The organism is Rhodococcus sp. 06-418-5 (assembly GCF_002258285.1).
Lineage (GTDB): Bacteria > Actinomycetota > Actinomycetes > Mycobacteriales > Mycobacteriaceae > Rhodococcoides.
Genome location: NZ_NOYE01000025.1, coordinates 228,200 through 285,424 on the forward strand (window position 1 = coordinate 228,200; position 57,225 = coordinate 285,424).

Genomic DNA, 57,225 nt, shown 5'->3' on the forward strand with positions numbered 1-57,225 from the left:
GGCGCATCGAACGTGAAGTGATCCATGCGGTGCATTCGGAGGTCGGTGTTCGGCCGCGAACCGTCGCGGTGTTGGGGCCGGGCAGCATCCCGAAGACGTCGAGCGGCAAACTGCGGCGGGCGAATTCGGCGTCGCTGCTGAACTGAACCTGCAGGAGACCTCACGCCGTTCTTGCGGGGTGCGCGCGTGCGTCAGGAAGCGAGAACAGGCGCGCACCTCAGAACATGGGTGTGAGGATCAGCGCGGGTGCACCGTGTTCTGTGCGGCCTCGAGTCCGGCCGAGAGCAGGAGCTCGGCGGCGTCGGCTGCTTCCTCGACCACGACGCCGAGGTCCTTGCGCTCGGCAGCGGAGAACGGCTTGAGCACGAACGACGCCGGATCCATCCGTCCCGGTGGTCGCCCGACGCCGACGCGCACCCGCAGATAGTCCTTGGTGCTCAGGTGCTGCGAGATCGAGCGGAGGCCGTTGTGGCCGCCTTCGCCGCCGCCGAGTTTGAGTCGTAGAGCACCGAAGTCGATGTCCAACTCGTCGTGCACCACGACGATGTTCGCAGGCTCGATCGAGAAGAAGCGCGCCAACGCAGCCACTGGTTGGCCCGAGAGATTCATGAAGGTGCGCGGCTTGGCGATGACCACCGAGCGACTGCCGAGACGAGCCTGCACGATGTCGGAGTTGGACTTCTTGTGCGAGGAGAACGCGGAACCGATGCGTCCGGCCAGGGCGTCGGCCACCATGAATCCCACGTTGTGACGGGTCTTTTCGTACTGCGGGCCGGGATTGCCGAGGCCGACGATCAGGGCCGGCGCTGCGGGATCAACACTCACGGTCGTCATTGTCTCATCAGGCCTTCGAAACGAACGACGCGCTGCTCCCGAGGGAAGCAGCGCGCCGTCGAGCGTGCAGGTGGAGAATCAGCTCTCGTCGGAGCTGTCCTCGTCCGAGGACTCGGCTTCTTCCTGAGTCTCGGCTTCGCCCTCTTCGGAGATGGGCTCGGTGCCTTCGCCGTCGGCCTCGAGGTCTTCCTCGGACGGAGCCTCGACGACGTTCACGAGCAGCATCTCGCCGTCGGACACCAGCGTGACGCCGGACGGAAGGTCGAGGTCGGCTGCGGTGATCTGAGTGCCGATCTGAGCCTCTTCGACGGAGACGACGAAGTTCTCCGGGATCTCCAGTGCGTCGGCCTCGATCTCGACCGCGGTCGAGTCGGTGGTGACCAGGGTGCCCGGTGCGGCGTCGCCCTCGACGATGATGTTGACCTCGACGGTGACGCGCTCGCCCTTCTTCAGGACGAGGAGGTCGGCGTGCTCGATGCTGCGACGGATCGGGTGCACGACGATCGACTTGGTCAGCGCCAGCTGCGACTTGCCGTCGATGTCGAGGGTCAGCACGGCGTTGGTGCCGTCGTTACGCAGCACGGCTGCGAACGCGCGAGCGTCCAGCGCGAGGTGCTGGGGGTCGGTGGCGTGTCCGTACAGAACGGCGGGAACGAGGCCGTCGCGACGGGTGCGGCGGGCGGCTCCCTTGCCGAATTCGGTGCGGACCTGTGCGGTGAGGTTGTTTACCTTCGATGCCATGGTGCTGGATGCTCCTGATAACTGTGGTTCGTGCGGCGTACTTCGTCGGGCGGTCAAGCTCGTCGGGGCGGACACGAACGAGCGCGGCCAACGGGGCCGAGCCGCGTCGATAACGGTGGATCCTGAAATCGTGGATCTACCCTCGCCGAGACAACCTGGGAAACAATACACGATGCCGCGCAGTGGCTTGGTTATGTGCCCCCTGGGGCACCTGTCCGCGCCACTGCCAGCGCAGCGAGCAGATCGAACGCGATGCCCCGCGCGACCACGATCGCGTCATCGCGAGCCCCCGCTGTGCCCATCACCACCGCGCCCTCGTGCAGTACCGACAGTCGGGTTCCGAGCTGCTCGGCATCGGGGTAACCGGCTTCGGTGGCCAATCGCGCGAACAACGATCTCGTCCATTCCTTCTCGGACTCGATGATCGCGAGCACCGGGCTGCCGGTTCCGCCGAACTCCGCGAAGGCGTTGACGAATCCGCAGCCGCGATGGTTGTCGCGCATCCACAGATCGAGGGCGTCGTACACCCCGAGGATGCGCGCGTCGCCGGATTCGAGGGATTCGACGTACCGGGTCACGTGATCGCACCACAGGCCGTATCGGCGGGTGAGGTACCGCTGCACCAGGCCGTCCTTGGAGCCGAATCGGTCGTACAGCGTTTTCTTCGTTGTGCCGGCCTCCTCCGCGATGAGGTCGACTCCGACGGCGCGAATCCCGCGGGCGTAGAACAGGTCGCTGGCGACGGTCAGGATGCGTTCTCCGGCGGGGGTGAGCGGCTTGTCGAGCATGGTTGCCTTTCGAAAGCGCTGGTGAGCGGCAGGTGCACTGCGAGTATACAGACCTGTATGTTTACATCGCTCCATGAGATCGAGAGTCGACGTCATTGCAGGCACAGCACTGGTGGTGCTGTGGAGTTCGGGGTTCATCGGAGCAGAGCTCGGAACCGCCGAAGCCCCGGCTCACACGCTGTTGGCCTGGCGGTATCTCGCCGCGGCGGCGTTGCTGATCGCGTGGTGCCGGTTCCGGAAACTGACCCCCACCTGGCATGCCATCCGAATCCATGCCGTCCTGGGCCTGTTCTGTCAGTTCCTCTACCTCGGTGCGACCATCACCGGTATCGGGATGGGCGTGCCACCCGGCGTCGCCGCCTTGATCGCCGCGTTGCAGCCACTGGTGGTCGCGATGGCATCGAGCAGGATCTTCGGCGAACGCGTGGGAGGACGGCAGGTTCTGGGACTCGTCGTCGGGATCGCGGGTGTCTCATTGGTGGTGGTCGGAGACCTGTCCGGTGCGGATCTCTTCTGGCCGGTCTACCTGCTACCGGCTGCCGGAATGCTGGCACTGTCGGTGGGCACGATCGGCCAACGCGTGCTGGCACCGAAGGAGCCGATCGCGCTGGCGATGGCGATTCAATGTTCCATCAGCGCAGTCGGATTCATGACGTGGAGTGCTCTGGCCGGGGACGTCGCGCCGCCGATGACGAGGGGCTTTCTCGCCGCCGTGGTCTGGACGGTGGTGCTCTCCACCTTCGGGGCATACGGCGCGTACCTGTTCGTGGTGCGTCGCAACGGTCCGACGCGCGCCAGCGTGCTGCTCTACCTGACACCGCCGACGACCATGCTGTGGGCCTTGCTGATGTTCGGCGACGAGATCACCTGGCTCGGGCTCGGCGGGCTCGTGGTCTCCGCAATCGGCGTGGCTGCCTACCTCCGCGGAACCCATGTGAGCGACGGTTCGACGGGTCGTTCCGCCGGCTCCACTCCTGCCGACCCTGCTACGAAGTGTCACTCACCTGCGAGCGCAGCGAGCATCGCGTCCAGTTCGGCGAACGCGACGAAATAGTGCGGAGATGCACGCACGACGGCGTCGAGTCCCCGGCCCGTCATGTCCAGACGCGTGGAACCGCGATGGCTGACGGTGACCGTCACGTTTCGTTCGGCCAGTCGGTCACGCACTGCCACGGGATCCTCGCCGTCGACGGTGAAGGATACGATGCCGCTCTTGCGGTCGCCGAGGTCGCGCACGGTCACCCCGGGAACCTTCCGAAGCCCCGAGCGGAGGTAGTCGGCACGTTCGACGACGGCGTCTTCGACTCGGTCGATACCGAGTTCGAGCAGGTAGTCGACGGCCGCACCGAGCGCGAGCCTGGCCGCGACGTCGCATTCCCAGAATTCGAAACGCGTGGCGTCGTCTGCCATCCGGTACGTCCGTCCATCGGTCCACTCTGCGCTGTGCAGGTCCAGGGCCGGCGGATGCAGCGTCGACGCCAATCCTGGACGCAGGTAGAGGAAGCCCGTTCCGCGTGGGCCGCGCAACCATTTGCGGCCGGTGGCCGAGAGGGCGTCGACTCCCAACTCCTCGACGTCGACGCGCAGCTGCCCGATGGACTGGCAGGCGTCGAGCAGGACCAGTGCACCGTGCTGGTGGGCGAGATCGGCCACGGCACGGGCGGGATTGATCAGGCCGCCGTTCGTGGGGGCGTGCACCACCGAGATCAGTTTCACGCGGTCGTCGAGCATCGATTCCAGCGCATCCAGATCGATGCGTCCCGATGCGTCGCTCGGCATGACCTCGACGGTCGCTCCGGTGACTTCGGCGCGGTGGAGGGCGGAGATGGCATTGCTGGCGTACTCGGCCTCGCACAGCAGGATTCGGTCGCCGGCCGAGAGTGGCACCGAGTAGAAGAAGTCCGTCCAGGCCCGCGTCGCGGAATCGCTCAGTGCAATGCTCGACGCCTGCGCGCCGATCAATGTTGCAATCGAGGTCTTGACCGCGGCGAGGTCGTCGAGTCGTTCGTTCGCGGCCCGGTAGCCGCCGATCTCCGCTTCGCGGCGTAGATGCGCGATCGCGGTGTCGAGGACGACGGTCGGGGGCAACGAGGATCCGGCGCTGTCGAGAAACACGCGGCCCGACGCACCTGGGGTGTCGCGTCGAATGCGGTCGTGATCGAGCATCGGTCGTCCTTTCGGTTGCGAACTCTCGGGCACCAGAGTTCCACAATCGGTAGCCTCGACCGGACGAGGGATCGCGGCGTTTTCGATCCTCGCAGCTGGGTACGTTCTCCGAGCGGAGAACGTGTTGAGTGCGGAAAGAAGGAATGAGTGTCGTCCAACGAGAAGTCTCTCGGGCTGAGCTCGCGCCCGGCAGCAGAGGCATACGTGTCGAAGGTGTGTTTCAAGCTGGGGCCACCGGCACTCGTCGGTGCCGAACTCGAGTGGCTCACCGCCCTCGACGACGGAACCCGTCCGACCCTCTCGGCTCTGGCCGATGCGCTCGGTGTTCACTCCCCGCGCAGTATCGATCCCGAATCACCCGCCCTGTCGTTGCCGGGCGGAAGCATCGTTACCGTCGAACCCGGCGGTCAGGTCGAATTGTCCAGTTCGCCTTATGTATCCGTTTCTCGACTCGCACCGATGCTCGACGCCGATGCCCAGCGGCTGCGGAACATCCTCGGTGATGCCGGCATCGACATGGCGTCCGTTCCGGCCGATACCGCTCGGGCACCGGAACGTCTCCTCGTCCTCCCGCGGTACTGCGCGATGGAGAATCGGTTCACCACCATCGGCCCCTTCGGGAAGTTGATGATGTGCAACACCGCTGCGGCTCAGGTGAGCGTCGACGCCGGACGTGATCGCGCCGAGGTCTCCGCGCGCTGGCACATGCTCCACGTCATCGGTCCTGCCTTCGTGTCCGCGTTCGCCCGCTCTCCTGAACTCGCCGGAGCACCTGCCGGGGACTGGGCATCGCAGCGGATGCGAACCTGGCTCGAACTCGACTCCAGCAGAACCGATTCCAGCAGAACTGCGGTTCCGAACACCGGTGACCCGATTGCCGACTACGCACGCTGGGCACTCGACGTTCCGTTGCTCTGCATCCAGGGCGTCACGCAGAACTGGGAAGCACCTGCCGGCACCACGTTCGCTCAGTGGATGGACGATCCCGGCATCGTCGGACGCGCGCCGACCTACAGTGACCTCGATTATCACCTGACCACCCTGTTCCCGAAGGTGCGCGCCTGTGGGCACTTCGAGATTCGCTATCTCGACGCGCAGCCGGACGGTCAGTGGGTGGTTCCGGCCGCGGCGTTCGAGGCGCTGCTGTCCACGCCCGAACTGGTGGCCCGCGCCACCGAGATCGGCGGCGGAACGGCGGGACGGTGGCTCGACGCGGCCCGCTTCGGGTTGGCCGACGACGACCTCCGCACGGCGGCAACCGAATTGCTCCAACTCGCCGCGGAGGTCGGCGGCGAGTACTCCGAGTTGCTGTCGGCGGCATCTCGCCGATGCGGTGCGGGCGAGCCCCCCAGTGAATTCGACACGGCGACACGGGAATTTCGGACTCGAAAGGAATCGGTGTGAGCGCCGAACAACTCAGGAACAGAATCGAAACGGTCCTCACTCGCAGTCGTGCCCGCAGCGGCGCACTCACCGACTGTGTGGACGAGACCGAACTGATGGCGCAGCATTCGCCGTTGATGAGCCCGCTGGTGTGGGATCTCGCGCACATCGGTAGTCAAGAGGAGCTCTGGCTCGTACGCGACGTCGGTGGCCGCGATCCCGTCCGTCCGGACATCGACGAGCTGTACGACGCGTTCAAGCACTCGCGGTCTTCGCGTACGTCGCTTCCCTTGCTCACCCCGGACGAGGCGCGCGTCTACGTCCGGACCGTGCGCGACAAGGCCTGGGATGTGCTCGATCACAGCACTTTCGAGGGTCGACCGGTCGAGAAGCACGGTTTCGCGTTCGGCATGATCGCCCAGCACGAACAGCAGCACGACGAGACCATGCTCGCGACCCATCAATTGCGTTCGGGGCCCGCGGTTCTCACGGCTCCTGCGCCACCGGCCTCGGTGGTGCCGGTGTCGGGTGAGGCCGTCATCGCGGGTGGCCCGTTCTCGATGGGGACCTCGCTCGACCCGTGGGCACTGGACAACGAGCGACCGGCTCATTCGGTGCACGTACCCACCTTCGCCATCGACCGGGCACCGATCACCAACGCGCAGTTCATGGACTTCATCGCCGACGGAGGTTACCGACGCCGCGAATTGTGGACCGAGAAGGGTTGGCAGCATCGCGTCGACGCGAACCTGACCGCGCCACAGTTCTGGGAGTCCGACTCCGACGGAACGTGGTGGCGTCGCAGTTTCGGGGTGTCCAAGAAGGTTCGCCCGCAGCAGCCCGTGGTGCACGTGTGCTGGTTCGAGGCCGACGCCTACGCCCGCTGGGCAGGCAAGCGACTGCCGACGGAGGCCGAGTGGGAGAAGGCCGCGCGTTTCGACGCCGACACTCGCACCAGTAACGCGTACCCGTGGGGCGATGCCGAACCCACTGCAGCACATGCCAATCTGAATCAGCGGCATCTGGAACCGGCGGACGTCGGCGCGTATCCCGACGGTGCCTCCTCGGCAGGTGTGCATCACCTCATCGGTGACGTATGGGAGTGGACTTCCTCGGATTTCGAGCCGTACCCCGGATTCGAGGCGTTTCCGTACGCCGAGTACTCCGAGGTGTTTCTTCGTGGCGACTACAAGGTGTTGCGCGGCGGCTCGTTCGGCACCGACGAGGTGGCATGTCGGGGCACGTTCCGCAACTGGGATCACCCGATCCGACGCCAGATCTTCAGCGGATTCCGGTTGGCCCGCGACGTCGAGCCCAGCTGAATGTGCCGACATCTCGGGTATCTCGGCCCTCTCACGTCGGTCGGGGGAGTGCTCACCGGCGGCGATCACAGTTTGCGGGTGCAGTCGTATGCCCCCGACGACATGCGCGGCGGGGGCACCATCAATGCCGACGGCTTCGGGGTCGCATGGTGGCAGGCCGGTTCGGTTCGCAGCTACCGCAACGCCATGCCGATCTGGACCGACCCCGCGGTCGACGATGTTCTGCCGCAGCTCGATTCGACGTCGGTGATCGCCGCCGTGCGATCGGCAACGGTGGGAATGCCGGTGGAGCGATCGGCCTGCGCACCGTTCACCGACGGCCGGTGGGCATTCAGTCACAACGGAGTGGTCCGCGGCTGGCCCCACTCACTGACCGACCTGTGGTCCGAGGTGCCGCCCGAAGATGCACTCACGTTGCCGGCTCCGACCGACGCGGCCGCAGTCTGGATCGTTCTGCGGCAGTTGCTCGCAACCCTCGAACCGCCGGCAGCGCTTGCCGCATTGGTTCGGCGTATCGAGGCGCGCGCACCGGGGTCCAGGCTCAACTTTCTCCTCGGCGACGGGGAGAATTTGTACGCCACCGCAGTGCATCACGCACTGTCCGTCCGCAGTTCCGGTGACGCCGTCACGATCGCGTCCGAACCCACCGACGACAATTCCGACTGGACGCCCGTCGACGACCGCAGTCTCGTCGTTGCCACGGCGTCCGAGTTGACCGTTTCCCGTCTCGACGAAGAGGAGCACACATGAGCACTGTCGAGGTACACCTCGCCGACACGGCACTGGTGGACGAATTGCGTAAGGACGTGCGAGACGGGTTGACGTCCACGCCGAAGTGGCTCTCGCCCAAATACTTCTACGACGCCGTGGGCAGCGAGCTGTTCGAGCGGATCACCGAGCTGCCCGAGTACTTTCCGACCCGCACCGAACGTGCCCTGCTCGAAGAGCATGCCCTCGACATCGCCGAGGCGACCGAATCCACCATGTTGATCGAGCTCGGGTCGGGCTCGTCGGAGAAGACGAAGATCCTGCTCGCTGCAGGGGCCAAGCACGGTTCGTTGAACACCTATGTGCCGCAGGATGTGTCGGTCACGGCGCTCGAGGGAGCCATCGAGCAGATCGCCCAGGAGTTTCCCGCTCTCGAGGTGCACGGCATCGTCAGCGACTTCACCGATACTCTGCACAATCTGCCCGGTGGGGGCGCGCGCACCATCGCGTTTCTCGGTGGCACCCTGGGCAACCTCATCCCCGAGGAGCGCGAGGACTTTCTGAAGGCCATCGCAGGCGCGCTCGATCCAGGGGAGCACTTGCTCCTCGGCGTCGGACTGGTCATCGACCCGGACGTGCTGGTTCCGGCGTACGACGACGCGGCGGGGGTGACGGCGCAGTTCAATCGAAACGTGCTGTCGGTGATCAACTCTCGCCTGGGTGGCACTTTCGATCCCGATGCGTTCGAGCACGTCGCGCTGTGGAACGCCGAGCAGGAGTGGATCGAGATGCGACTGCGGGCCACATCGACGCAGGAGGTGTATGTCGCCGATCTCGATCTGCACGTGCATTTCGAGGCGGGCGAGGAACTGCGCACCGAGATCTCGGCGAAGTTCCGACCGGACGGCATCACCGCAGAACTGGCTGCAGCGGGATTCGGCGTCGAGCATCTGTGGTCCGACTCCGAATCCCGGTTCGCGCTCATTCTGGCGGGTCGAGTGTGAACGAGCCCTCGACTACTCGGAGGCAGTGACGCCCAGGTGCTGAGTACCGATGACCCCGAGCAGATTCAATTTCTCGCGGGCGTCGGTTCCCGGCTGCGGCGAATAGACCAGGAGATGCTGGCCCTCTCGCTGGGTCACGAGGGTCTCGCAATGAACGGCGATCACGCCGAGTTCGGGATGCACGAAGCGTTTGGACGCCGACGTCTTGTATGCGACTCGGTGCTCGCTCCAAATCGTCTCGAACTCGGAGCTGGCGGCGCGTAGACGCTCGACCAGTACAGCGACCTCGGGATCGCCCGCTCGCCTGGCCGACACTGCTCGGAGATCGGCTACGTGTTTGTGGCCCATCCGATCCCAGTCCTCGCGGACGAAGTTGCGGCGCGTGCCGGGATCGGTGAACCACCGCCACACCACGTACCTGTCGAGCCCGGTGTACGTGCGCGGGTCCTCGGCCAGCGCGAGGTACATCGCGTTGTGCGCCAGGATCTCGCCGAGGTCTGTCACGACGCAGGCCGGCGTGTCGTCGAGCTTGGTCAGCAGGTGCATCAGGCCGGGCCCGACGTGCTTGTCCGCGCCGACACGGGTGGGCGGTGCCTGGCCGGCGAGGATGTAGAGATGGTCGCGCTCGTCGTCGTCCAATCTCAGCGCGCGGGCGAGCGAACCGAGAATCTGCGTGGACGGATGCGGCCCACGACGCTGTTCGAGGCGGGTGTAGTAATCGGTGGACATCCCGGCCAGCAGTGCCACTTCGTCGCGGCGCAGCCCCGGCGTGCGGCGGCGCGGTCCGGGTGACACACCGACGTCCTCGGGCGTCAGCAGCGCCCGTCGTCGTCGGAGAAAGTCGGCCAGTTCGTCACGTTCCACTCGCTCAGTGTCCACCGAATCGTCGAGCCGAACCAGGGACGGGCAGTCCCCTGACAACCGCTCTCTGGCGCGACAATCGCCACAGAGCACACAGTGGACGGCATGAACAGAACACGATTGGGAAATACCGGACCCACGGTGTCGCGCATCGGTCTCGGTGCCATGGGTATGTCCGGCGCATACGGCGATTCCAGCGACGGCGAATCGATCCGCACCATCCACGCTGCGCTCGACGCCGGCGTCGACCTGGTCGACACAGGCGACTTCTACGGTGCCGGCCACAACGAGATGCTCATCGGTCGGGCACTGAGCGAGCGCAACCGCGACGAGGTCGTGCTGTCGGTGAAGTTCGGGGCACTACGTGGACCCGACGGAAGCTGGCTCGGATTCGACGGCAGGCCGAACGCCGTCAAGAGCGCGCTGGGCTACACACTCGCACGGCTCGGCGTCGATCACATCGACATCTACCGACCCGCCCGACTGGATCCGCAGGTGCCGATCGAAGACACCGTCGGTGCCATAGCCGAGATGGTGGACGCGGGATACGTGCGACACATCGGCTTGTCCGAGATCGGGAGTGCGACGCTGCGTCGTGCCGCGGCGGTACACCCGATCAGCGACCTGCAGATCGAATACTCCATCGTCTCGCGTGGAATCGAGGACGACATTCTCGACACGGCCCGCGAGCTCGGTGTCGGTACCACCGCGTACGGCGTGCTTTCACGTGGGTTGCTGAGCGACACGTTCCGCACGTCCACTGTGTTGGCCGACAACGACTTCCGTGCACACAGCCCCCGATTCCAAGGGGAGAACCTGACGAGGAATCGCGAACTCGTGGAGTTGCTGGCCGAGCTCGCGGACGAGCGCAACGTCTCGGTCGCGCAACTGGCCATTGCCTGGGTCCTCTCCCGGGGTGACGACATCGTGCCCGTCGTCGGCGCACGAACCGTCGAGCGTTTGGCGGAAACCATTGCTGCATCGGAGATCTCGTTGACCTCCGAGGAGGTGTCGCGGATCCAGAGTACCGTGCCGAAAGATGCGGTAGCGGGCGAGCGCTACGCCGAGGCGCAGATGGCGCAACTCGACAGCGAAGCCTGAGCAGAGGCGTCGGCCGGCACGATGGTCTGTACCGCCGGGCCCTGGCAATCGCCGAGCGGTACAGACCTCGAGGTCAGACGTCCGCCAATGCAAGCACCGGTGAGATCTGATTGGCACGTCGCGCCGGAGTCAGTGACGCACCGAGGGCGAGGAGTCCACCGCACAGCACGGTTCCGGCGATGACGACCCACGGCAGCGTGGGGGCGGTGAGTCCGCGCGAATCCAGCGAGCCCAGCAGCGATTGTGCTGCGGCCCAGCCGTAACCGATGCCGAGAATCAGACCGAAACCCATCGACGCGACCACCATCTGACTGCTCTCCGAGACGATCATCGTCCGAATCTGCTTGCGGGTGAATCCGAGTGCCCGCAGCAGACCGATCTCTCGGGTGCGCTGCAGAATGCTCAGCAGCAGATTGTTCACCATCCCGACTGCCGCGATCACAGCCGAGAACCCGATCAGTCCGGTCATGATTCCCACCGTCACGGTGAGTACCTGGTCGACGGAGGCCTCGTCGTATTCGTCGACGAGCATCGACCGGTAGCTGTACATCGCGACGGCGAACGTGGTCACCAGCGTCACGCCGATCAGCAGTCCCACAGCGGTACGGGTACTGCGATCCGGGTAGCGAATTGCGTTGGCCGCAGCCAATCTTGCCGCGGGCCCCCGGCCGAACAGTCTTCCGACCAGCCTCAGCGTCGCGGGCAGTATTCGATAGGCACCGACCATGATTCCGGTGAACGACGCAACACCGCCGAGGAACGCCACCAGAACACCGGCCGGGTTCACCATCCCGACCAGGATCCCCAGCCCCAGCAGCGCCACTCCGCCTGCGATCAGCACGATCGACAGTGCCGTCCTGATACGGCGCGACCGCGGAGCCTCCACTCCCGTGTCGACGGCACCGCCGGTCGCCTGAACGGGTGTCACATCCAGCACCTTTCGTGACCCGACATACGACGCGAGGGTCGTCGTCAGTACCACGATGACCACCGGCAGGATCACCAGCGGTTGAACGGACGTGTACTCCACATCGGGCAGCTGACCGGCCGAGACGGCGACCGCACGGGCCAGATGGCTGGCACCGACTCCGAGAACCGAACCGACCGCACCACCGAACAATCCGACGAGGAAGCCTTCTCTGGCCACCGATCGACGTAGGTCACGGGCCCGGGCACCCAGGAGTCGCAGAAGAGCAATGGTGCGCGTGCGTCCCGCGACGATCGTTGCGAACGTGTTCGAGGTGACCACTGCCGCGACATACAGCGCGAGACCGATGAACACCAGCGCCACGCTGTAGAGCGCGGTGACGGCGGCACCTTCCATGTCCCCGAAGATGTCGACCAGGAACGCCGTCGCCTGAATCAACACCACACCGAAGAACGACGCCAGCGACGTCACCAGAAGACTGGCGCCGTGCTCCTTCGACGCCCGAGCAGAAGTCACACCGTTCATGATGCGTGCTCCATTCCCAGCATGTAGCTCGAGATCTGCTCCGGCGTCGACCGTGGCAGTTCGTCGGCGATGCGGCCGTCGGCGAGGAAGACGATGCGATCGGCGTAGCTGGCCGCGATGGGGTCGTGGGTGACCATGACGATCGACTGACCGTACTCGCGCACCGCTGCGGCGAGTAGGCCGAGAACCTCACGGCCGGTTCGGGAATCGAGGTTGCCGGTGGGTTCGTCGGCGAAGATGAGGTGCGGCCGCGTACCGAGTGCGCGGGCGATCGCGACGCGCTGCTGCTGTCCACCCGAGAGCTGATGCGGGCGGTGGTTCACTCGCCCTCGCAATCCCAGAGTGTCGATGAGCTGCTCTGTCCATGCCGCCTCCTCGGCGGTGGGGGCGCGGCCGTCGAGCTCGAACGGCAGCAGGATGTTGCCCCGAACATCGAGGGTGGGAACGAGATTGAACGACTGGAAGATGAACCCGACCTGCGTGCGGCGCAACGTCGTCAGTGCGTCGTCGTTCGCGTCGGTGATGTCGGCACCGGCCAACATCAGATGCCCGGTGCTGGCGTTGTCCAAGCCCGCCATCACATGCATCAGAGTCGACTTGCCGGAACCGGACGGTCCCATGATGGCGGTGAACTGGCCGCCGTGAATGTCGAGAGAGACGTTGTCGAGGGCGCTGACCGGGTTGGACGAGTCACCGAAATACTTGCTGACCTGGAATGCCCGGGCGACCGGGGGGAGCGTTGTTGTCATGCCCACAACGCTATGAAGTGGGCGGACAGGAGTAATCAGGCGCGAGTCTTTGCCTCGTACATCGGGAGGATGACTTCGGTGTCAGTCTCCGGTGAGTCCGTGCTCGAATGCGTAGACCACCAACTGCACTCGGTCACGCAACGCGAGTTTGGCGAAGATTCGACTGATGTGCGTCTTCACCGTCGCCTCGCTCAAGAATTCCATCGCGGCGATCTCGGAATTGCTCAGCCCACGGGCGGTGAGTCGAAACAGTTCCTTCTCCCGTGCGGTGAGGGTGGCGAACTCGGCAGGAACCTTCGGTACCTCCGGCGTAGGTGTGAAGTGCGCCAGCAGCCCCGTCGTGGCCGACGCGGCGATCACAGAGTTACCCGCATGGACCGTCCGGATCGCGGCGAGCAGAAATTCCGGGTCCGCGTCCTTGAGCACGAAACCGCTTGCTCCGGAGCGGATCGCTCGTGCGGCGCTCTCGTCGAGATCGAAAGTGGTGAGCACCAGAATCCGCGGTGGAGTATCGGACGCGGCCACGATCTGCTCGGTGGCGGCGATACCGTCGAGCACCGGCATCCGGACGTCCATGAGCATCACATCGGGCTTCGCCGACGCGGCGAGCTCCACGGCCTCTCGCCCGTTGCCCGCTTCCCCGACGAACTCCAGGTCCGGCTGCGAGGAGATGAGCATACGAATACCTGCTCGGAACAGCTGCTGGTCGTCGACCAGAGCCACCTCGATTCGATCTGCCATCAGTCGATTCCCTTCGTGGACGAGCCGGCAGCAGGAAGCCAGGCAGTCACGGTCCACGACGAGCCGTCGCCGGACGCGGTGCACATGCCGCCGGCGAGGCTGGCGCGCTCCTTCATACCGGCGATTCCGTGCCCGCCCGATTCCGATGCCGAACGCACCGAACGCACGGTGTTGCGCACCGTCAATTCGATGCCCGCCGAGTCGGATTCGATCGTGACGCTGACGGGCTTGTCGGGATCACCGTGACGTAGGGCATTGGTCAGCGATTCCTGCGCGATGCGATAGAGCGCGAGGTGTGCACCGGCACCCAACGACACCGACGTGGTGTCGATCGAGGAGTCGATGGTCAGTCCGGTCGCGCGCACCTGGTCGAAGAGACGCTCGAGATCGTCGGGTGTCGGGTTCGGTAGATCGCCCTGACTGTGCCGAAGCTGTCCGAGCAACACCCGAACGTCGGTCAGTGCATCGCGCGCAGTGTCGGAGATGGTCGTCAGCGCGGTGTCGACGGCTGCGGGATCGATGGCGCGTACGTAGCGTGCACCGTCGGCCTGCGCGATCACCACGGCGAGCGAATGCGCCACGATGTCGTGCATGTCGCGAGCAATTCTGTTGCGCTCCTGCTCGATTGCCACTTCGTGTTCGGCGCGGGCCTGATGTACCTCGGCGAGCTCGCGTGCGTGTGCGGATTCGATGGCGGTGCGCCGGGCGTAGGCGAGACGGCCCAGTGCCCAGGACAATCCGAGCATGGCCCACAGGCCGGCGAGGAGCAGGGCGAACTGCGCGATTCGGGGTTCTTGGTAGCCCTCCTCCGTGGGCGGGCCGAAGGGATTGCCGTCCACGTACGCCAGGTACAGCGCGGCGATCACTCCGCCGCCGACGGCCGACGCGAGCCCGAAGCGTCGAACGACGCTGTCGCCGTACGCGGCCGAGCAGTACAGAATCGCGAAGATTGCGGTGTCCGCGGAAAGGGGGAGCACCCCGCCGACCATCTGCACGACGGCCAGCACCCAGGCCAGTGCCAACGACAGTCGCGGTGAGCGGCGCCTGATGGCCAGCGCTACGCCGAAACCGACGAGCACACCCGCGCCGGAAGAACCGTACGGTCCGCTCAGCGTCGACGGCAGCAGGAGCAGAACGAAGACGACGGCGTAGGTGGCATCGAGCACCTGCCGTGAGATCGAACGCTTGCGCAGCACTCGATCAGACTACGTGGATCAGTTGGTGCGGCGACGAGCCTTCTCGAGCGCGGCCAGCGTCGACAGGACTGTGGTGCGTTGCCGTTCGAGATCCTTCATCCGTGCACGTGCCGGCAGGCCCTGCACGCCGTCGAGTGCGCTGATCTGCTCGTCGACGGAGGTGAGCTGGCCGAGCAGCTTCTGCACACGTGACTGCAGTTCGATCGCGTCGATTCCGGTGACACCGGCCTGCGACTTCTTCGTCGGTGCCTTTGCAGGCGCTCCGGACGTCGTCGAGGCCGGTGTGTTTCCCGCAGCAGCGGCCCTGGGACGCAACGCTTTGCGGACGGCAGCCGGATCGGGCAGCTTCTCGAGCCGAATACGGTTGAGCACCTCACGGGCATCCCGAGCCGTGACGCGGTACTCGCGCTCCTCCTCGTCCTCGGACGCCAGCGTGCCGCCCAGGGGCCGCAGACCGTACATCCCGATGAAGTGCTTGGCCTCGTCGATGACCGCTTCTTTCTCGCGGCACAGCCCGCAGCGCGGCTCGTTTCGGAAGTCCTCGACGCTGTCGGTACTACCGCACCAGACGCACCCGCCCGGCGTCCATCGGGCAATTCTGACCGTAGTAGTTCCAGCCGGGCCGTGGGGAGAGTCTGCGTCGATCACGACGAGTAATCTTAGGTGACAACGAAACCCGCCCCGCACACCCCCGCCTCGCGAGCTGCATGTTCCGGTCACGGACGTGACGTAGTTCATGCGACGCGGACGGAGAGTGGGCGGGGCGGGGTGAAACAGACTGACTGTTATGCGCTGCCGTTGAAAAGGCTGGTGACGGAACCGTTTTCGAAGACCTCGCGAATGGTGCGGGCCAGCAGCGGCGCGATCGAGAGCTCGGTCAGCGTTGCGAAGCGCTTCTCGTCGCTGATCGGCAGCGTGTTGGTGACGACCACTTCCTTGGCACCGCAGTTCGCGAGGCGCTCGGCGGCGGGGTTGGACAGAACGCCGTGGGTGGCGGCGATGACGACGTCACCGGCTCCGGCCTCTTTGAGCACCTTCACGGCGCCGGCGATGGTGCCGCCGGTGTCGATCATGTCGTCGATGAGGATGCAGGTGCGGCCTTCGACGTCACCGACGACGCGATTGGACTTGACCTGGTTGGGCACCAACGGGTCACGCGTCTTGTGGATGAACGCCAGCGGCGCGCCGTCGAACGAGTCGGCCCACTTCTCGGCGACGCGCACACGGCCGGAGTCGGGGGAGACCACGGTGATGTGCTCGAGGCTGTAGGTCGCCCGAATGTGGTCGGCGAGCTGGCTGTGTGCGTGCATGTGATCGACGGGGCCGTCGAAGAAGCCCTGGATCTGATCGGTGTGCAGGTCGACGGTGATGATGCGGTCGGCACCGGCGGTCTTGAGCAGATCCGCGACCAGACGAGCGGAGATGGGCTCGCGACCCCGGTGCTTCTTGTCCTGGCGGGCGTACGGGTAGAACGGCAGGATCGCGGTGATGCGCTTGGCCGATCCGCGCTTGAGCGCGTCGATCATGATGAGCTGTTCCATCAGCCACGTGTTGAGCGGGAACGGATGCGACTGCAGCACGAAGGCGTCCGACCCGCGGACCGACTCCTCGAAGCGCACGAAGATCTCGCCGTTGGCGAAGTCACGCGCGGTCTGCGGGGTGACGTCGATTCCGAGTTCCTTGGCGACCTGCTCGGCCAACTCCGGATGTGCTCGACCAGAAAACAACATCAGGTTCTTCTGGTTGTCGATCCAATTAGGGGTGGTCACTGCTCTTCGCCGTCCTTTTGTTCTTGCCGATCACGATCTGCGAGCGCCGCTGCTTTCGCAGCTTCGGTTCCGGGCCTGTTGTCCATGACCCAGCCTTCGATATTGCGTTGCTTGCCACCGGAGACGGCCAGTGCGCCGGGAGGAACATCGTCCCGAACCACTGTTCCTGCACCGGTGTAAGCGCCGTCGCCCACATGTACGGGAGCGACGAACGTCGAGTCGGAACCGGTCCGTACGTGGGATCCGATTTCCGTGCGGCTCTTGTTGACGCCGTCGTAGTTGGCGAAGACGTTGGAGCAACCGATGTTGCTGTGGTCACCGATCGTGGCATCGCCGACGTAGGTGAGGTGCGGGACCTTGGTGTTGCGGCCGATCGTCGCGTTCTTGGTCTCGACGTAGGCACCGAGTTTGCCGCCTGCGCCCAGCACCGTGCCCGGACGCAGATAGGTGAACGGTCCGACGGTGGCATCCGGTCCGATCACGGCCTGCTCGGCGTGGGTCCGCACGACCGATGCGCGCTCGCCGATCTCGACGTCACGCAGCGTCGAGTCGGGCCCGACGATGGCGTCGTCGGCGATGTGGGTCTTGCCGTGGAGTTGGACGCCGGGTTCGATGCGGACGTCCGCGCCGAGGGTGACGTCGATGTCGATCCAGGTGGTCGACGGGTCGACGACGGTGACGCCGGCCCGCATGTGCCGTTCGATGATGTGGCGGTTGAGCACGGACGTGACGTGCGCCAGCTGGACGCGGTCGTTGACGCCCACCACCAGATCGGGATCGGCGAGCTGAGTGCCGTACACGGCTTTGCCGTCCGCCTTGCTGATCTTGACGACGTCGGTCAGGTACAGCTCGTGCTGAGCGTTCGCGGTGCTGAGCTTGCCCAGGGCGGTACGAAGCGCAACGGCGTCGAACGCGTAGACGCCGGAGTTGACCTCACCGATGAGGACCTGAGCGGGCGTGGCGTCGGCATGCTCGACGATCTCGGCCACCTCGCCGTCGTCGGTGCGGACGATGCGGCCGTATCCGTTGGCGTCGTCGGGCAGGAATGTCAGAACCGTGGCCGCGGCGGGCCGGGGGGCGCTCAGATGCTCGTCGAGCAGAGCTTTGAGAGTGTGGCCGTCGAGCAGCGGGACGTCGGCTGCGGTGACGAGGATCGTGCCCTCGAAGTCGTCCGGGAGTGCAGCGAGGCCGCACTGGACGGCGTGCCCGGTGCCGAGCTGGCGATCCTGGACGGCAGTGTGAATCGTGCGACCGAAGGTGGCTGCGAGGTCCTGGACGGCGTCCGTGACTCGTTCGCGATCGTGTCCGACGACCGTCACCAGATGGTCGGGGCCCAGGTCGGCGGCTGCGTGGAGGGCGTGCGCAAGCATGGTGCGACCGGCCAGGGGGTGCAGAACTTTCGGAGTCTTCGATCGCATTCGGGTACCTGCACCCGCAGCGAGAACGACCACGGCGGTCTGCACAGGCATTGAGCTCCTCAGGCGGTAACGCGAATGACGGCATGCGTGAATGATGTTGCTCGCTCCGCCGCCAGGACTCGAACCTGAACTATCTGAACCAAAATCAGAGGTGCTGCCATTACACCACGGCGGATAAACGGCCAGCGGTTTCATCAGTGGCCGACGAATCGAACGACGCCTTCGTCTGCCGCTGCGCTCCCACTGAGCGCAACGATCCTCGCACGCGAGGTAGTGGTGAGTCGAACCGCGGCGCACATGAGACCGTTCGAGTTGTTCTTGTCCCTGCACTCGCGACGTTCGAAACCGGATGGTTCGGACATGGTTAGGGTGAGGGAGACGTCGAGGGTGGCGTCTGACAATGCACACGGTCGGTGACGGAAGCGGTTTTCCATGACAGGCGCAGCCTCCGAGCAGGAACGCTCACCTCGGGTCCGGATGACGGGGACGCAACGGCGCGAGCAGTTGATCGAGGTGGGTCGGACGCTGTTCGCCGAACGCGGGTACGAGGCCGCGTCCGTCGAGGAGATCGCGGGACGCGCGAACGTGTCCAAGCCGGTCGTCTACGAGCACTTCGGCGGTAAGGAAGGTCTCTACGCCGTCATCGTCGACCGCGAGATGTCGACTCTGCTGGGAATGATCACCAGTTCCCTCGATCTCAACAGGTCGCGGATCCGTGTCGAGCGGGTTGCGCTGGCGCTGCTCACCTATATCGAGGACCGCACCGACGGCTTCCGCATCCTCGTTCGTGACTCTCCGGTCTCCGCCGAGGACGGCAAGTACTCGTCGCTGCTCAACGAGGCCGTCGGTCGCGTCGGGCACATGCTGGCCGGAGATTTCTCGCGCCGAGGTCTCGATCCCGAGTTCGCGCCGATGTACGCCCAGGCCCTCGTCGGAATGGTGTCGATGACCGCGCAATGGTGGCTCGATGTGCGTACCCCGTCGAAGGAAGTGGTGGCGGCGCACGTGGTCAACCTGTGCTGGAACGGGCTGACGAATCTGGAAGCGGACCCTCGATTGACCGAGGAATGAGTACACGGTTCGGTCTCTCCGCGGCGTATGAGGGGGTATCGTCCCCTTTGTCGGCCATGAGAGCTGTGTCACCTACGGCACAGTGCTTCAATCGGACCGATGCATGTTGGCACGAGACGTAAAGCCACTCAGTGGTACCGTTCGGGCGTAATTTGCGCAGTGGCAGTTCTTATTGCGAAGGCGGATCCCATGGTCAGGCAGGCCCGCGCTGAAATCACTCGCGACACCGTGCTGGCTGGCGCAGCGAACGTATTTCTGCGCCTCGGGTACGCGAACGCGAGCCTCAGCGAGATCATTTCTCAGTCCCAGGTCACCAAGGGCGCTCTGTACTTCCATTTCGGCTCCAAGGAAGAACTGGCACGTGCGGTCATCGACGAGGGCAACGCTCGTCTGACGACGGCCTGCTCGCAGTTCAACGACGGTCGAATCCCCGCACTCGAAGCGGCGATCGGTATTTCCTACATCGTCGTCGACCTCTCGGTCAGCGACCCCATGGTCTCGGCCATGCTTCGGCTGAGCCATCAGATCGGCGATTACCGCGGCACCGAGGGCAACGTCATGGCCGGGTGGAGCGAGTCGTTCGACAGGCTCGCCGCCAAGGCCATCGCGCAGGGGGACATCGACCCCAACTCGGATTCGCGCACCATCGGATCTCTGGTCCTGGAAATCCTCACCGGCGTACACATGGTGGCAGTTGCCACCTCCACCACCGAGGAATTGCCGTCGCGCATGGAGCGCCTCTGGTACTACCTTCTCCCGGCGTTGGTTCCCGCCAACAAGCTCGACTACTTCCGCGAATTCGCAGCGCGTCGCGTCATCCGCTTCGGCCCGTAACTAGCGATGCCGGCCCACGAAGTCGGCGATGTCATCGCGCAATCGTTCCGGATACTCGCCGTTGACGGCATGTGAGGCGCCCGGATAGAGCCGGACGGTCCCGTCGGGCAGTGTCCGCTCTGCCCTCGCGACTGCCTCCTGGGCGTCGTGCATCACCGACCTGCCCGCGATGATCGCCAGAACGGGCACGTCGAGCGTCGCGAGTTGCTCGTCGGTAAAACGTGTGGGCTGTGGCGGCTTCAGCGAATAGCCCTGCATCCCGGCTTCGATCATGTCGGCGACGGGGACGTCCTGCACCTCTGCGCCTCCCGCGGTATAGGAATCGAAGCTGTCCCGCCAGGATTTCGGAAGCCACGGCACGGCGGCGGGGAGGGCCCGAATCGCGGTGCCCCAGGGAATATCGGCGAAAGTCTGGGCCGGGTCTATCAGAGTGAGAGTGGCGAGGTGCGTGCTGTCGTGCAGCGCCAGGTTCGCTGCGGTCCACCCACCGATCGACAGTCCGACGAGATGGACCTTGTCGGTCGGCAGAGCGGCGAGTGTCTGATCGAGCCACGTGGCCTGGTCCTCGTCGCTGGTGATCGGCCGTTCCTGAATGCTGCGACCCGGCTCGCCGAGCAGGTCGACGGTGTAGACGTCGCCGATCGTCAGCAGTCCGGGCAGGTTGGCCGCCCACACCGGTGTGGCCGAGGAACGGCCGGGGAGCAGAAGCAGAGGGTGGGTCGAGGTTCCGGTGCCCGCGAATCGATGGACACGCACGACGCCGTAGTCGGTTCTGATGTCGAGCGTCTCCGCCGGATCGGGCAGATCCTCGAACGCACGGTCGTAGGCGGCGAGAAAACGGTCCTCGCTCGCCGCGCTGTTCCAGTGGCCCACCGGTGACGGAGACCGGAGCGCGAACGCGAGGGCGAGCACGCCGACGGTCGACGTCCCAGCGGCGATCTTCAGGTATCGACGCCGCGTGTTCGGTGCCCGGTCGTCCATCGCGAATCTCCTAACCGATCGGTAAGTAATTCAACCGTACGGTAGGCTGGCGATCGTGGCAACGAGAGAACCGAGCTTCGTCGAGCGCGCGCGACGCGCTCAGCTGATCGACGTCACGATCGACTCGGTCGCCCAACACGGGTATGCGAAGGTCTCGCTCGCCCGCATAGCGGACAGTGCCGGGATCACCAAAGCTGCTGTGCTGTATCACTTCCGAACCAAGGACGCAGTCATCGACGCCGCGTATCGATTCGTTCTCGCGGCACTGGTGGAGGACGTGGCGGCCGCGGTCGAGGCCGTCGACGCCCGGGAGGGTCCACAGGCGTACGTGCGTGCGATGGTCGGCCATCTTCGCGACCACCCGACGCACACCCGCATGTTGGTCGAGGCGCTCGGCAACTCGGCTCTGGGCCACAGCCCGGAGGATCGATGGCGTCCGTTGGCGGACATCATCGACGCATCCGTTCGGGCTCGCGGGACGACGGGCGTCGATTCACGCACCCTGGCCGTCATCACCGGGGGTGGGATCGACGCGATCGTCACCGAGCGCCTGCACGACCCGGAGTACGACTCGGTTGCTGCTGCCGAGTCTCTCTCGACGATGCTCGACGCTGCTCTGACGTAGCCCGTCGTCTCCCGCTCGCCGGGCTGTCGGTGTGCTCCCATAGACTCGGTGGTGACTGTGTGTGAGCAGCCATCGCCTCGACTCGCTTGTAGGAGCATTGCTGTTGTCTTCCGATTCTCTGCCTGCCATTTCTTCATCCGGGCCGGCCCCGATCGTTCCCGACGCGGCGCTGCAACTCTCGGGTCTGGCCAGCGTCGCGCTGACCGATTCGGCCATGGTGGCCGTCGCCGACGCGATCGGAACCGCCGAACACACACTCATCGGACCGCACTCGGTTCGCCCGTTCGTCGCCGCCGCGATCGCGCAGCACACGCAACTGTTGATCGTCACCGCCACCGGGCGTGAAGCGGACGATCTCACCGACGAACTCCGCCAGATCCTCGGCGGCGGTGTGGTCATGTTCCCGTCGTGGGAGACACTTCCGCACGAGCGACTCTCGCCGAGCGCCGATACCGTCGGCAAGCGGCTCGATGTGCTCCGACGGCTCGCTCGCCCCGGCGACACCGATTACGGCGATCCTCTGCGCGTCATCGTCACCACCGTCCGCTCACTGGTGCAACCGATGGCACCCGGTCTCGGCGAAATCGAACCCGTGACCCTCAAGGTCGGCCTCGACATCGACTTCGACGGCCTGATCCACCGACTCGTCGAGTTCGGCTACCTGCGCGTGGACATGGTCGGCAAGCGCGGCGAGTTCGCCGTCCGCGGCGGCATCCTCGACCTCTTCTCGCCGACGGCAGATCACCCGGTCCGCGTGGAATTCTGGGGCGACGAGATCACCGAGCTCCGCGCGTTCGCGGTCTCCGATCAGCGTTCGTTGCCCGATCACGAGGTCGATCTCGTCATCGCTCCGCCGTGCCGCGAACTGCTGCTCACCCAGGAGGTCCGCGACCGCGCCGCGGTCCTCGCAGCCGACAACGCCGGCGACACCGCGTTGGTCGAGATGCTCGACAAGCTGTCCGCAGGCGTCCCGGTGGAGGGCATGGAGGCGCTGCTGCCGCTGCTGCAACCGGGTGAGTTGCAGTTGCTCGCGGACACCCTCCCCGCGGGAACACACGTATTGCTCTGCGATCCCGAGCGAATCCGAACGCGCGCAACAGATCTGGTCCGCACCGGGCAGGAGTTCCTCGAAGCATCCTGGACGGCGGCGTCGATCGGAGGAGCTGCGCCGCTCGATACCTCCACTCTCGATACGTCCAGCCTCGAAGGTGCGTCTCTCGACCTCGGTGCGTCGGCCTACCGTTCACTTCGACAGGTTCGCGAATCGGCGCAGGTGCACGGTCGTCCGTGGTGGACCATCAGTCCGTTGGCATCCGGCAACGGTGAGGAAGTCGAACTCGCCGTCGATTCGGTCCCGGAGGTGCGGGGATCCGAGGAGGCGCTGACGGCCCTGTTCGCAACGTTGCGGGCGCACATCGCCACCGGTGGTCGTGCGGTCATCTCCGTCGCGGGTGCAGGTACCGCCACCCGCATCATCGAACGCCTCGCCGAGGCCGAAGTGCCTGCGGCACATCTCGATTCCGGTGCGGTCCCCGTCGCCGACGTCGTGAACGTCCTGTGCGGATCGCTGCACGACGGCCTGGTCTTTCCCGACGCGAAACTCGTGGTCGTCACCGAGAGCGATCTGACCGGCAACCGCGTGGCCGCAGCGGGCGAGGGGCGCAAGCTCCCGGCGAAGCGTCGTAACCAGGTCGATCCGCTCGCCCTCGTCGCCGGCGACAGCGTCGTGCACGATCAGCACGGCATCGGTCGATTCGTCGAGATGGTCGAACGCACCATCGGCGGCGCCCGACGCGAATACCTCGTGGTCGAATACGCACCGAGCAAGCGGGGCCATCCAGGCGACCGACTCTTCGTCCCGATGGACTCGCTCGATCAGCTCTCGCGTTACGTCGGCGGCGAGCTGCCGGCTCTGAGCAAGCTCGGCGGGTCCGATTGGGCCAACACCAAACGCAAGGCGCGCAAGGCAGTTCGCGAGATCGCCGGCGAACTCGTGCAGCTGTACGCCGCTCGTCAGGCAGCGCCCGGGCACGCTTTCGGGCCCGACACCCCGTGGCAGCTCGAAATGGAAGATGCGTTCGGGTTCACCGAGACCGTCGACCAGATGACGGCCATCACCGACGTCAAGGCCGACATGGAGAAGGCGGTGCCGATGGACCGCGTCATCCTCGGTGACGTCGGCTACGGCAAGACCGAGATCGCGGTTCGCGCCGCGTTCAAGGCGGTGCAGGACGGCAAGCAAGTGGCCGTGCTGGTTCCGACAACGCTTCTGGCACAACAACATCTGCAGACCTTCACCGCTCGGATGGCGTCGTTCCCGGTGACGGTGAAGGGGCTCTCCCGCTTCACTCACGGCTCCGAATCCAGAGAGGTCATGGCCGGGTTGGCCGACGGAACGGTCGACATCGTCGTCGGTACGCACCGCTTGCTGCAGACCGGTGTGGCCTGGAAGGACCTCGGTCTGGTCATCGTCGACGAGGAGCAGCGCTTCGGCGTCGAGCACAAGGAGCACATCAAGTCGCTCCGAACCCACGTCGACGTGCTGACGATGTCTGCGACGCCGATTCCGCGAACACTCGAGATGAGCCTGGCCGGAATCCGGGAGATGTCGACCATCCTCACACCGCCGGAGGAGCGGCACCCGGTGCTCACGTACGTGGGTGCGTACAACGACAAGCAGGTGGCCGCGGCCATCAGGCGTGAGCTGCTGCGCGACGGCCAGGTGTTCTTCGTGCACAACCGAGTGAGCTCGATCGACAAGGCCGCCAAGAAGATTCGTGATCTGGTCCCCGAGGCGCGGGTGGCGACGGCGCACGGTCAGATGAACGAGGAAACACTCGAACGCACCGTGCAGGGCTTCTGGCAGCGCGAGACCGACGTGCTGGTGTGTACCACCATCATCGAGACCGGTCTCGACATCTCCAATGCCAACACGCTGATCGTCGAGCGATCCGATTCGCTGGGCCTCTCTCAGTTGCACCAGCTGCGAGGCCGAGTGGGCCGTAGTCGCGAGCGCGGTTACGCATATTTCCTGTATCCGCCGGAGAAGCCGCTCACCGAGACCGCATACGACCGGCTGGCGACCATCTCGCAGAACTCCGATCTCGGTGCCGGTATGGCCGTGGCGATGAAGGACCTCGAAATCCGTGGTGCCGGAAACGTTCTGGGCGCGGAGCAATCCGGTCACGTCGCAGGCGTCGGCTTCGACCTGTACGTGCGGCTCGTCGGTGAAGCGGTCGAGGCGTACCGCGCGGCCGCCGACGGCAAGCCCATCACCACCGACGAGGCACCCAAGGAAGTGCGCATCGACCTGCCCGTCGACGCCAACATCCCACCCGACTACGTCACCAGCGATCGATTGCGGCTCGAGGGCTATCGAAAGCTCGCTGCGGCAGCAGATTCCGAGGGCATCGACGCCGTCATCGACGAACTCGTCGACCGGTACGGTCCGCTGCCCGAGGAGGTCGGCCGCCTGGTCTCCATCGCCAAGCTGCGCCTGATCGCCAAGGAATACGGTCTGACCGACGTCAACGTCGCCGGAACGCAGGTGAAGCTGGCCCCCATGGATCTGCCCGATTCCAAGCAGATCCGCCTCAAGCGGCTGTACCCGAGTGCTGCGTACCGGGCCACCACCGGTGTGGTGCAGTTGCCGCTGCCGCGCGTCGAGGGCGGCGGCGTGGGGGCGGCGCGCGTACGCGACGTCGAATTGGTCCAGTTCATCGCCGATCTCATCCTATCCTTGGACGGGAAACCATCTCGGTCGGTGTTGCTGGAGCAAACAGTGGGGGTGTAGCGGTGACGGTAGTTCTGCTCGACCCGGTCCGTCCCACGCAGGTCCCGGTGGACGCCGTCGAATTTCTGGGCGAGCCCGTGCAATTCACCGAGGAAGTGCCGGTTCGAGTGCGGTGGCTGTTCTCCGGAACCGCTGCGCCCGACGCCGTCGACGCTGTTCTGGTGAGCACCGACCCGGCCAACCCCGACGTTCAGGAACGGATCGGGCTCGGCGAACGGATCATCGCCGCCGAGAAGCTCCCCGGTGACGACCTCATCGCGGCGGTCCGGTTGATGGATCGCCTGCGCACACTCGGCGGCTGGGAAGCGCAGCAGACCCACGAGTCGTTGCGCGGGTACCTGCTGGAAGAAACGTACGAGCTGCTCGACGCCATCGCAGCGGGCAACTTGGTGGACCTGCGCGAAGAACTCGGAGACCTATTGCTGCAGGTGCTCTTTCATTCCAGAATTGCTCAGGATGCTGCCGAGAACGCATTCGACGTCGACGACGTCGCTGCGGGACTCGTCGCCAAGCTCACCCACCGCAGCCCGCACCTCGGTCGAACGGGCAACGGCCCCATCGACATCGCCGAGCAGGAGCGAGCCTGGGAAGAGCAGAAGGCTTCGGAGAAGGCGCGCGGATCCTGCGTCGACGGAATCGCACTGTCTCAGCCGTCATTGGCACTGGCACAAAAGGTGATCGGCCGCGCCACCAAGGCAGGCCTGCCCGACGAACTGATTCCCGACGGCCTTCGCGTCGTACACATCGGAGTCGATCACTCGCACGGCGGAGACAGTGCCGAGGACCTGCTTCGGCGTCGGGTATTGGATTTTGCATCCCTGATCCGCAACGCCGAAGCCTCGGCCCGCAACGCCGGCATCGCGCCCGGGGAGATGTCTGCACTCGACTGGATCGAGCACTGGGGTCTGCGGGGCTGAGGGTTCCCATCCACCCCTCGTACCTCGATCCGGACCTGCTACCTGCGCCAGAACAAATGATGCGTGACGCCGCTGCTGCTGGGGATCACCTCGTGTTCGAATCTGTCGTTCAATTCGTCGGGTGAATCCCACAGCTTCAGGCCCGAGCCGAATTCGATGGGCGAGACGGCGATGTGCATGGTGTCGACGAGGTCGGCGTCGAGGAATTCTCGGATGCTGGTGACGCCACCGCCGAGCCGCACGTCCTTACCGCCCGCGGCCTCCTTTGCCTGCTTCAGAACCTCGGCGGGCTCGCCGTCGACGAAGTGGAACGTGGTGTCGGACAGTGTGATCGATGGTCGCGCGTGGTGGGTGAGGACGAAGACGGGGGTGTGGAACGGCGGTTCGTCACCCCACCAGCCCTGCCATTCGTGGTCGGCCCACGGTCCGCGTTGGGGTCCGAACTTGTTCCGGCCCATGATCTCGGCACCGATGTTGTTGCCGAAGTCGCGGGCGAAGTAGTCGTCGAGTCCGCGACTGCCACCCGAACCGGCGTTTCCAGGAAAGCTGGCGGTGGCGAAGTACCACCTCATCAGTGCCAGATGGTCGAGACCGAACGGGTTCTCGAAGCTTTGGTCCGGCCCCGCAGCAATTCCGTCGCTCGAGATGGTGAAGTTCTGTACCCGAACCAGCTGTCCCATGTGTGCTCCCGAAGTCGATGACGATGATGTACGACGTATGGACCGAGCCGACCGTACTAATTCACCGCCCGCCTGTGTCAATGGACCCTTGCAGCGGTCAGACGTGTGCAATGCGCCATCGACGCAGGCCGGGGTCGTGCGTGAATGGACCATTGCAGCGGCCAGACGCATGCAAGGGTCCATTGACGCCGACGCGGGGACCGGTCTACTCGAACAGCGTCGAACCCCAGTAGTCCGATTCTCCGACGCCGGGTGGGCAGGCGAATACCGCCGATCCCACGTGTTGGATGTATTCGTTCAGTGCGTCCTTGCGGGAGAGGGCCAGTTGCATCGGGACGAATTGGGTCAGTGGGTCGCGGCAGTAGGCGATGAAGAACAGTCCGGCGTCGAGGTGGCCGAAGCCGTCGGAACCGTCGGTGAAGTTGTATCCCCGACGCAGGAGCTGGACGCCGCCGAGGTTTTCCTTGGACGCCAGGCGCACGTGGGCGGTCTTGTCGATGAAGGTGCCCTCGGGCCCCTGGGACTCGAAGTCGAGTGCGTCGAATTCGTCCTTCTGACCCAGCGGTGCGCCGGTTCCCTTGCTGCGCCCGATCACTCGCTCTTGTTCCTTGAGCGTGGTGCGGTCCCAGGATTCGATGAGCATGCGGATTCGACGCGCCACGAGGTAGGAGCCGCCTGCCATCCATTCCTGATCGTCCTCGGGGGCAACCCACACGTTCTCGTCGAGCAGCGTCGGGTCCTCGGCCTTGAGGTTGGCGGTTCCGTCCTTGAAGCCGAACAGGTTTCGCGGGGTGGCCTGGGTGGTCGAGGTGGACGAGGTGCGACCGAAGCCGAGTTGCGACCACTTCACCGACACCGTGCCGAAGCCGACGCGTGCGAGGTTGCGGATGGCGTGTACGGCAACCTGCGGGTCGTCGGCGCAGGCCTGGATGCACAGGTCACCGCCGGAGCGGCGGGGGTCGAGATTATCGGCCGGAAAGTGTTGCAGATCGGCAAGTGACGCAGGTCTTTTCGAGGCCAGGTCGAATCGGTCGAACAGAGAAGGCCCGAATCCGATCGTCAACGTCAGCGATGACGCGCTCAGGCCGAGCGCCTCGCCGGTGTCCGACGGCGGGTTGTACTGGCCACCGTCGACAGCACCGCCGTCGAACGTCTCCTCACCCTTGGTGAGGCGTTCGGCCATCAGTGTCCACTTCTTCAGCAGCGCAACGAAGTCGTCGCGGGAGTCGGTGGTGATGTCGAACGCGACGAAGTGCATGCGATCCTGCGCCGGGGTGACGATGCCGGCCTGGTGGTCTCCACGAAACTCGACGACATCCGACGCGGGCACCTCGGCACCGGAGGCCGTCGCATGTCCGGCGATTGCGCCGACTCCGACGAGCGCAGCACCGGTCCCGACGGCACCGAAGAGGCGCCGTCGGGAGAACTGTCCGGTCTTATTGTCCGGCAACGACACCCTGCACCTGGCTCACTTCGGCGGACAATGCGTCGATCTTGTTGGACAGTTCCTGACGCTGCGGTTCGGTCACGGTGTCGTAGAAGACGAAACCGTCGCCGCTGCGGTACTTGGCGAGTTCGGCATCGAGTTCGGCGAAGCGCGCGTCGATGGCAGTGCCCAGTTCGGCGTTGCGCTCGTCGAGGATCGGACGAACGGCGGCGATGGCGGCCTGCGAGCCGTCGACGTTGGCCTGGAAGTCCCACAGGTCGGTGTGCGAGAAGAAGTCCTCTTCACCGCTGATCTTGGTCTTGGCGACCTCGTCGAGCAATCCCTGCGCGCCGCCTGCCACCTGGATGGGGTCGATGGTGAAGTCGTCGGCCTTGATCTTGTCGGCGAGCTCGGTGATGTCGGCCTCGAGCTGATCGGCCATCGCGTTCGTGTCGGGCTGCAGGCCCTGCGTCCACAGATCCTTTTCGATGCGGTGGAAGCCGGTCCATTCGGCTCCGGGCTCCACGTCGGGCTCACGCAGGTCGATTCGTGGGTCGAGATCGTCGGGGAAGCTCTCGGCGACGGGCTCGATGCGCTCGTAATAGCTACGCGCAATGGGGAACTGCGCCTTGGCCGCGGCCACATCTCCGCTCTTGACGGCGGTGACGAACGAGGTGGTGGTGTCCTGCAGTGCGTCGATCTGGCTGACGACGTAGCGCTTGTAGCCCGCGGCGGCCTCGGCGAGCAGCCCGTCCTCGCCCGCCGAGCGGACCGACTCGCCGGTCACCACGAAGTCCGCGCGCACGCCGTCGCCCACCATGCCTGCCTTGCATGCGGTTTGGTACGTGCCGGGGTCGGGCAGGGCGACGATGAGCTGACGCGTCAGGCCGGGTCCGATGTTCTCCACCTCACCCATGACGCGGTCACCCTCGCCGTAGACGTAGAACTCGGTGACCTTGCTGCCGTTGTTGGTGATCTGGAAGGTCGAGTTGCCGGTGGTGCCCTCGGATGCGCTCACATCGCAGGAGGAGTCCGTCGCGGTGACGGCGATATCGCCCGATGCGGCCTCGGTGGAGGACTTTTCGGTGCATCCGGCCAATGCCATCGGCAGAACCGCGACTGCGGCCAGGGCGAAGGTGGAACGACGCATGGTGGTGGTGCCTTTCAGGAGTTCTGAAGTACAGGCTCGGGAGCCGCGGGAACGCGGACCGGGCGGAGGAAGAGGAACAACACGATCACGATGTAGAGCACCCACGCGATCGCCTGGAAAACAGTGGGCTCGGGACGGAAGTTGAAGATGCCGCCGAGCACGGTGCCGTACCAGCTCGAGGCGTCGAAGTGAGCGCTGATGTCGAAGGCGACTGCGCTGCCGCCGGGCAGAATGCCGCCGATCTGCAGTGCGCGGATGCCGTAGGCGAGGATTCCGGCGGCGACCACGATCAGGAAGATGCCGGTGTACTTGAAGAACACGGCGAAGTTGATGCGGACGGCACCGAAGTACAGGAACACCGTCAGCACGGCGGCGACAACGATGCCGAGCAGGAGTCCGAGCAGTGGCCACAGGCTGCCGTTGGTGTTCTCGGCATAGCCGACCATGAGCAATGCGGTTTCGACGCCTTCGCGCCCGACGGCGAAGAAGGACAGCGTGAGTACTGCGGCGGGGCCGACGGTGAGTGCCTTCTCCATGTTCGCCCGCAGTTCGCCGGAGATGTTCTTGGCGGCGGTGCGCATCCACAGCACCATCGCGGTCACGATGACGACGGCCACGAGCGAGGCGGCTCCGGCGATTATTTCGGCGGTCAGTCCGGTGACGGTGGAGGTGCCGTAGTGGATCACGAAGAAGATGGCGGCGACCATGGCGACGGCCAGGCCGACTCCGAGCCAGACCCACTTGAGCGCGTCGCGTCGTTCGGCTTTGACGAGGAACGCGACGAGGATCATCACGACGATGCCGGTCTCGAGCCCTTCGCGCAGGCCGATCAAGCCACTACCGAACATCTGGGTGGCGATCGACGGCGCTGAACCGGCGGCGAGAACGACTGTGGACACGGGTGATGCTCCTGTGATGCGTCGAACATTGGTACGCCTTCCCTCGCAAAGGGTAGGCGACCCTCATGAATGAAGGCTGCCCAGAACATACACCCTGCAACCCAACCCGAACACGCGTTGACCAGGGGTTATCTCGGCCTTTAGCTTTCTATTACCTTGCGTGTGCAGGATGGAGTGGTGATCTCCCGTATCTGCGTGCTCGCCACAGCGTCGCTCCTTCTTGCATTGACGGCGTGCGGCACCGGCGAACCGAAACGCGAGATTCCCGAGGGCATCCCGCCCGGACCCGGCACGGAAGTACCGGCCATCGACTTCAACGCGCCCGGACGCACGGCCGACTTGTTGCTCGCGTGGGCCGAACCCCAGACCGACGCGTTGGGCATCTCGGTGACCGCCCTGGCGTCGTACGGGCACGCTGCGGCGATCATGACCGAGACGGACGCCGACTGCGGAATCGCGTGGACGACACTCGCCGGCATCGGCTACATCGAGAGTCGCCACGGCACGTACCAGGGCTCGTCGGTGGCACCCGACGGTCTCGTCGCACCGCCGATTCGCGGAATCCCGCTCGACGGCGGACCGGGCGTCGCCGAGATTCCGGACACCGACGGTGGCGTCATGGACGGCGACACCGAGTTCGATCGGGCCATGGGCCCCATGCAGTTCATTCCCGAGACCTGGAAGAAGTGGGGCGTCGATGCCAACGGTGACGGCGTCGCCGATCCGGACAACATCGACGACGCCGCGCTGACGGCGGCGCGTTACCTCTGCGCCCGCGGCGGTGATCTGCGGACGGCGCAGGGCTGGGAGAGCGCGCTGATGGCGTACAACCTGTCGGGTCAGTATCTGCGGGACGTGCGCGATCGAGCGGCCGCGTACTCGGTGGGCACCAGGCCGTAGATCTCCGTGCATCGCGGGAGGCACCGGGAAGCGGCTAGTCTTGCACCCGGCACAGTCCGCCGGTCCCCGTTACTAGGAGAAGCATTCGTGGCCATCATTGAGCAGGTCGGAGCTCGCGAGATCCTCGATTCCCGTGGCAACCCCACGGTTGAGGTCGAGGTCGCATTGGACGACGGGACGTTGACCCGTGCAGCCGTTCCCTCCGGCGCATCCACCGGTGAGCACGAGGCCGTCGAGCTTCGTGACGGCGGAGACCGCTACGGCGGCAAGGGCGTCGAGAAGGCAGTCAACGCGGTCCTCGACGAGATCGCACCGGCGGTCATCGGCCTCGACGCCATCGAGCAGCGCACCGTCGACCAGGCTCTGCTCGATCTGGACGGCACGCCCGACAAGTCTCGCCTCGGCGCGAACTCCCTGCTGGGTGTCTCGCTCGCCGTCGCCAAGGCCGCGGCCGAGTCCACCGGGCTCGAGCTCTTCCGCTACCTCGGCGGCCCCAACGCCCATATCCTGCCGGTCCCGATGATGAACATCATCAACGGTGGCGCACACGCAGACAGTGGCGTCGACGTGCAGGAATTCATGATTGCGCCGATCGGTGCACCCACGTTCAAGGAATCGCTGCGCTGGGGTGCCGAGGTCTACCACGCGCTCAAGTCCGTACTCAAGGCCAAGGGGCTGTCCACCGGCCTCGGTGACGAGGGTGGCTTCGCTCCCGACCTCGCCGGCACCAAGGCTGCCCTCGACCTGATCCTCGAGGCGATCGGCAAGACCGGCCTCAAGCCCGGACAGGACGTCGCCCTCGCGCTCGACGTTGCGGCCACCGAGTTCTACACCGCGGGCACCGGCTACGCCTTCGAGCGCGAGACCAAGTCCGCCGAGCAGATGTCGGCCTTCTACGGCGAGCTCGTCGACGCCTACCCGCTGGTCTCCATCGAGGATCCGCTCGACGAGAACGACTGGGACGGCTGGGTTGCCCTCACCGAGTCGATCGGCGACAAGGTTCAGCTCGTCGGCGACGATCTGTTCGTCACCAACCCCGAGCGTCTCGAAGACGGCATCGTCAAGGGTGCGGCCAACGCGCTGCTGGTCAAGGTCAACCAGATCGGCACGCTCACCGAGACCCTCGACGCCGTCGATCTCGCGCACCGCAACGGCTACAAGACGATGATGAGCCACCGGTCCGGTGAGACCGAGGACACCACCATCGCTGACCTGGCAGTTGCCGTCGGCAGCGGCCAGATCAAGACCGGTGCTCCGGCTCGAAGCGAGCGCGTGGCCAAGTACAACCAGTTGCTGCGTATCGAAGAAGCTCTGGGCGACGCGGCGCGTTACGCCGGCGAGTTGTCTTTCCCCCGGTTCAATTACGAGGGATAGCGAACAGGCACGTATGGCACGAAGTGGAGAGTGAATGATGGCACGGCGCGGCAGGTCCGGGACCAGTCCAGGTGGACGTGATCCCCGACCCCGCGGCCGGTCCTCCACATCGAGTCGGTCCAAGGCCGGGGGCGTCTCTCGCGAGGAGAACGCCTCCGGCCGGCAGGCCACCCCACCGGAACCCTCGGATCAGGCGCGCGACGCCGTGGTCGGCGGCAAGGCCGCGCCCCGGCGCGTCGGTGTTCGTCGACCCAAGATGCCCGAGCGGACGTTCTTCGGACTGTCCACCGGCCGAGCCGTCATCCTCGGTGTCGTGGTGTGCGCGCTGGCGTTGACGCTGGCCGTGCCGCTGCGTACGTATTTCTCGCAACGCAGTGAGCTCGAGTCCGTGTTGGCCGAGCGTCAGACCCTGCAGGACGAGGTGGACGCGCTCCAGACGCAGAAGTCGCAGCTCGACGAGCCGTCGCGCATTGCGGCCGACGCTCGCGAACGGCTGCGTTTCGTCATGCCGGGGGAGACGCCGTATCAGGTGCAGTTGCCCGGCGATTACTCGCCGAGCTCCGCGGACCTCGCCGTGGACAACACGCCGACGGGACCGTGGTTCACCGAACTGTGGAACACCGCCGTCCAGCCGCAGGGATCGAACGAACCCCCGGAGCCGACGTCCGCACCCATGCCACTCGTACAGCCAGAACCTGCACCGGCCGCGCCGGCGGTGCCAGAACCAGAAGGAGGACCGGTCGGGTGAATTCCTCGGCAGTCTCGCAGGAAGATCTCGATGCGGTCGCAGCGCAGCTCGGACGTGAACCGCGTGGCGTACTCGAGATCGCGTACCGATCTCCGGACGGCAGGCCGGGTGTGGTGAAAACCGCCCCGAAGCTGCCCGACGGGACGCCTTTTCCCACTCTGTTCTATCTGACGGATCCGCGGCTGACGGCCGAGGCCAGTCGACAGGAATCGGCCGGGGTGATGCGGGAGATGACCGAGCGTCTCGGTACCGATCCCGAACTGGCCGCGGCATACTTGCGCGCACATCAGTCGTATCTGGCCGAGCGTGACGAGATCGAATCTCTCGGAACGGATTTCACCGGCGGCGGTATGCCCGATCGCGTCAAGTGCCTGCACGTGCTCATCGCGCATTCGTTGGCCAAGGGTCCGGGCGTCAACCCGCTGGGTGACGAGTCGGTTGCGTTGGCAGCGGAGAACTCGTTGCGCGGCAAGGCAATTCCGGCCGATTGGCCGACCATCGAAGAACTACGTGCGGAGAAGCAATGACCAGGGTTGCAGCAATCGATTGCGGCACCAACTCGATCCGCCTGCTCGTCGCAGACAACAACGGTAAGTCCCTCGCCGACGTCGCTCGCGAGATGCGAGTGGTACGGCTCGGGCAAGGCGTCGACGCCACCGGAGCATTCGTGCCCGAGGCCATCGAGCGCACCCGCGTGGCATTGGTCGAGTACGCGGAGATCATTCGCAAGACCGGGGCCACAGCAGTGCGGATGGTCGCCACCTCGGCCACTCGGGATGCGTCCAATCGAGAGGACTTCTTCTCGATGGTGCGCGAGGTGCTCGGCAAGGTGATCCCCGGTGCCGAGGCCGAAGTGATCACCGGCGACGAGGAAGCACGACTGTCCTTCGCCGGTGCAGTCGGTGAACTCGACGCTGCGGCAGGGCCTTTCCTGGTGGTCGATCTGGGTGGTGGTTCCACCGAGCTCGTGCTGGGCGACGCCAAGGGCGTCAAGTCCGCGTTCTCGGCCAACATCGGCTGCGTACGCCTCACCGAACGGTTCCTGCACAGTGACCCGCCCACCGTCGACGAGATCAACGGTGCGCGTGAGTACGCCCGCGAGAAGTTGGCGGAGGCGTTCGAGGAAGTGTCGATCGGTGACGCGTCGAGCTGGGTGGGGGTGGCCGGCACGATGACCACCATCGCGGCCATCGCCAAGGAACTACCCGAGTACGACGCCGACGCGGTACACCTCTCGCGAGTGCCGTTCGATCAGCTCTTCGAGGTGTGCGAGCGACTGATCGGGATGACCCACACGCAGCGAAGCGCGTTGGGGCCCATGCATCCCGGTCGGGTCGATGTGATCGGCGGCGGTGCAATTGTCTGCAGCGTATTGGCCGAGGAGTTCGAGCGACGCGGTGCCGTGAGCTCGTTGACGGTCAGTGAGCACGACATTCTCGACGGCATCGCGATGTCCATCAAGATCTGATCTGCATTTCTGCAGAGGCGGTCTGCGGCGATGTCGGTTGCATCGCTGCGTCATTCGGTGAAGCCTTACAGGTGCTGTGGCCCACGTCACGGCTCCCTTCGAGGTGAGGACCACCGATGACGTCACCCGCCGAACAGGCTGCGGCCGACCAGGCACCGGCCGAGAAAGGGCTGGCCCGCGTAGCGCAAGCGCTCGCCAAGGGGACCGAGAAGTGGTTTCCCGACGCGTACATCTTCGCTCTGGTCGGTGTGGTGGTCGTGGCTGTGGCTGCGTTCGCGAACGGGTCGTCTCCGCAGAATGTGGTCGACGCGTTCGGTAACGGCTTCTGGGACCTGACTGCCTTCACGCTGCAGATGGCGATGGTCGTTCTCACCGGCTACGTCGTGGCCACATCTCCACCGGTCGCCAGATTGATCACCCGATTGGCGCAGGTGCCCAAGAGTTCCAGTAGCGCAGTCAGTTTCGTGGCGCTGCTGTCCTGCTCGGTGTCCTTCCTGAACTGGGGCCTGAGCCTGGTGTTCGCCGGTCTGCTGGCCCGAGCCATCGCGCGGCGGGACGATCTGAGGACGGACTACCGAGCACTGGGGGCTGCGGCGTTCATGGGACTCGGGGCCGTGTGGGCGCTGGGAATGTCTTCCTCGGCCGCGCAGTTGCAGGCGACGGCGAGTTCGCTTCCGGCGACGCTGCTTTCGGTCACGGGTGTACTCGATTTCGGAACCACCATCTTCACGTGGCAGTCGTTGCTGATGTGCGTGATCATCATCGTTCTGACGGTCGTCATCGCGCATGTGTCCGCTCCCAAGGGGGCCGCGATCAAGACTGCCGCTGACATGGAGGTCGACCTCGACGACACCGTCGCCGAGCCTGCTCCGCGCAGCAGGCCGGGTGAGTGGCTCGAGTACAGTCGCATTCTTCCGCTCTTCGTCGGCGCAATGACCCTGGGATGGCTTGTCTCCCAACTGTTGACGCTGCCAGTGCTGTCGGTGGTGAGCAGCCTTAACGGGTACTTGTTGGTCTTCCTGATGCTCGGGTTGGTGCTGCACGGCACCCCGCGCCGCTTCCTCGATTCGGTGAGCAAGGCTGTCCCTGCGACCGCAGGCATCCTGGTGCAGTTCCCGCTGTACGCCGCGATGGCCGCCATGTTGACCAAGGCGGAGGGCCGGGGAGGCGTCACGATCTCCGAGCATCTGGCTACCTTCTTCACCGAGATCGGGTCCGGTGGAGGTTTCGCGGTGGTCATCGCGATCTACACCGTCGTCCTCGGACTCTTCGTTCCCTCGGGCGGTGGCAAGTGGCTGGTCGAAGCGCCGTACGTGATGCAGTCGGCGACCGACGTGCAGATGAACCTCGGCTGGACCGTCCAGATCTACAACGTGGCCGAGGCGTTGCCGAATCTGATCAACCCGTTCTTCATGCTGCCGCTGTTGGCCGTCCTGGGCCTGCGAGCGCGAGATCTGATCGGATTCACGTTCCTGCAGTTCATCTTCCACTTCCCGGTGGTCCTGCTGCTCGTGTGGCTTCTCGGTATGACCTTCGACTTCGTGCCGCCGGTCATTCCGGCCCAGTAGCAGCCCGATATGATCGTCACCGCTGGAGCGAGAGTTCAGCGGTGGCCCCTATAGCCCAATTGGCAGAGGCAGCGGACTTAAAATCCGCACAGTGTCGGTTCGAGTCCGACTGGGGGCACCGGAGTCCATATGGATCCAGATTTGTGGACCAGGACAGTGCTTTTCGGGTGGTAGCGTGGACTTCGGCGGTCTATCACGGATTTGAGTGGACAACTGAGGCAGCGGATTTTAAATCCGCGCGGGATTTACGTGCTCCGTGGTCGTCAGCCGCATTCATGCAGCTCAGGGCCGGTTTCGTGCTGCGTGGTCGCCTTCGTGGGGTGGCTCGGTGTCACGAGACTGTCACAACTTGATTTGACTGACCTCGTCGATACCCGCGACATCTCGGGTCCGGTCGTAGAAACGGTTGTGCTGAAACAGATTTCGCATGCATGTCGGTCATAAGCGCCCGAGGGCTACGCCCCGGTGAAACATTGTCCGAATTCGCCTATGGATATTGCATAGTCCGCACCATCTGCGGACGATTTGCCAGTTCGGCACACTTTCGCTCCGAAGAACGGTCTGCAGAGAACAACATCATGGCTTTGGGGTATGCAGCGCTTGTCGAAAATGAACGATCCCCAGGCCCTGACTGACGTCGCCGAATTTCTGCGCTGGGAAGGCTTGTGACTGCCCGCGCAATCCGGCGGTCTAACCGGTGTTCTGCCCGTCGGCACGCGATGCTGCGATCAACTGCTCTCGGGCGCGTGCCACCCGGGAGCGGACCGTTCCGATCGGGCACCCACACACCTGCGCGGCTTCGTCGTAGGACAAGCCGAGGACTTGCGTGAGGATCAGTGCTTCGCGCCGTTCGGCGGGAAGCCCTGCGAGCAGCATCCGTACCTCGACGAGATCTTCGGAGGAGTTCGCGGCCGGGGCCGATGCAGCGTGGGCGGAGTCGGCGACAGCGATCCAATCGTCGCTTCCGACCAGCCGGGGACGGGACATTGCCGAACGAACTTGGTCGACGACCACGCGTCGGGCGATCGAGAGGAGCCAGGTGCGTGCCGAGGACTGGGCGGCGAAACGTGGCAGCGACTTCATCGCCCGTAGATAGGTTTCCTGGGTGAGATCGTCGGCTGCCGACACCGAGCTCAAGTGCGCAACGAAACGCCACACGTCGCTCTGAGTGTCCCGGATGAACGATTCGAGGGCGCGGTGATCGCCCCGACCGGCAGCGAGCGCCAACTCGGTGGTGTGCGCGTCGTGCTCGGCCCGTGAACTCACGCCCGCAACAGTAGGGGACCGGTGCCGGGAACTTATCGCCAGCCCTGCGCGACACTGTAGGTGTGGACTGCTCACTAGCGCGAGAAGCTCTGTCGGCGCGCATCGACGGAGAACGAGAGCCCGTGCCCACCCATCGCACGGACGAGCATCTCGCTACCTGCACCGACTGCCAAGCGTGGTACGCCTCGGCGACCGCACTGACCCGTAGCTTGCGCGTCAACTCGGTGGGTCGGACTCCGGATCTGACGTCGAGCATTCTCGCCGCAGTCGGTGTGCCCGTTCCGAGGAGTAGGCCGCGGCGATTGCTTCGGTGGGTGATCCGTGATCACCCCTGGCGAGCCGCACTCGTCGTGGTCGCACTGGCCCAGTTGGCCCTTGGGCTCACTCAAATCTTCGGCATCGGACATGATCACGGCGGGATGGTCATGGGCACCGAGGCAATGACCGGGCACCTGTTCAACGAGAGCACCGCCTGGAACCTTGCAGTCGGCGTCGGTTTTCTGATCGCCGCGTGGCGCCCGGCCGCCACCAACGGATTGCTGCCGGTGTTGGCCACGTTCACGGTGCTGCTGACGTGTTTTGTGATCACTGATTCGATAGCCGGGCAGGTCACCGTCGAACGGGTGGCCTCGCACGCCATCATCGCCATCGGAGTGTTGGTGACGATGATGGTCCGGAGACGAGAGCTCCACACCGGGTCTCCGGCCTCGCATCGTCTACCCGCCGATGCCGGCGAGGACGTCGAGTTGCCCGACGGAGCCCGCTACGGGCGGCGCCGCGGCCACCTACGCGGTGCGAACGACCCGGCCGCCTGACCCGCGCCCGCACGAACAACCTGCACTACCGACGAGAGAACTGATCCGATGTCTGTGAGCACCACGCCCGCCTCCACTGCCGCGCCCGGTGAAAACCCGGCCCCCACCGGAACCGACACGGTACGGATCGCGCTGTCGGTCAGCGGGATGACGTGCGGTGCATGCGCCAACCGGGTCGAGCGTAAGTTGAACAAAATCGACGGGGTCCGGGCATCGGTGAACTATGCCACCGCCGTCGCCACTATCGACGCACCCACCACCTCGACACCGACACAGCTGTGTGAGGTCGTTGCATCCGCCGGTTACAGCGCGGAGCCGTTCGTCGACCACGCCAGCGTCGACACCTCGGCCGAGGACGCACACACCCGGGACATCTTCCGCCGTCTGGTCGTCGCGTTGGTGCTGTTCATGCCACTCGCCGATTTGTCGATCATGTTCGCAGTGGTCCCCAGCACCCGCATCACCGGTTGGCAGTTCGTTCTGCTGGCGTTGGCGATCCCCGTGGTGGGGTGGGCTGCCCTACCGTTCCACCGCGCTGCCCTCGCGGGACTCCGGCACCGCACGAGCACGATGGACACACTGGTCTCCTCCGGCATCATCGCGGCCACCGGCTGGTCGCTGTATTCGATGTTCTTTCGTGCCTCGACTGCAGACGAAAGCCGCGGCATTTGGGCCGCGATCGTCTCGAGCGATTCGATCTACCTCGAAGTCGCAGCCGGTGTCACCGTCTTCGTTCTCGCCGGCCGCTACTTCGAGGCCAAAGCCAAACGCCGTGCGGGCGGGGCGCTGCGGGCCTTGGCCGAACTCGGTGCCCGCGATGTTTCGGTGCTGCTGCGCGACGGCAACGAGCTACGCATCCCGGTCACAGAGCTGAAGGAAGGTCAGCGGTTCGTGGTGCGGCCCGGTGAAGTGATCGCAGCTGACGGCCTCGTGGTCGAAGGCACCTGCACCGTCGACACCAGCGCGATGACAGGTGAATCGCTGCCCGTCGACATACGGACCGGGTCGGCGGTGATCGGTGGAACCGTTGTCCTCGACGGCCGTTTGGTGGTCGAAGCAGCGGCGGTCGGATCGGACACCGCGCTCGCGGGCATGATCCGCCTCGTAGACGCCGCGCAGTCGGGCAAAGCGGATCTGCAGCGTCTTGCCGACCGTATTTCCGGGGTGTTCGTGCCCATCGTGTTCGTGCTCTCGGCGCTCACATTCATCGGGTGGCTGATCGGGACCGGTCAGGTGGACACCGCGGTCAGCGCTGCGCTCGCAGTGCTGATCATCGCCTGCCCCTGCGCGCTCGGGTTGGCGACACCGACCGCGCTGATGGTGGCCTCCGGCCGAGGAGCGCAGCTCGGAGTGTTCATCAAAGGCCATCACGCCCTCGAAGCCACCAGAACCGTCGACACGGTCGTATTCGACAAGACAGGCACCATCACCACCGGGGCGTTGACGTTCGAGTCGATCGTCGTCGCCCATGGTGCCGATGAGAACGAGATGCTGGTCCTGGCCGGCGCTGTCGAACACGCCTCCGAACATGCCATCGCCGCCGCGATCGTCGACGCAGCCCGCTCCCGCTGCGACGAGCTCGAGCCGGTCGAGGACTTCGTAGCGCTACCCGGAATGGGAGCCCACGGCCGGGTCCACGGTCGGCTCGTCGAGATCGGCCGTCGACGACTGTTCGAGGACCGAGGATTGGTGATCCCACGAACGTTGACGATGGCGCAGAACCGCAGTGACACGATCGGAGCCACCTCGGTGTTCGTGGCGGTGGATGGAATCGTTCGGGCAGTGGTGACCGTCTCCGACACCGTCAAACCCTCCGCCGCAGCCGCGATCGCACAACTGCACGCTCTCGGGCTGAGGACATTGTTGGTCACCGGTGACAACGCTTTCGCGGCTCAGGTTGCGGCGGATGCGGTCGGAATAGAGGAGGTCATCGCCGAAGTGCTGCCCGAGGGCAAGGTCGACATCATCGCCTCGCTGAAGGAGTCCGGCCGGACGGTGGCGATGGTGGGGGATGGGATCAACGACGGGCCGGCGTTGGCGACGGCGGATCTCGGTTTGGCGATCGGCGCGGGCACCGATGTCGCCATCGGTGCCGCGGACATCATCGTCGTCCGCGACGACCTCGGCGCGGTGGTCGATTCGTTGGGCCTGGCCAAGGCCACGCTGGCGACCATCAAGGGAAACATGCTGTGGGCGTTCGGATACAACATCGCCGCCATCCCCATCGCGGCCGCAGGTCTGCTCAACCCACTCCTCGCGGGCGCTGCCATGGCGTTCTCGTCATTCTTCGTCGTATCGAACAGCCTCCGGCTGCGTCGGTACCGCGCTGGAGACTGACCGCTCGACCGGATACCTCGGCGCGCGGTAAAGGGAGTCGCCGCTTCGGTAGACGTGCTGTGCGTGGCCGCGCCGCACGACCGGCCCGGCCACGCACTCCTGCGTACCTCGCCCGGTCAGCCACCAGGCGGATTCGTACCGAAGTCATCGCCGCGGTACCTACAGTCAGTCGCATTCGTGGGCTCCGAAGTTCCCGCGTCGAGCGGGGAACTTTCTCGCCCGCAGTGCGACTGGTGTTCGAGCGGTCATCGAGATGCGCCGACGCAGGATGCGGTCGACGGATGCGGCCGGTACCGCACTTGACGGAAGGGTTCGAAGTGCACGACGATCTTCGACACTATCGGCCCATGTTCGAGGCCATCGAACGACGAGTATTGGCAACGGTGGAGATGGCTGCACACGAGCGACTGCGTGTGGCTGTGGCTATCGCCATAGCAGGGCTGGGTCTGTGCCTGTGCCAGGCGGGTGCGGCAACGGGCTGGGCAACATTGCTCAACAATGCAGCAGCGCAGGCGGAATCGACCAGCATCATCGCTGTGATCGCCGCTCATGCCGGTGTGATCTTCTGTCTGATCTGCTCGGCAGCCGCACTTCATACCCGCATGTTCCATCTGATCGTTCTCGCCGCCGCAGGATGCGCCATTACCTCGGTCCTGGCGGTGTTGGCCATCTGGACACGCCAGTCCGCTCCCGACAGTTCAACTCTCGCCGGTCCCGGCCCCGGCGCGGTGATCGGGCTGCTCACCGCCGTAGTTCTCACCGGGCTGTGGACGCGACTGGCCCTTCGCCCGGAGCGCCGCGTTCTCACGTACTGATCGAGCCCCTCTCGAGCCGAACCGACGGAAGGATCCCCACCCGTGCCCAACACTGCCCGGACTCCGCGCAACACTCTCGCCGCGGCCGAACACCGACGATCGATCTGGGTACGTGTCGGCGTCACCACAGCACTGGTCGCGTTCGCACTGACAGTGGGCATCATCGTGATCGCCACCCGCGATTCGTCGGCGCAGACCGCGGCGGCACCGTCATCGGTCACGGAGACCGGTGCCCTACGCGCCGCAACCCCGAACGTCGAACTCGCCGAGGGCGCAGCATCACCCAAGCGTGTCCTGACGGTCTACGAGGACTTTCAATGCCCGGTGTGCAAGAGCTTCGAGGCAACGTTCGGCGACACCCTCGACAACCTTCGCACCGACGGAATCGCGGCGATCGACTACCACCCCATCGCCATCCTCGACCGCATGTCCTCCACCGACTACTCCACCCGGGCGGCGAACGCGTCACTGTGCGTCGCCGATTCGTCGATCGACACCTGGCTCGGCTTCCACTCCGCCGTCTACGAGCAGCAGCCCGCCGAAGGCGGTTCAGGCCTGAGCGACGAGCAACTGACCGATATTGCCCTCGCAGCGGTAGCACCCGACACCGCAGGCGACTGCATCACCGGCGGCCACTACACCGACTGGGTTACCGATTCCACACAGTCGGTGCTCGAGACCAACATCAACGCCACCCCTACCGTCCTGCTCAACGGCGAACCCCTCGACCTGAGCACACCCGACGCCCTCGACGCAGCGGTACGCGCCATCCCGTGAACGGCATGACCGAAACCGTTCCTACACAACGGCATAGACCAGTATCCCCCGGGGCGGGATGGGGAATGCTCGTTGCAGGAAGCATAGGACTGCTCGCATCGTTGATCCTGGTGATCGAACGCTACGAGTTGCTCCTGGACCCCAGCTACGTTCCCTCGTGCAGCCTGAACCCGGTGCTGTCCTGCGGGTCGGTGATGACCGCGCCCCAGGCAGCGCTACTGGGGTTCCCCAACCCCATCCTCGGAATCCCCGCATTCACCGTCGTGGTAGTCACCGGGATCCTCACCCTCGGAGCAGTCCCGATCCCGCGCTGGTATTGGACAGGACTCGCCGCAGGTCTGTCAGCGGGTGTGGTGTTCGTGCACTGGCTGATCTTCCAGAGTCTCTACCGCATCGGGGCCTTGTGCCCGTACTGCATGGCCGTGTGGGCCGTGACGATCCCCCTCTGGTTGACCGCGATGGGACGCGCCGGTGCCTCGCCGGCGCTGCGTGCATGGACCTGGCCGGCGGCCGCGGTCTGGTACACCGCGGTCGTCCTGGTGTGCATCGAACGGTTCTGGGACTACTGGCGCACCTTGCTCTGATCCGGCCTCTCATTGTCTGCAGCCGCGGTCCTCGTCGCGCAGGTCAGGACGATGCCAGTTGTCCTGCGACCGCGGCGAACACGACAGCGAAGGCAATGATGGCCAGAACACCGACCCACCGGGCGTCGCGCCGGTGCTCGGCGCGGGAGGCGAGCCACGCTGCGCCGCCGGCCGAGATGAACAACACGATATAGAAGACAGTCCCGGACATGATGTGTTGTCTTCTCGTCACTTTCGAGTGCGCGAGAGCTGCGCCAACATCGCGTTGTAGGCGTCGAGCTCGTCATCGGTACCAGAATCGGCGAGCCGGTCCTCACGAACTTCGGTGCGCCTGTCCTGACGCGCCCACTGGCTGACCAGGGCGATGACCACGAGCACCAGAGGGACCTCGCTCGACGCCCATGCCAGGCCACCGCCGAAACGCTGATCGCCGGCGAGATCCTGGACCCACGGAAGATCGAGGTAGCGGTAGAAGGTTCCGCCGATGATGCGGTCCATGGTCATCACCGCGATACCGAAGAACGCGTGAAAAGGCATGACCGCGAACAGCAATGCCAACCGGCCCAGGTGGGGGAGGCGTTTGGGGCCGGGGTCGATACCGATGATGACCCAGTAGTAGAGGTACCCGGTGACGATGAAGTGGATGTTCATCAGCTCGTGTCCCCAGTGGTAGCGGACCAGCTCGTCGAACAGCGGGCTGAAATACACCGCATAGAGCGAAAGGACGAACAACCCGACCGCGACGGCGGGGTTCGACAGCAGTCGCATCAGCGGCGAATGCACCACCCACACAATCCACTCCCGCGGTCCCGGGACGCTGTCATCCCGCGCCGGGGGCAGCGCCCGCAACGCCAGTGTGACCGGCCCGCCGAGCACAAGCAGGACCGGAACGAACATGTTGAGCGTCATGTGCACGCCCATGTGGACGCTGAACATCGCCGAACCGTACGCCCCCACACCCGAACTCGTCGCCACCAACAACGCCAGACATCCAGTCATCCAGGCGATGATGCGCCCGAGCGGCCACCGATCGCCGCGCCTGCGCAACCGCAGAACCGCCCACCCGTACATCGATGCCAGCACCACTGCCGCTCCGCCGGTGACGAAGTCGAACCTCCAGAAGCTCGCGAACTGCCCCAGCGAGGGAGCTCCGGACGGTTCGAATCCGAGAAGCACGTCGTACACCGTGGCAGGAGAGGTCAAGAACACCGGAGCCGGCTGGATGGCCATCAGAGTGACCGCCGCCCAGAGAACGATCAATGCGACCAGCTGTATCGCAACATGATTCGGGCGCGGGCCCACGCCGCCGCGCCGACCCCGCAACACAGCCGTGCCGACGCACATCGCGGCAAGAAGTATCAGCCCGGCACCGGCAACCGCGAGCCGGCCGTAGGAGGTGGTGAGCACAGAGCCAGCGGGAAGAAGGATGATCATCAGCACGGCCGACAGGCCGATCGTGAGTATCGCGGAGCACGCAGCGACGATGCTCTGCCGCGAAACCGCCACTGCGAGATCGGGGTCGGAGTCGGAGTCGTCAGGGTCGCAGTGGTTTCGGTTGGGCACTCGTCGATGCTGGGACCACAGGCTCATCGTCGACCCGGTCCACACCGACAGGGCCAGTGCAGCGACGATGGCGGCGCTGGTGGCGATGTCGTGATTCGGTCCTTGACCGGCATTGCCGACGACCCACGCGGGCAACACCCCGATGGCTGCGACGACCGACGAGACGGCCATCACCACCCAATTCAGCGTCCACCTGACGGTGATGGTGACCACGGCAGCAGCGATCGCGCTGACCATCCACGCTTTCGGTGCCTCGTTCGGTGGGATGAGATCGACGATCACCCCACGTGCCACCGCGTCACCGATTCCGATTCCGGTGGCGTCGGCTGCCGACACCGGAATCAAGACCAGCGCAGCAGCCAACCAGACCAGGCTCGAGCGGCCCGCGGTGAGCAGAGCCGCGTATCCCTCGGGGCCTACACGACCAGCGCGGCCGAAACGGGTACACATCAGCCCGTACGCAAGCGAACCCACCGTGATCGCGCCGGCGAGGGTGGCAGTGAAACGGAGCAGGACGTAGGACAAGGAGGTGACCGTGCCCGGGAACGAATCACCGCTCGCGGCATACCGGGTGTCACCGGAGACGACCGTGACGACAACGACCAACGCGGCCGCGCAGACAAGCGCGACCGCGAGGGCGTAGTGCACACACACCGACTGGCGGGTGTGTGAAATATGGTGCGGTGAGTCGGTTGTCACAGAACCTCGTTCGATATAGCTGTACTGCAGTGGTGTCGGGCGATCATCGCTGTTACATGACGCCCATCATGATCGCCATCCCGGCTGCCATCGCCACCTCGCACGCCGCCGCGACAGTCTGCATCCGCGACGCCGGTAGTACAGCGACAGCAGTACTACCTACCTGCGATGCAGGCGAAGGACGTAAGGGCCCGAGAGCAGCCGTCTGTTCGGCGACGAACAGACGGTAGAGCCACACGATCGCTGCGACAGCGAAGACGACTGTGAGCGTGAGTGATACCGCGGAGATCCATCCCGGTCCGCTCATCGCAGCCGCATGATCAGGACTGCTCATGTCCATACCTCGAGTGTGTGCGTGCGCGCCCATCCCGGCCATGCCACCGTCGGCGGCGTCGGCGGTGTGATCGTGCGCAGCGGCACCGGGAAGCCATCCGGCCATCACCGCGACCATCCACACCATCGCAGCCATCATGAATGCGTGATAGCCGCCCATCGCAGGCCCGTGAGGGTGCTCGTCGACATCGGTCGTGCTCGGCGCCGTGCGTGCCGCGGAGATCGCGAACCACACCGTCGCCGCGGCGAAGAACGCTCCCTGCGGTAACAGCGGGACGCCGAGTCCCCACGGCCACACCATCGCAATCATCGCTGCGCACATCACGAGATGGAAACCGTGGTCGATCCGAACGTTCCAGTTCGCGGCTCGGATGATGCGGTACACGCAGTATCCGGCGGCGAACACGAACAGTGCTGTGGTGATCCACCGCAGCGAGGTATCGCCGATCATGACTTGTCCTGCCGATCGTGTGTATCGAGGCCCAGTGTTGGATCCGCGTCGGTTCGTTCTTCCCGCGTCGGCAGCGACGCCGATTCGAGTGCGGTTCCGCGTGATCGGTGGTGGTAGCGCAGTCCCAGAGCGACGTCGACGGCAACGAACACCGCGAGCGTGATTCCGAACAACGGCAGATACCACCCCAGGATCACTGCGATCAGCACCGCAGTGACCGCGGCCCACGGCGGCATCCGGCGCAGCGCGCCGCGTTTGGCCGGTGGCCCGAACCTGACTCCCCGTGCCCTTGTCGGTCGCCGCAGCCACCACATCCGGTAGCCGCGAAGGATGACAGCGATCAGTCCGATAGCAGTGAGCGCCAACATGATCTGGTTGACGAGTCCGAACAGGATGCCCATGTGGGCGTCGATGGTCCAGTTGGTCATCTTCGCCATGAACGGCCAGTTCGCGAACTCGACCTTGTCGATCACCTTCCCCGATGCGGGATCGACGGCCACCGAATCGTAGCGTGTGGGCCAATCACGTTTGGCCTCTTGAACTTTCCATGCCTGTCCCTCTGCAGCGGGAGGAACGAGCTCCATCGGTACCTGCAGTCCCGCGCCCTCGGCGGCGGCCTCGACACCGTCGATTCCGACGCCTTCACCGATCACAGTGTCGGTGACCGGCGCACCGTCACCCCCGTGGTGATCACCGCCTGCATTCTCGCCCGTTCCGGCAGGATCGGTCTCGACCGACGGCGTCGTCCACGACAGCGCCGTACGTACGTCCCCGATGGTCTCTCCGGCATACCGTGACCACGTCAAACCGGTGACCGAGAGCAGCAGGAGAGCGGCGATGATCCACACCCCGACCGTTCCGTGCCACGACAATGTGCGGGCGCGGCCCTTCTTCTTCGGTTCCGGCACCAGTGCAGCCCTGGCGGCTTCGGAAACACTGGACGAGCGTTGGCGGACACGGGCGATCCACAACACGAGCCCACCGAGTGCAACCACCCACAGCCAACTCGCGGCCAGCTCACTGTAGTTACGGCCCAGATCGCCGAGGTGGAGGTTGCGGTGCAGTTCATCGATCCACGCGCGCACCGGGAGCCACTCACCGAACGTGGTCAGTTCCCCGCGGACCTGCGCGGTGTAGGGGTCGACGAACACGGTCCGCCCGTACCCCTCGGGAACATCGTCGACCGCCAGCACGACGCGCGTGGTGCTCTCGGCGTCGATGGGGGGCCGGACCTCGGTGATCGAGCCTTCGGGGTGGGCGGCCCGGGCCGCGGCGACCTGCTCACTGAGCGGCAGCTGCTGATCACCGACCTGATCGACGGTCAGTTCGTGGCGATGAACGTAGTCCGACAACTGCGGGCTGATGGTGTACAGCAGGCCGGTCACGGCCGCGATCAGCAGAAACGGTCCGACCAGGATGCCGGCATAGAAGTGCAACCGCAGCACGAACGGCCTGAGCTGTGGCCACAATTGCGTCTTCGTCGCCGGAGGCGGGGTGTCACCGGGCGCAGGCGGTCGATCGATTTCACTGGTGGACATCTGCGGGTTCTGTTCCTTCTCCTCGGGCTGCACTGGGCAGTCAGCCGGTCCTACTCGAGCAGTAGTCGGGCAAGTGGTGACGAAAGTTCCCGATGAGTCCGTTGCGCGTATTCGGGAACTATCAGGGTGTCGCGCCCGACTAGGTCGTCGTATGGCTACTTCCGGCCCCGTTACGGGATGCCGGGTGCACGTGTCGAAGCGAAGGAGTTGCCGTGTCGAGATTGTCTCGACGATCGATGGCCGGATGCGCGGCGATCGCCGCCGTCCTCGTAGTGACCTCGGGGTGCTCGGATCCCGGTGAGACGACCTCGTCCGATTCACCTTCGGCTGCGGCCTCGGAGACATATCCGGTTTCGCTGGAGAACTGCGGACGCACCATCACGGTCGAAGCGGAGCCGACACGCGTCGTCAGTCTCTGGCAATCGACCACCGAAGCTCTGCTGGCCCTGGGTCTCCGCGATCGGATCGTCGCGGTTCAGAAGAACTATGCGCCCTACCCCGCCTCGGTCGAGGAAGCAGCACAAGGCCTCACCGACATCGGCAGCGCGATGGGGTTCCCGTCCAAAGAGGTACTGCTCAGTGAACAACCTGATCTCGTGACCGGCCAGGTCCTCGACGGCTACGCCTTCGACCCGTCCCAGGGCTACGCAACCGTCGAGCAGATCGAGCAGACCGGTGCGGTTGTGTACGGAGCGAATCTCTGTACCTCCACGGACGCTCAGAGCAGCGAGAAGTGGAACATCGATACTGCTGCGAAGACCCTGCGCGACCTCGGTCGCATCTTCGACGTCGAGGCGAAAGCGGACGCCGTTGTCGCACAACTGGACGCGCAGAAGCAGGACGTGATCAGTGCGGTAGCGGGGAAGCCGACGGTCCGCACCGCGTACTTCAATGGTGGTGAGGGGCCGGTGATCGTGCTCGCCGGCGGAGTCTACGACAGCTTGATCACTACGGCGGGCGGTACCAACGCATTCCCATCGGATGCTGTCTACGTCAGCAAGGAAGAATTCGCCGCCTCCGACGCCGACGTGATCCTGGTCGGTACCTTCGACGGGCAGGACTTCGAGACGCAGAAGGCGTTCCTGGAGAACACATTTCCGAATGTGCCGGCCGTCCGGGACGGACGGATCAGCGAGGTGCCCACGCAGCAGACCGATTCATCGATCTCGGTCATGGTCGGACTCACGAAAATTGCCAACGCACTTCACCCGGGCCTGGACCTGCCCGTACCCTCGGCGTGAGCAGAGCGTCTGCCGTCGATCGCGTAGCGGCACCGCCGAATTTTCGGCGAAAAGTAGTACTGCTCGTCCTGGTGGTCGGCGTCACCCTCGCCGTCGTCGCATCAGTGGCAATCGGGAGCGTGGCCATCTCCCCGGTGCACGTCGTCGACGTCATCGTCGCGCATCTCCTCCCGTGGAGCACCGGAACCGCAGGACTCGACGACCAGATCATCTGGGAATTTCGACTTCCGCGGGCGCTGCTCGGATTCGTTGTCGGCGCCGCCCTCGCTGTCGCCGGAGCGGTACTGCAGGCCGTCGTACGCAACCCTCTCGCTGACCCGTTCGTGTTCGGGGTCTCCTCGGGGGCATCGTTAGCGGCCGTCGCCGCCCTGACGCTGACCTCGGGCGTCCTCGCTGCGGTATCGACTCCGGTGGCTGCCTTCGTCGGGGCGCTCGCTACGACAATCGCCGTGTTCGTCCTCGCCCAACGAGGGGGTCGGGTGAACCCAAGTCGTCTTGTGCTGGCCGGTGTCGCAGTGTCGTACCTCTTGAGCTCGTTGACCAGTTATCTGGTCCTCCGTGCGAGCGGCCCCGGTAGTGGAGTCGGACAGGTTCTCTCGTGGCTCGCGGGCAGCCTCGCAGCCGCCACCTGGAGTGACCTCGGTGTGCCGACCGTGGTGCTGGTGACTGCGACCGTCGTACTCGTGCTGTTCGCCGGCGTGCTCAATGCATTTCTCATCGGCGACGAGACAGCCGCCAGTCTCGGGGTCGACGTGGCACGGATGCGACTGCTTCTGTTCGTCATCACCTCTCTGCTGGTCGGGGTAGCGGTCGCGGTGAGCGGTGCTATCGGTTTCGTCGGACTCGTTGTCCCCCATGCGGTCCGCATGCTCGTCGGCTCCGATCACCGTTGGGTTCTGCCCGCCTCGGCACTCGCCGGTGGTTTGTTGCTCGTCGTGGTGGACATCGGGGCCCGGCTGGTGCTCGCTCCGAGTGAGATCCCCGTCGGTCTGCTGACCGCAGTGGTGGGTGCGCCGTTCTTCCTGTGGCTGCTACGCCGGTCCGGGCGCGAGGACCGATGAATAGCGAGGACGGCGCGCCGCTACGCGTCGAGGGCGTCAGTGTCGATATCGCGGGTCGGCGGATCATCGACGGCATCTCGTTGTCGGCGCAGTCCAACATCGTGGGAGTCGTCGGCCCGAACGGGAGCGGCAAGTCCACTCTGCTCCGGGCGATCTATCGGATGCTGCGCCCTGCCGAAGGCCACGTCTTTGCCGATGGGCGTGACGTGTGGACCTCGAGCGCGCGAGAAGTCGCCCGGGTGACAGCCGCGGTCGTGCAGGACAACCCCGCCGATCTGGAGCTGACGGTAGCCGATTGTGTTGCTACCGGACGGCTTCCACACGGACGTCTGTTCGCAGCGGGCCGGTCCGGTGACGCCGGCATCGTCGAGTCGGCGATGCGGGCGACCTCTGTTGCAGATCTCGCGAACCGTCAGATCAGCACATTGTCCGGAGGTGAACGACAGCGTGTTCAGCTCGCCCGAGCGCTGGCTCAGGAGCCTCGAATTCTCGTGCTCGACGAGCCGACCAATCACCTCGACATCCGACACCAACTGCAGCTGCTGACCCTCGTACGAGAACTCACGGTTACGACGTTGGTCACCCTGCACGATCTGAATCTTGCCGCCGCGTATTGCGACGAAGTGGTGATGCTCGAGCGCGGCCGTGTCGTTGCATCCGGGACCCCCTGTGAGGTGTTCACCCCCGAGCACCTCCGGCGGGTATTCGGCGTCCACGCAGCGTCGCTGATCAATCCCTTGACCGGTCGACTCCAACTCGCCTTCGCCGACGAAGACGACCGACAACCAACAGACAGGATCACGCGATGACCGATCACTCCGACAACCCCACGGGCAGCACAGTGTTCGAGGCCACCGACGGCGACACTGCCAAGCGTGCGGCGATCGAACGGAGCATCGCGGCGCACGACGAGGTCGCCCGCCTCGCGCCCGACGGTTTCCTCACCGGTCGACAGATCCTGATCGTCGTGCACCCCGGCTTCGAGATGCTCGACGCGGTCGGCCCGATGCATTTCCTCGCGGCCACGGGGGCGACAGTCCACCTCGCTTCCACGGGGCGGGCGGGAGATCCTGTGCTCAGTGGGAACGGGGTGTCAGTGCTCACGACCGTTGCGTTGGCCGAGGCGGAGGACGCACCCGCGGTCATCCTCGTCCCCGGTGGCGACACCGGGATCCTGCTGCGTGACGTCGCCGCGATGGAACACATCGAACGGCTCGGACACAGTGCCCAGTACGTGACCAGCGTGTGCACGGGATCGATCGCCCTCGCCGCCGCCGGTCTCCTCGATGGTCGACGCGCCACGTCGCACTGGGCGTTTCGGCATCTGCTGACAGGCTACGGGGCGATCGAGGCCGACGAGCGCGTCGTCGAGGACGGGAATCGTATGACTGCGGCGGGGGTGACCGCGGGAATGGACCTGGGGATCGCACTCGTGGCCAAGCTCTGCGGCGACGACTACGCCCGATTCTCCATGCTCGGTGCCGAATACGCGCCGCAACCTCCGTTCGACGCCGGGACTCCGAGCACAGCGGGCGAGGAACTCACCACGATAGCGCGGGACTTCTTCGCGCCGATGGAGGAAGAACTACGGGCGCGGCAGAACCCGTGAGCGATGAGCGGCGAATAATGTTGCAGCACAATGTAGTAGCGTCGAACGATTTATCCCAGGTTCTCGCTCAGGATGCGATGTGTGCACGGAGTTCGAGGTGTTCGGGCGCGAGGGCGTCGATGACGGCTCGGTCGTGGCTGACCACAGCGAGTCCGGCTCCGTCTGCGGCCAGTGCAATGAGTAGTCGCATCACGTCGCGGGTGGCGATCGGATCGAGCATGGACGTCGGCTCGTCGCACAGGATGTACAGCGGCCGTTGCACGAGGATGCGCGCGAGGCATGCGCGTTGGAGTTGCCCATCGCTCACCTGGGCCGGGAATCGCCGCAGCAAAGCAGTATCGAGGCCGACGCGGTCGCACACGGCCTCGACATCGATCACCTCCCGGCGAATCGCTGCAGGCTCGGCCACGATCGCACCGAGGGTCCACCGCGGATTGCACACCAGTCTCGGATGCTGAGCAAGGAGAGCGATCGACCCGCGCAAGGGCCGTGCCTGCGCATCCCATGTCACGGTGCCCGAATGCGGCTGCACCAACCCGGCCATTACCCCGAGCAGTGTCGTCTTTCCGACACCGGACGGGCCGGTGATACCGATCGTCGCGCCGGGAGCGACAGTCACCGAGACCTGTTGCAGAACAACAGTATCGTCGTACGTCACGGTCACGTTCCGAGCTTCCATCATATCGTCACGCCTACGAACAGAGCGCGGACGTAGTCGTCGTCATGCGACAGGACTGTCGCCGGTGTGGCCTGGAGGACCGTCGTCCCCGCCCTCATCACGGCGATGGATCCACAGGTACCGGAGCGCATCATCGAGGTCAGATCGTGAGTGACGATGAGCACGGCTCGACCGTCAGCCGCCATGTCGCTCAACAGTGCCCAGACCTGTTCTGCCAGAGCTGGATCGAGTGCCGATGTCGGCTCGTCCGCAATGACCAGATCCGGTGACCCGGCGAGTGCCGCGGCGATCGCGGCGCGCTGCGCCATCCCGCCGGACAATTCGTGCGGGTACAGCCGCGCGTTCGATGGTGGGAGTGCTACCCGATCCAACAACTCCGACAGGGTGTTTCGGCTTCCAAGGGTTCGCACGACCTCGGCGAGCTGGGAGCCGACGGTGCGCACGGGTGTGAACGAGGTAGCGGGTGACTGCGGAATCAGCCCGATGCGGTGCCCGCGGAGTAGTCGCCAGTCGGCCTCGGTCGGCACCGCGCGTCCGGCTATGTCGAGAGTTCCGGTCGTGTGTGACCCCGGTGGCAGCAGCCCGCACAGTGCGGCCGCAACGAGGGATTTGCCGCATCCCGATTCGCCGACGAGGGCGGTGACTCGGCCGGAATCGACGTCGAGATCGACGGAGTCCAGTGTGCGAACGAGAGTGCCTCCGCGGCTGCGTGAGTCGATGTCCACGGTGTATTTGCGAAGTCTGGCTGCGGTCACCACACCGAACCCCCGGGTGGAGTGAGTCGTCGTCGCAGCATCGACAGTCCCAGGGTGAACGCGAGTGCCGTCACCACGAGCGCCGTGGCCGGAACGGCGAGTGTCCACCATGCGCCGAGCATCACATCGCCGCGGGCCTGCCCGAGTAGCGTGCCCAGGCTCGCGCGATCGGGTGACAGACCGACTCCGAGAAACGACAGTGTCGATTCGTGCCAGATGGCGTGCGGGATCAGCATCGCCAGCGCGACCAGAATTTGCCCACCTACCGACGGCGCCAGGTGCCTGCGTGCGACGAACCATCGGGACGCGCCGGCCAGGCGGGAGGTGCGAACCCACCCGGAATCTGCCGTCGCCAAGATCTCGGCCCGCACTATCCGGGCGACAGACGGCCAGTGCGTCAACGAGATCGACGCCACCACGGCAAGTGGCTCACCTCGCCACAGCGCCGCGATGACGATGCCCAGCACCAGGTGGGGGAGGGCGTTGACCGTATCGACCACGCGCATGACGACGGCATCGAACCACCCGCCGGCAGCCGCCGAGGCAACCCCGATGACTACTCCGAGAGCGCACGCGATCACCGCGCAGAGTACTGCGATCAACAGCGAGATCCGCAGCCCCTCTGCTGTTCTGGTGAGCATGTCGTATCCGGAGTGATCGGTGCCCAGCAGGTTCGAGGCGCTCGGCGGCTGCAGTGCGGAAGCGAAATCCGCGGTCTGCCGTCCGGCGATCATCGGGATCAGCAGTGCGACGAGTGTGATCGCGAGAACCACGAACCACGGCGAATCCGGGATGAATCGACGCCGAGTGTCGAGCTCATCGTCTCGGGCGGTCATGCAGCGATCCGCACTCGTGGGTCGATCGCGGCGGTCGCTGCGTCGGACAATGCCGATCCCAGCAGAACGGCGAGGGCCGCGGCGGTCGTGGTCGCCGCCATCAACGAGAAGTCCAGTGCCGCAGCTGATTGGACCAGCGCCTCGGCCATCCCTGGCCACCCGAACACGGTCTCGACAATCGCAGCACCCGCGATCAGCTCGGGTAGCCGGGTGCCGAGGAGCGCCAGAGTCGGAGCCGCCGAACTCGGCAGCACGTGCCCACGCAACAGAGCCCACCCGTAGATCCCGCGTGCCCGCGCCGCGCGCACCGCATCGGAGTCGGCCGAGTCGACGACCGCAGCCCGCATGGACAGAAGAAGCCACGGGATCTGCGAGACGGTGAGCGCGATGAGCGGGAGCACGGCATGCGCGGCGATCCCCGCGGCCGAGTACGTGGTGCCCGGTGCCCGTGCACCCGAGGTGGGAAACCACCTCAAGGTCACCGCAAACACCGAGACCAGAACCAGCGATACGACGAACGGCGGCACGGCCGCGAAGATCGTGGACAGGACCGAGCACGCCCGATCGAGCATTCCGCCGCGGCGCATCCCGGCCGAGGAACCCAGCACGACGGCGATCGCGGTGGCCAGAAGCAGGGCGAGGGTGGACAGTCCTAGAGTGAAGGGCAGGCGTTCTGCAAGGACTGTCGAGACCGGGAGGGACTGGGTCGAGGACCATCCGAGGTCGCCGTGCAGTAGGTCGGTCAGCCAGGTCCACCATGCGGTGTACCAGGGTCTGTCCGTTCCGTAGGCGTCTCGAAGTTGCTGCCGCTGCGACAGAGTCGCACTCTGGTAGCTGTCACCGAGGTACGCGGCGAGCGGGTCGAGTGGAGATAACGACGCGAGTGCGAACATGGCCGCCGAGACCGCGACGACAGTCGGGATTGCGATACCGGTACGGACGGCGAGGATTCGGCCCACTGTCCGGGCTCGAGTTCTACTGCGCACGTGTCCACGCCGCCAGGTGCCACCATGGACCCCACGAGACGCCGTGCGAGTGCGGTTCGAGAATGGGAGGGCTCTGGTTCCAGCCGAGGTCGCGATACGCGTATGCGTGGTCGAGGAACGTGAGGAACACCGAGGACGGCTGCTCCACGTAGAGCTGCTGGATCAGCCGGTATCGAGCGTCGTTCTCGGGTCCGGACGCGGAATCGCGTGCCTGCTGCAGTGCATCGTCGAGACCCGGCGCGGTGAAGTTGCCGGGGTTGGCATAGGGCGAGGAGTCGGCGACGCGGGTGTGCAGGGTGTCGAACACCTGCGAGTCGATGCTGTACGGGGTCTCGCCACCGCCGAGCAGAACTGCCGAGTCGCCGAGGCGGGTCTCGATCTCGTCCCACCCTGTTCCGCGCGGCCAGACGTCGATACCGACGGGTTGCATGCCCGCGGCGAAGGCCACCGCAAGATCCCTCCGCACAGAATCCTGAGCGTTGTAGAGAAGCTCGAACGACGCTGTGGCACCGTCTTTCTCGCGTACACCGCCTGCGCCGACCTGCCACCCGGCGGCATCGAGGGTGGACTCGGCGGCGGAAAGGTCGAACGGGAACACGGCTGTCGGCTCGTAGGCGTCGCCGTAGACATCGGCCACCGGTGTGCTCGCGGGGCGACCGTACCCACCGAGAACATCGTCGATCATGCCCTTTCGATCGACGGCGAGATTCATCGCGATGCGGGCCTGCAAGTCGGATGTGAACGCATTGCCCGCCGGAAACGAGACCCCGCGCCAATCAGCAGATTTCACGCCGACCGTCTTCACGTCGTCGTTTCCGTCGAGCGCGGCGACGGCAGTCGGAGGCAGTGACGTGCCGGAGACCTCGCCCGTGGCGACCCGCTGCACTCGGGTGTTGTCGTCCGGAGTGTAGGTGATCACCAGTCGCGTCACCTGCGGAGCCTCGCCCCAGTAGTCCGCACGTGCGGTGAAGACGGCCTGATCCGCGCGCAGGCTGTCCAGCATGTACGGCCCGGTTCCGACCGGCTCGGTGTTCAGTGCCCAGTCGGCCGCGGGTGCCTGCTCGACCCGCTCCGACGGAGCGATACCGAGCAGGAGGTACGGCGACGGGTCTGCGTCGGTGGTCATCGTTATCACCACGGCGTCGGATCCATCAGCGACGACATCGACGATCGGATCGAAATCCGTCGAGATCTCGGATGCGACAGTGGGATTCTTCACGGCCTCGTAGGTGGACACTACGTCCGCGGAGTCGAAGTCGGTGCCGTCCGAGAATGCGACGTCCGCACGCAACGTCACTCGCCACTGCCGGGGTGCAAGATTCGTCGGGACCGAGTCGGCCAGGGACGGAACGAGATCGGGAAGTGCGGAGTCGGAATCGGCGTCGGGGCGGAGCAACCCCTCGTAGACCGGGGAGACGCCGAGTGCGCCGTAGCCGGAGATTGGACTGAACCCGCCGAGTTCCTGGTTGTCGGCCAGCACGATCGCCTCGCCGGAGTCCTCGTCGGACGGTGACGCGCATCCCGCGGCGGTGAGGGCGAGAACAACGGCAAGACCCAGAATGCGGGCGATGGACGGTGTCACGGACTGCTCCCCGGGTGCGCGCTCGATCGAAATATGTGTCCAGGCAGACACATGTTGTGTGCCGTAGCGTAGCAGCAGCATTGGGAACCAGCAGCGCGGGAGAATCGATGACCGATAGCGACGACATCGAGGAATGGTCGACACGCTTTGCCGTCCTGTCCGATCCGACACGGCTGCGTCTGGTCAGCTACATGCACGAGAAATCCGGTGCCAGTGTCGCCGAACTCGCTGTCGCCGTGGGCATCACCGAGAACGCGGCGTCGCAATCGCTCCGCGCCCTCAGGGCCCGAGGGTGGGTCGAGACGACGAAGTCGGGCCGGACGGTGCACTACCGGGTAGTCGCCGACGCGATCGTGCACCGCATCCTGCACGACATCATGGGAGCGGAACACCGCCACGACTGACACCCTCGACGATCGGCATTGTTCGAGAGGTGCGTCGGTCCACTGTCGTAGGTCGAATCATCGACGACAGTGGTGGTGTTACAGTCGCGCTGCGTTGGTTTCCGGCCGCCCTGCATGTGGGGCTGGTCGGATCGCAAGAGGGAATCCGGTGTGGATCCGGAACTGCCCCGCAGCGGTAAGTGGAAACGACCGCGGTCAACAGCACTGAGCCCAACTGGCTCGGGAA

At 65.3% G+C, this 57,225-nt stretch carries 55 protein-coding genes, 2 tRNA genes and 1 riboswitch (2 of these 58 only partly in view); of the genes, 29 read left to right on the forward strand and 28 right to left on the reverse strand.

The window, feature by feature from the left end; genetic code table 11:
• Window positions 1–146 carry the 3' portion of a fatty acyl-AMP ligase gene (locus tag CH274_RS19725; protein ID WP_094631247.1) on the forward strand. The gene continues 1,489 nt to the left of window position 1, outside the view, so the window shows 146 of its 1,635 coding nt (coding positions 1,490–1,635); the start codon falls outside the window, past its left edge; it ends in the stop codon at window positions 144–146.
• Window positions 147–237: 91 nt separating this feature from the next.
• Here CH274_RS19725 and pth read toward each other — a convergent pair whose 3' ends face one another.
• The 3 genes from pth to CH274_RS19740 all read right to left on the reverse strand — a co-directional run bounded on the left by pth (window position 238) and on the right by CH274_RS19740 (window position 2,363).
• Window positions 238–825: an aminoacyl-tRNA hydrolase gene (pth, locus tag CH274_RS19730; RefSeq protein WP_230596804.1), complete on the reverse strand. Its 588-nt coding sequence runs from the start codon at window positions 823–825 to the stop codon at window positions 238–240.
• A gap of 87 nt (window positions 826–912) precedes the next feature.
• Window positions 913–1,575, reverse strand: a complete 663-nt coding sequence (locus tag CH274_RS19735; RefSeq protein ID WP_094631248.1) for a 50S ribosomal protein L25/general stress protein Ctc — start codon at window positions 1,573–1,575, stop codon at window positions 913–915.
• A 191-nt stretch (window positions 1,576–1,766) separates the two neighbouring features.
• Window positions 1,767–2,363, reverse strand: a complete 597-nt coding sequence (locus CH274_RS19740) for a TetR/AcrR family transcriptional regulator (RefSeq protein ID WP_094658577.1) — start codon at window positions 2,361–2,363, stop codon at window positions 1,767–1,769.
• 73 nt (window positions 2,364–2,436) lie between these two features.
• On the opposite strand from CH274_RS19740, the gene CH274_RS19745 reads away from it, so the two are divergent.
• A complete protein-coding gene (locus CH274_RS19745) occupies window positions 2,437–3,417 on the forward strand; it encodes a DMT family transporter (RefSeq protein ID WP_094658579.1) in 981 nt (326 codons plus the stop codon).
• On the opposite strand, the gene CH274_RS19750 is transcribed toward CH274_RS19745, so the two are convergent.
• Entirely contained in the window at window positions 3,360–4,529 is a 1,170-nt protein-coding gene (locus tag CH274_RS19750; protein WP_094658581.1) for an aminotransferase class V-fold PLP-dependent enzyme, read from the reverse strand. The genes CH274_RS19745 and CH274_RS19750 overlap by 58 nt on opposite strands.
• Before the next feature lie 147 nt (window positions 4,530–4,676).
• On the opposite strand from CH274_RS19750, the gene egtA reads away from it, so the two are divergent.
• The 4 genes from egtA to egtD are packed head-to-tail and all read left to right on the forward strand — an operon-like array spanning window position 4,677 to window position 8,946.
• On the forward strand, window positions 4,677–5,933 hold the full coding sequence (gene egtA, locus CH274_RS19755; protein ID WP_094658583.1) for an ergothioneine biosynthesis glutamate--cysteine ligase EgtA: 1,257 nt from the start codon (window positions 4,677–4,679) through the stop codon (window positions 5,931–5,933).
• Complete coding sequence (gene egtB, locus CH274_RS19760; protein ID WP_179275460.1) at window positions 5,930–7,234, forward strand: ergothioneine biosynthesis protein EgtB; 1,305 nt, start codon at window positions 5,930–5,932, stop codon at window positions 7,232–7,234. Before egtA ends, egtB begins: the two co-directional genes overlap by 4 nt.
• Entirely contained in the window at window positions 7,235–7,984 is a 750-nt protein-coding gene (gene egtC, locus CH274_RS19765) for an ergothioneine biosynthesis protein EgtC (RefSeq protein ID WP_094658585.1), read from the forward strand.
• Window positions 7,981–8,946 (forward strand): L-histidine N(alpha)-methyltransferase, encoded by a 966-nt coding sequence (egtD, locus tag CH274_RS19770; RefSeq protein WP_094658587.1) that lies wholly within the window; start codon window positions 7,981–7,983, stop codon window positions 8,944–8,946. Before egtC ends, egtD begins: the two co-directional genes overlap by 4 nt.
• 12 nt (window positions 8,947–8,958) lie before the next feature.
• Here egtD and CH274_RS19775 read toward each other — a convergent pair whose 3' ends face one another.
• Entirely contained in the window at window positions 8,959–9,810 is an 852-nt protein-coding gene (locus tag CH274_RS19775) for a helix-turn-helix transcriptional regulator (RefSeq protein WP_094658588.1), read from the reverse strand.
• Window positions 9,811–9,912: 102 nt separating this feature from the next.
• Here CH274_RS19775 and CH274_RS19780 point away from each other — a divergent pair, with 102 nt between their 5' ends.
• Entirely contained in the window at window positions 9,913–10,908 is a 996-nt protein-coding gene (locus tag CH274_RS19780) for an aldo/keto reductase (protein WP_094658776.1), read from the forward strand.
• A gap of 73 nt (window positions 10,909–10,981) precedes the next feature.
• Here the strand turns inward: CH274_RS19780 and CH274_RS19785 are convergent, their stop codons facing one another.
• The 8 genes from CH274_RS19785 to CH274_RS19820 form a co-directional block, all read right to left on the reverse strand.
• Window positions 10,982–12,361, reverse strand: coding sequence for an ABC transporter permease (locus tag CH274_RS19785; RefSeq protein WP_094631256.1), 1,380 nt, complete (start codon window positions 12,359–12,361; stop codon window positions 10,982–10,984).
• Entirely contained in the window at window positions 12,358–13,110 is a 753-nt protein-coding gene (locus CH274_RS19790; protein WP_082322503.1) for an ABC transporter ATP-binding protein, read from the reverse strand. The genes CH274_RS19785 and CH274_RS19790 overlap by 4 nt, the downstream gene beginning before the upstream one ends.
• Window positions 13,111–13,191: 81 nt before the next feature.
• Window positions 13,192–13,851, reverse strand: a complete 660-nt coding sequence (locus CH274_RS19795; protein ID WP_032395701.1) for a response regulator — start codon at window positions 13,849–13,851, stop codon at window positions 13,192–13,194.
• The gene (locus CH274_RS19800) at window positions 13,851–15,047 is read right to left on the reverse strand and encodes a sensor histidine kinase (RefSeq protein ID WP_094631259.1); all 1,197 of its coding nucleotides are present in this window, start codon (window positions 15,045–15,047) and stop codon (window positions 13,851–13,853) included. The genes CH274_RS19795 and CH274_RS19800 overlap by 1 nt, the downstream gene beginning before the upstream one ends.
• Before the next feature lie 18 nt (window positions 15,048–15,065).
• Window positions 15,066–15,695: a hypothetical protein gene (locus tag CH274_RS19805; RefSeq protein WP_230596802.1), complete on the reverse strand. Its 630-nt coding sequence runs from the start codon at window positions 15,693–15,695 to the stop codon at window positions 15,066–15,068.
• Between the two features lie 137 nt (window positions 15,696–15,832).
• Window positions 15,833–16,816: a ribose-phosphate diphosphokinase gene (locus CH274_RS19810; protein ID WP_032395699.1), complete on the reverse strand. Its 984-nt coding sequence runs from the start codon at window positions 16,814–16,816 to the stop codon at window positions 15,833–15,835.
• The gene (gene glmU, locus CH274_RS19815; protein WP_032395698.1) at window positions 16,813–18,285 is read right to left on the reverse strand and encodes a bifunctional UDP-N-acetylglucosamine diphosphorylase/glucosamine-1-phosphate N-acetyltransferase GlmU; all 1,473 of its coding nucleotides are present in this window, start codon (window positions 18,283–18,285) and stop codon (window positions 16,813–16,815) included. Before glmU ends, CH274_RS19810 begins: the two co-directional genes overlap by 4 nt.
• A 53-nt stretch (window positions 18,286–18,338) precedes the next feature.
• A tRNA-Gln gene (locus CH274_RS19820) sits at window positions 18,339–18,409 on the reverse strand.
• A 257-nt stretch (window positions 18,410–18,666) separates the two neighbouring features.
• On the opposite strand from CH274_RS19820, the gene CH274_RS19825 reads away from it, so the two are divergent.
• Window positions 18,667–19,305: a TetR/AcrR family transcriptional regulator gene (locus tag CH274_RS19825; RefSeq protein ID WP_082073772.1), complete on the forward strand. Its 639-nt coding sequence runs from the start codon at window positions 18,667–18,669 to the stop codon at window positions 19,303–19,305.
• A gap of 189 nt (window positions 19,306–19,494) precedes the next feature.
• Window positions 19,495–20,139, forward strand: a complete 645-nt coding sequence (locus tag CH274_RS19830) for a ScbR family autoregulator-binding transcription factor (RefSeq protein ID WP_032395696.1) — start codon at window positions 19,495–19,497, stop codon at window positions 20,137–20,139.
• On the opposite strand, the gene CH274_RS19835 is transcribed toward CH274_RS19830, so the two are convergent.
• Entirely contained in the window at window positions 20,140–21,120 is a 981-nt protein-coding gene (locus CH274_RS19835; protein WP_094658590.1) for an alpha/beta fold hydrolase, read from the reverse strand.
• 55 nt (window positions 21,121–21,175) lie between these two features.
• Between CH274_RS19835 and CH274_RS19840 the strand changes: the two genes are divergently transcribed.
• The 3 genes from CH274_RS19840 (at window position 21,176) to CH274_RS19850 (ending at window position 26,455) form a co-directional block, all read left to right on the forward strand.
• Window positions 21,176–21,745, forward strand: coding sequence for a TetR/AcrR family transcriptional regulator (locus CH274_RS19840; RefSeq protein ID WP_032395694.1), 570 nt, complete (start codon window positions 21,176–21,178; stop codon window positions 21,743–21,745).
• Window positions 21,746–21,959: 214 nt separating this feature from the next.
• Complete coding sequence (gene mfd / locus CH274_RS19845) at window positions 21,960–25,538, forward strand: transcription-repair coupling factor (RefSeq protein WP_256993649.1); 3,579 nt, start codon at window positions 21,960–21,962, stop codon at window positions 25,536–25,538.
• Window positions 25,539–25,540: 2 nt separating this feature from the next.
• A complete protein-coding gene (locus CH274_RS19850; RefSeq protein WP_094645610.1) occupies window positions 25,541–26,455 on the forward strand; it encodes a MazG family protein in 915 nt (304 codons plus the stop codon).
• Window positions 26,456–26,493: 38 nt separating this feature from the next.
• Here the strand turns inward: CH274_RS19850 and CH274_RS19855 are convergent, their stop codons facing one another.
• From CH274_RS19855 to efeU, 4 genes are all read right to left on the reverse strand, one after another.
• Complete coding sequence (locus tag CH274_RS19855; RefSeq protein ID WP_094658592.1) at window positions 26,494–27,135, reverse strand: dihydrofolate reductase family protein; 642 nt, start codon at window positions 27,133–27,135, stop codon at window positions 26,494–26,496.
• 205 nt (window positions 27,136–27,340) lie between these two features.
• The gene (gene efeB, locus CH274_RS19860) at window positions 27,341–28,591 is read right to left on the reverse strand and encodes an iron uptake transporter deferrochelatase/peroxidase subunit (RefSeq protein ID WP_094658593.1); all 1,251 of its coding nucleotides are present in this window, start codon (window positions 28,589–28,591) and stop codon (window positions 27,341–27,343) included.
• Window positions 28,572–29,711, reverse strand: coding sequence for an iron uptake system protein EfeO (gene efeO, locus CH274_RS19865; RefSeq protein ID WP_094631263.1), 1,140 nt, complete (start codon window positions 29,709–29,711; stop codon window positions 28,572–28,574). The genes efeB and efeO overlap by 20 nt, the downstream gene beginning before the upstream one ends.
• Before the next feature lie 14 nt (window positions 29,712–29,725).
• Entirely contained in the window at window positions 29,726–30,559 is an 834-nt protein-coding gene (gene efeU / locus CH274_RS19870) for an iron uptake transporter permease EfeU (RefSeq protein ID WP_045200201.1), read from the reverse strand.
• A gap of 240 nt (window positions 30,560–30,799) precedes the next feature.
• Between efeU and CH274_RS19875 the strand changes: the two genes are divergently transcribed.
• The 7 genes from CH274_RS19875 to CH274_RS19905 all read left to right on the forward strand — a co-directional run bounded on the left by CH274_RS19875 (window position 30,800) and on the right by CH274_RS19905 (window position 36,786).
• The gene (locus tag CH274_RS19875; RefSeq protein WP_373453938.1) at window positions 30,800–31,510 is read left to right on the forward strand and encodes a lytic transglycosylase domain-containing protein; all 711 of its coding nucleotides are present in this window, start codon (window positions 30,800–30,802) and stop codon (window positions 31,508–31,510) included.
• Window positions 31,511–31,597: 87 nt separating this feature from the next.
• Window positions 31,598–32,884: a phosphopyruvate hydratase gene (gene eno, locus CH274_RS19880; protein WP_008718800.1), complete on the forward strand. Its 1,287-nt coding sequence runs from the start codon at window positions 31,598–31,600 to the stop codon at window positions 32,882–32,884.
• A 34-nt stretch (window positions 32,885–32,918) separates the two neighbouring features.
• Window positions 32,919–33,632, forward strand: a complete 714-nt coding sequence (locus tag CH274_RS19885; protein ID WP_230596801.1) for an FtsB family cell division protein — start codon at window positions 32,919–32,921, stop codon at window positions 33,630–33,632.
• Window positions 33,629–34,159: a DUF501 domain-containing protein gene (locus CH274_RS19890; RefSeq protein WP_032395686.1), complete on the forward strand. Its 531-nt coding sequence runs from the start codon at window positions 33,629–33,631 to the stop codon at window positions 34,157–34,159. The genes CH274_RS19885 and CH274_RS19890 overlap by 4 nt, the downstream gene beginning before the upstream one ends.
• Window positions 34,156–35,100, forward strand: coding sequence for a Ppx/GppA phosphatase family protein (locus CH274_RS19895; RefSeq protein WP_094658595.1), 945 nt, complete (start codon window positions 34,156–34,158; stop codon window positions 35,098–35,100). Before CH274_RS19890 ends, CH274_RS19895 begins: the two co-directional genes overlap by 4 nt.
• Before the next feature lie 116 nt (window positions 35,101–35,216).
• On the forward strand, window positions 35,217–36,668 hold the full coding sequence (locus CH274_RS19900) for a short-chain fatty acid transporter (RefSeq protein ID WP_094658597.1): 1,452 nt from the start codon (window positions 35,217–35,219) through the stop codon (window positions 36,666–36,668).
• A gap of 44 nt (window positions 36,669–36,712) precedes the next feature.
• Window positions 36,713–36,786, forward strand: a tRNA-Leu gene (locus CH274_RS19905).
• 572 nt (window positions 36,787–37,358) lie between these two features.
• Here CH274_RS19905 and sigC read toward each other — a convergent pair.
• On the reverse strand, window positions 37,359–37,934 hold the full coding sequence (sigC, locus tag CH274_RS19910; protein WP_094658599.1) for an RNA polymerase sigma factor SigC: 576 nt from the start codon (window positions 37,932–37,934) through the stop codon (window positions 37,359–37,361).
• A gap of 62 nt (window positions 37,935–37,996) precedes the next feature.
• Between sigC and CH274_RS19915 the strand changes: the two genes are divergently transcribed.
• The 5 genes from CH274_RS19915 to CH274_RS19935 all read left to right on the forward strand — a co-directional run bounded on the left by CH274_RS19915 (window position 37,997) and on the right by CH274_RS19935 (window position 43,262).
• The gene (locus CH274_RS19915; protein ID WP_094658601.1) at window positions 37,997–38,749 is read left to right on the forward strand and encodes a zf-HC2 domain-containing protein; all 753 of its coding nucleotides are present in this window, start codon (window positions 37,997–37,999) and stop codon (window positions 38,747–38,749) included.
• 48 nt (window positions 38,750–38,797) lie between these two features.
• Window positions 38,798–41,086: a heavy metal translocating P-type ATPase gene (locus CH274_RS19920; protein WP_094658603.1), complete on the forward strand. Its 2,289-nt coding sequence runs from the start codon at window positions 38,798–38,800 to the stop codon at window positions 41,084–41,086.
• 347 nt (window positions 41,087–41,433) lie between these two features.
• Complete coding sequence (locus tag CH274_RS19925; RefSeq protein WP_143546615.1) at window positions 41,434–41,901, forward strand: Rv2732c family membrane protein; 468 nt, start codon at window positions 41,434–41,436, stop codon at window positions 41,899–41,901.
• Window positions 41,902–41,943: 42 nt separating this feature from the next.
• Window positions 41,944–42,678 (forward strand): DsbA family protein, encoded by a 735-nt coding sequence (locus tag CH274_RS19930; protein WP_094658607.1) that lies wholly within the window; start codon window positions 41,944–41,946, stop codon window positions 42,676–42,678.
• 5 nt (window positions 42,679–42,683) lie between these two features.
• Window positions 42,684–43,262 (forward strand): vitamin K epoxide reductase family protein, encoded by a 579-nt coding sequence (locus CH274_RS19935; protein WP_094658780.1) that lies wholly within the window; start codon window positions 42,684–42,686, stop codon window positions 43,260–43,262.
• A 43-nt stretch (window positions 43,263–43,305) separates the two neighbouring features.
• Here CH274_RS19935 and CH274_RS29345 read toward each other — a convergent pair whose 3' ends face one another.
• Genes CH274_RS29345 through CH274_RS19950 form a run of 4 tightly spaced genes read right to left on the reverse strand, consistent with a single transcriptional unit; the run spans window position 43,306 to window position 47,846 of the window.
• Window positions 43,306–43,473, reverse strand: coding sequence for a hypothetical protein (locus CH274_RS29345; protein WP_179275810.1), 168 nt, complete (start codon window positions 43,471–43,473; stop codon window positions 43,306–43,308).
• 17 nt (window positions 43,474–43,490) lie between these two features.
• A complete protein-coding gene (locus CH274_RS19940; RefSeq protein ID WP_256993642.1) occupies window positions 43,491–45,524 on the reverse strand; it encodes a cytochrome c oxidase assembly protein in 2,034 nt (677 codons plus the stop codon).
• Between the two features lie 52 nt (window positions 45,525–45,576).
• Window positions 45,577–46,308 carry a DUF5134 domain-containing protein gene (locus CH274_RS19945; RefSeq protein WP_094658611.1) on the reverse strand — a complete coding sequence of 244 codons (732 nt, stop codon included), beginning with the start codon at window positions 46,306–46,308 and terminating at the stop codon, window positions 45,577–45,579.
• On the reverse strand, window positions 46,305–47,846 hold the full coding sequence (locus CH274_RS19950) for a PepSY-associated TM helix domain-containing protein (protein WP_094658782.1): 1,542 nt from the start codon (window positions 47,844–47,846) through the stop codon (window positions 46,305–46,307). Before CH274_RS19950 ends, CH274_RS19945 begins: the two co-directional genes overlap by 4 nt.
• 212 nt (window positions 47,847–48,058) lie before the next feature.
• Between CH274_RS19950 and CH274_RS19955 the strand changes: the two genes are divergently transcribed.
• Genes CH274_RS19955 through CH274_RS19970 form a run of 4 tightly spaced genes read left to right on the forward strand, consistent with a single transcriptional unit; the run spans window position 48,059 to window position 51,757 of the window.
• Window positions 48,059–49,087, forward strand: coding sequence for an ABC transporter substrate-binding protein (locus CH274_RS19955; RefSeq protein ID WP_094658613.1), 1,029 nt, complete (start codon window positions 48,059–48,061; stop codon window positions 49,085–49,087).
• On the forward strand, window positions 49,084–50,148 hold the full coding sequence (locus CH274_RS19960) for a FecCD family ABC transporter permease (RefSeq protein WP_218829227.1): 1,065 nt from the start codon (window positions 49,084–49,086) through the stop codon (window positions 50,146–50,148). Before CH274_RS19955 ends, CH274_RS19960 begins: the two co-directional genes overlap by 4 nt.
• Entirely contained in the window at window positions 50,145–50,957 is an 813-nt protein-coding gene (locus CH274_RS19965; RefSeq protein ID WP_094658615.1) for an ABC transporter ATP-binding protein, read from the forward strand. Before CH274_RS19960 ends, CH274_RS19965 begins: the two co-directional genes overlap by 4 nt.
• Complete coding sequence (locus tag CH274_RS19970) at window positions 50,954–51,757, forward strand: DJ-1/PfpI family protein (protein ID WP_094658617.1); 804 nt, start codon at window positions 50,954–50,956, stop codon at window positions 51,755–51,757. The genes CH274_RS19965 and CH274_RS19970 overlap by 4 nt, the downstream gene beginning before the upstream one ends.
• A gap of 67 nt (window positions 51,758–51,824) precedes the next feature.
• Here the strand turns inward: CH274_RS19970 and CH274_RS19975 are convergent, their stop codons facing one another.
• The 5 genes from CH274_RS19975 to CH274_RS19995 are packed head-to-tail and all read right to left on the reverse strand — an operon-like array spanning window position 51,825 to window position 56,676.
• Window positions 51,825–52,415, reverse strand: coding sequence for an ABC transporter ATP-binding protein (locus CH274_RS19975; protein ID WP_306436609.1), 591 nt, complete (start codon window positions 52,413–52,415; stop codon window positions 51,825–51,827).
• Window positions 52,416–52,435: 20 nt separating this feature from the next.
• On the reverse strand, window positions 52,436–53,191 hold the full coding sequence (locus CH274_RS19980) for an ATP-binding cassette domain-containing protein (protein ID WP_373453937.1): 756 nt from the start codon (window positions 53,189–53,191) through the stop codon (window positions 52,436–52,438).
• Complete coding sequence (locus CH274_RS19985) at window positions 53,188–54,027, reverse strand: ABC transporter permease (protein WP_032403511.1); 840 nt, start codon at window positions 54,025–54,027, stop codon at window positions 53,188–53,190. The genes CH274_RS19980 and CH274_RS19985 overlap by 4 nt, the downstream gene beginning before the upstream one ends.
• Window positions 54,024–55,013, reverse strand: a complete 990-nt coding sequence (locus tag CH274_RS19990; protein ID WP_256993643.1) for an ABC transporter permease — start codon at window positions 55,011–55,013, stop codon at window positions 54,024–54,026. Before CH274_RS19990 ends, CH274_RS19985 begins: the two co-directional genes overlap by 4 nt.
• A complete protein-coding gene (locus CH274_RS19995; RefSeq protein WP_094658620.1) occupies window positions 55,003–56,676 on the reverse strand; it encodes an ABC transporter substrate-binding protein in 1,674 nt (557 codons plus the stop codon). Before CH274_RS19995 ends, CH274_RS19990 begins: the two co-directional genes overlap by 11 nt.
• A 26-nt stretch (window positions 56,677–56,702) precedes the next feature.
• Here CH274_RS19995 and CH274_RS20000 point away from each other — a divergent pair, with 26 nt between their 5' ends.
• Window positions 56,703–56,999, forward strand: coding sequence for an ArsR/SmtB family transcription factor (locus tag CH274_RS20000; protein WP_094658789.1), 297 nt, complete (start codon window positions 56,703–56,705; stop codon window positions 56,997–56,999).
• A 78-nt stretch (window positions 57,000–57,077) separates the two neighbouring features.
• A riboswitch (cobalamin riboswitch) is annotated at window positions 57,078–57,225 on the forward strand (it continues 81 nt past the right edge of the window).

Bases quoted from the DNA above. Each gene is read 5' to 3' on its own strand.
- CH274_RS19985 (WP_032403511.1), bottom strand. From the start codon at position 54,027: ATGACCGCCCGAGACGATGAGCTCGACACTCGGCGTCGATTCATCCCG.
- CH274_RS19750 (WP_094658581.1), bottom strand. From the start codon at position 4,529: ATGCTCGATCACGACCGCATTCGACGCGACACCCCAGGTGCGTCGGGC.
- CH274_RS19945 (WP_094658611.1), bottom strand. From the start codon at position 46,308: ATGATCGGCGATACCTCGCTGCGGTGGATCACCACAGCACTGTTCGTG.
- efeU (WP_045200201.1), bottom strand. From the start codon at position 30,559: ATGTTCGGTAGTGGCTTGATCGGCCTGCGCGAAGGGCTCGAGACCGGC.
- CH274_RS19740 (WP_094658577.1), bottom strand. From the start codon at position 2,363: ATGCTCGACAAGCCGCTCACCCCCGCCGGAGAACGCATCCTGACCGTC.
- CH274_RS19935 (WP_094658780.1), top strand. From the start codon at position 42,684: ATGACCGAAACCGTTCCTACACAACGGCATAGACCAGTATCCCCCGGG.
- egtC (WP_094658585.1), top strand. From the start codon at position 7,235: ATGTGCCGACATCTCGGGTATCTCGGCCCTCTCACGTCGGTCGGGGGA.
- CH274_RS19785 (WP_094631256.1), bottom strand. From the start codon at position 12,361: ATGAACGGTGTGACTTCTGCTCGGGCGTCGAAGGAGCACGGCGCCAGT.
- CH274_RS19855 (WP_094658592.1), bottom strand. From the start codon at position 27,135: ATGGGACAGCTGGTTCGGGTACAGAACTTCACCATCTCGAGCGACGGA.
- CH274_RS20000 (WP_094658789.1), top strand. From the start codon at position 56,703: ATGACCGATAGCGACGACATCGAGGAATGGTCGACACGCTTTGCCGTC.
- CH274_RS19825 (WP_082073772.1), top strand. From the start codon at position 18,667: ATGACAGGCGCAGCCTCCGAGCAGGAACGCTCACCTCGGGTCCGGATG.
- CH274_RS19735 (WP_094631248.1), bottom strand. From the start codon at position 1,575: ATGGCATCGAAGGTAAACAACCTCACCGCACAGGTCCGCACCGAATTC.
- efeO (WP_094631263.1), bottom strand. From the start codon at position 29,711: ATGCGTCGTTCCACCTTCGCCCTGGCCGCAGTCGCGGTTCTGCCGATG.
- CH274_RS19790 (WP_082322503.1), bottom strand. From the start codon at position 13,110: ATGACAACAACGCTCCCCCCGGTCGCCCGGGCATTCCAGGTCAGCAAG.
- CH274_RS19895 (WP_094658595.1), top strand. From the start codon at position 34,156: ATGACCAGGGTTGCAGCAATCGATTGCGGCACCAACTCGATCCGCCTG.
- CH274_RS29345 (WP_179275810.1), bottom strand. From the start codon at position 43,473: ATGTCCGGGACTGTCTTCTATATCGTGTTGTTCATCTCGGCCGGCGGC.
- CH274_RS19925 (WP_143546615.1), top strand. From the start codon at position 41,434: ATGTTCGAGGCCATCGAACGACGAGTATTGGCAACGGTGGAGATGGCT.
- CH274_RS19830 (WP_032395696.1), top strand. From the start codon at position 19,495: ATGGTCAGGCAGGCCCGCGCTGAAATCACTCGCGACACCGTGCTGGCT.
- CH274_RS19780 (WP_094658776.1), top strand. From the start codon at position 9,913: ATGAACAGAACACGATTGGGAAATACCGGACCCACGGTGTCGCGCATC.
- CH274_RS19920 (WP_094658603.1), top strand. From the start codon at position 38,798: ATGTCTGTGAGCACCACGCCCGCCTCCACTGCCGCGCCCGGTGAAAAC.
- mfd (WP_256993649.1), top strand. From the start codon at position 21,960: ATGGTGGCCGTCGCCGACGCGATCGGAACCGCCGAACACACACTCATC.
- CH274_RS19950 (WP_094658782.1), bottom strand. From the start codon at position 47,846: ATGTCCACCAGTGAAATCGATCGACCGCCTGCGCCCGGTGACACCCCG.
- CH274_RS19995 (WP_094658620.1), bottom strand. From the start codon at position 56,676: ATGCTGCTGCTACGCTACGGCACACAACATGTGTCTGCCTGGACACAT.
- egtD (WP_094658587.1), top strand. From the start codon at position 7,981: ATGAGCACTGTCGAGGTACACCTCGCCGACACGGCACTGGTGGACGAA.
- CH274_RS19795 (WP_032395701.1), bottom strand. From the start codon at position 13,851: ATGGCAGATCGAATCGAGGTGGCTCTGGTCGACGACCAGCAGCTGTTC.
- glmU (WP_032395698.1), bottom strand. From the start codon at position 18,285: ATGCCTGTGCAGACCGCCGTGGTCGTTCTCGCTGCGGGTGCAGGTACC.
- CH274_RS19745 (WP_094658579.1), top strand. From the start codon at position 2,437: ATGAGATCGAGAGTCGACGTCATTGCAGGCACAGCACTGGTGGTGCTG.
- CH274_RS19965 (WP_094658615.1), top strand. From the start codon at position 50,145: ATGAATAGCGAGGACGGCGCGCCGCTACGCGTCGAGGGCGTCAGTGTC.
- CH274_RS19835 (WP_094658590.1), bottom strand. From the start codon at position 21,120: ATGGACGACCGGGCACCGAACACGCGGCGTCGATACCTGAAGATCGCC.
- CH274_RS19970 (WP_094658617.1), top strand. From the start codon at position 50,954: ATGACCGATCACTCCGACAACCCCACGGGCAGCACAGTGTTCGAGGCC.
- CH274_RS19900 (WP_094658597.1), top strand. From the start codon at position 35,217: ATGACGTCACCCGCCGAACAGGCTGCGGCCGACCAGGCACCGGCCGAG.
- CH274_RS19885 (WP_230596801.1), top strand. From the start codon at position 32,919: ATGATGGCACGGCGCGGCAGGTCCGGGACCAGTCCAGGTGGACGTGAT.